This window comes from Thermoactinomyces sp. CICC 10523 (genome assembly GCF_016055105.1).
GTDB lineage: Bacteria > Bacillota > Bacilli > Thermoactinomycetales > Thermoactinomycetaceae > Thermoactinomyces_A > Thermoactinomyces_A daqus.
This window is the reverse complement of the sequence record NZ_JAECVX010000001.1, coordinates 518,076-566,223: the sequence shown is the minus strand read 5'-3', so window position 1 is coordinate 566,223 and position 48,148 is coordinate 518,076. Positions and strand designations below refer to the sequence as shown.

Annotated in this window: 51 protein-coding genes and 1 rRNA gene (1 of these 52 running past the window's edge); 36 read left to right on the top strand and 16 right to left on the bottom strand. The window is 48.3% G+C overall.

From position 1 onward, the window contains the following. Window positions 1–96: ribosomal RNA gene (gene rrf, locus I8U19_RS02865) — 5S ribosomal RNA — on the top strand; the annotation flags it as partial. Between the two features lie 85 nt (window positions 97–181). Here rrf and I8U19_RS02860 read toward each other — a convergent pair. Beyond that, window positions 182–739 (bottom strand): GNAT family N-acetyltransferase, encoded by a 558-nt coding sequence (locus I8U19_RS02860; RefSeq protein ID WP_198055124.1) that lies wholly within the window; start codon window positions 737–739, stop codon window positions 182–184. A gap of 538 nt (window positions 740–1,277) precedes the next feature. On the opposite strand from I8U19_RS02860, the gene I8U19_RS02855 reads away from it, so the two are divergent. The 7 genes from I8U19_RS02855 to I8U19_RS02825 all read left to right on the top strand — a co-directional run bounded on the left by I8U19_RS02855 (window position 1,278) and on the right by I8U19_RS02825 (window position 6,743). Next, a complete protein-coding gene (locus tag I8U19_RS02855; protein WP_198055123.1) occupies window positions 1,278–1,937 on the top strand; it encodes a TetR/AcrR family transcriptional regulator in 660 nt (219 codons plus the stop codon). Window positions 1,938–2,280: 343 nt separating this feature from the next. Beyond that, entirely contained in the window at window positions 2,281–2,646 is a 366-nt protein-coding gene (locus I8U19_RS02850) for a hypothetical protein (RefSeq protein WP_033101304.1), read from the top strand. A gap of 542 nt (window positions 2,647–3,188) precedes the next feature. Continuing rightward, window positions 3,189–4,460 carry a glycoside hydrolase family 18 protein gene (locus I8U19_RS02845; RefSeq protein ID WP_052154254.1) on the top strand — a complete coding sequence of 424 codons (1,272 nt, stop codon included), beginning with the start codon at window positions 3,189–3,191 and terminating at the stop codon, window positions 4,458–4,460. 371 nt (window positions 4,461–4,831) lie between these two features. After that, the gene (locus I8U19_RS02840) at window positions 4,832–5,269 is read left to right on the top strand and encodes a MaoC family dehydratase N-terminal domain-containing protein (RefSeq protein WP_198055122.1); all 438 of its coding nucleotides are present in this window, start codon (window positions 4,832–4,834) and stop codon (window positions 5,267–5,269) included. Between the two features lie 14 nt (window positions 5,270–5,283). Further along, window positions 5,284–5,703, top strand: coding sequence for a MaoC/PaaZ C-terminal domain-containing protein (locus tag I8U19_RS02835; protein WP_198055121.1), 420 nt, complete (start codon window positions 5,284–5,286; stop codon window positions 5,701–5,703). A gap of 26 nt (window positions 5,704–5,729) precedes the next feature. After that, on the top strand, window positions 5,730–6,482 hold the full coding sequence (locus tag I8U19_RS02830; protein WP_198055120.1) for an SDR family NAD(P)-dependent oxidoreductase: 753 nt from the start codon (window positions 5,730–5,732) through the stop codon (window positions 6,480–6,482). Next, window positions 6,483–6,743, top strand: coding sequence for a hypothetical protein (locus tag I8U19_RS02825; RefSeq protein WP_033101300.1), 261 nt, complete (start codon window positions 6,483–6,485; stop codon window positions 6,741–6,743). 20 nt (window positions 6,744–6,763) lie between these two features. Here I8U19_RS02825 and I8U19_RS02820 read toward each other — a convergent pair whose 3' ends face one another. Continuing rightward, on the bottom strand, window positions 6,764–7,015 hold the full coding sequence (locus I8U19_RS02820) for a spore germination protein (RefSeq protein WP_033101299.1): 252 nt from the start codon (window positions 7,013–7,015) through the stop codon (window positions 6,764–6,766). Window positions 7,016–7,290: 275 nt separating this feature from the next. On the opposite strand from I8U19_RS02820, the gene I8U19_RS02815 reads away from it, so the two are divergent. The 12 genes from I8U19_RS02815 (at window position 7,291) to I8U19_RS02760 (ending at window position 17,301) form a co-directional block, all read left to right on the top strand. Beyond that, window positions 7,291–7,530, top strand: a complete 240-nt coding sequence (locus I8U19_RS02815; RefSeq protein WP_033101298.1) for a hypothetical protein — start codon at window positions 7,291–7,293, stop codon at window positions 7,528–7,530. A gap of 20 nt (window positions 7,531–7,550) precedes the next feature. Then, entirely contained in the window at window positions 7,551–7,787 is a 237-nt protein-coding gene (locus I8U19_RS02810; RefSeq protein ID WP_081943892.1) for a hypothetical protein, read from the top strand. A gap of 11 nt (window positions 7,788–7,798) precedes the next feature. Beyond that, window positions 7,799–8,029, top strand: a complete 231-nt coding sequence (locus I8U19_RS02805; RefSeq protein WP_198055119.1) for a hypothetical protein — start codon at window positions 7,799–7,801, stop codon at window positions 8,027–8,029. A gap of 36 nt (window positions 8,030–8,065) precedes the next feature. Beyond that, window positions 8,066–8,521, top strand: a complete 456-nt coding sequence (locus tag I8U19_RS02800; protein WP_198055118.1) for an Hsp20/alpha crystallin family protein — start codon at window positions 8,066–8,068, stop codon at window positions 8,519–8,521. A 308-nt stretch (window positions 8,522–8,829) separates the two neighbouring features. Beyond that, entirely contained in the window at window positions 8,830–9,087 is a 258-nt protein-coding gene (locus I8U19_RS02795) for a hypothetical protein (RefSeq protein WP_152568566.1), read from the top strand. A 28-nt stretch (window positions 9,088–9,115) separates the two neighbouring features. Beyond that, a complete protein-coding gene (locus I8U19_RS02790; protein WP_033101312.1) occupies window positions 9,116–10,546 on the top strand; it encodes an L-fucose/L-arabinose isomerase family protein in 1,431 nt (476 codons plus the stop codon). A gap of 33 nt (window positions 10,547–10,579) precedes the next feature. After that, a complete protein-coding gene (locus tag I8U19_RS02785) occupies window positions 10,580–12,196 on the top strand; it encodes a sodium:solute symporter family protein (RefSeq protein ID WP_198055117.1) in 1,617 nt (538 codons plus the stop codon). Between the two features lie 11 nt (window positions 12,197–12,207). Further along, on the top strand, window positions 12,208–12,459 hold the full coding sequence (locus I8U19_RS02780) for a hypothetical protein (protein ID WP_052154252.1): 252 nt from the start codon (window positions 12,208–12,210) through the stop codon (window positions 12,457–12,459). A gap of 176 nt (window positions 12,460–12,635) precedes the next feature. Continuing rightward, the gene (locus I8U19_RS02775; protein WP_198055116.1) at window positions 12,636–13,721 is read left to right on the top strand and encodes a GntR family transcriptional regulator; all 1,086 of its coding nucleotides are present in this window, start codon (window positions 12,636–12,638) and stop codon (window positions 13,719–13,721) included. A 202-nt stretch (window positions 13,722–13,923) separates the two neighbouring features. Next, complete coding sequence (araB, locus tag I8U19_RS02770; RefSeq protein ID WP_198055115.1) at window positions 13,924–15,633, top strand: ribulokinase; 1,710 nt, start codon at window positions 13,924–13,926, stop codon at window positions 15,631–15,633. 22 nt (window positions 15,634–15,655) lie between these two features. Further along, window positions 15,656–16,351 (top strand): L-ribulose-5-phosphate 4-epimerase, encoded by a 696-nt coding sequence (araD, locus tag I8U19_RS02765; protein WP_198055114.1) that lies wholly within the window; start codon window positions 15,656–15,658, stop codon window positions 16,349–16,351. A gap of 101 nt (window positions 16,352–16,452) precedes the next feature. Next, entirely contained in the window at window positions 16,453–17,301 is an 849-nt protein-coding gene (locus I8U19_RS02760; protein WP_198055113.1) for an SDR family oxidoreductase, read from the top strand. Window positions 17,302–17,499: 198 nt separating this feature from the next. Here I8U19_RS02760 and I8U19_RS02755 read toward each other — a convergent pair whose 3' ends face one another. After that, window positions 17,500–18,192: an alcohol dehydrogenase catalytic domain-containing protein gene (locus I8U19_RS02755; RefSeq protein ID WP_033101291.1), complete on the bottom strand. Its 693-nt coding sequence runs from the start codon at window positions 18,190–18,192 to the stop codon at window positions 17,500–17,502. A gap of 286 nt (window positions 18,193–18,478) precedes the next feature. Between I8U19_RS02755 and I8U19_RS02750 the strand changes: the two genes are divergently transcribed. From I8U19_RS02750 to I8U19_RS17200, 4 genes are all read left to right on the top strand, one after another. Then, window positions 18,479–19,525, top strand: coding sequence for an alcohol dehydrogenase family protein (locus I8U19_RS02750; RefSeq protein WP_198055112.1), 1,047 nt, complete (start codon window positions 18,479–18,481; stop codon window positions 19,523–19,525). A gap of 606 nt (window positions 19,526–20,131) precedes the next feature. Next, entirely contained in the window at window positions 20,132–20,716 is a 585-nt protein-coding gene (locus I8U19_RS02745; RefSeq protein WP_198055111.1) for a hypothetical protein, read from the top strand. A gap of 31 nt (window positions 20,717–20,747) precedes the next feature. Further along, a complete protein-coding gene (locus I8U19_RS17205; protein ID WP_232337201.1) occupies window positions 20,748–20,951 on the top strand; it encodes a hypothetical protein in 204 nt (67 codons plus the stop codon). 34 nt (window positions 20,952–20,985) lie between these two features. Further along, the gene (locus tag I8U19_RS17200) at window positions 20,986–21,522 is read left to right on the top strand and encodes a nucleotidyl transferase AbiEii/AbiGii toxin family protein (RefSeq protein WP_370589753.1); all 537 of its coding nucleotides are present in this window, start codon (window positions 20,986–20,988) and stop codon (window positions 21,520–21,522) included. Window positions 21,523–21,914: 392 nt separating this feature from the next. Here I8U19_RS17200 and I8U19_RS02735 read toward each other — a convergent pair whose 3' ends face one another. After that, on the bottom strand, window positions 21,915–23,171 hold the full coding sequence (locus tag I8U19_RS02735; RefSeq protein ID WP_198055110.1) for an MFS transporter: 1,257 nt from the start codon (window positions 23,169–23,171) through the stop codon (window positions 21,915–21,917). A 376-nt stretch (window positions 23,172–23,547) separates the two neighbouring features. Between I8U19_RS02735 and I8U19_RS02730 the strand changes: the two genes are divergently transcribed. From I8U19_RS02730 to I8U19_RS02715, 4 genes are all read left to right on the top strand, one after another. Then, a complete protein-coding gene (locus tag I8U19_RS02730) occupies window positions 23,548–24,369 on the top strand; it encodes an ABC transporter ATP-binding protein (protein ID WP_198055109.1) in 822 nt (273 codons plus the stop codon). Window positions 24,370–24,551: 182 nt separating this feature from the next. Continuing rightward, on the top strand, window positions 24,552–25,406 hold the full coding sequence (locus I8U19_RS02725; protein ID WP_198055108.1) for an ABC transporter ATP-binding protein: 855 nt from the start codon (window positions 24,552–24,554) through the stop codon (window positions 25,404–25,406). Beyond that, a complete protein-coding gene (locus I8U19_RS02720) occupies window positions 25,381–26,238 on the top strand; it encodes an ABC transporter permease (RefSeq protein WP_033101289.1) in 858 nt (285 codons plus the stop codon). Before I8U19_RS02725 ends, I8U19_RS02720 begins: the two co-directional genes overlap by 26 nt. A gap of 25 nt (window positions 26,239–26,263) precedes the next feature. Beyond that, window positions 26,264–27,310, top strand: a complete 1,047-nt coding sequence (locus tag I8U19_RS02715; RefSeq protein ID WP_198055107.1) for an ABC transporter substrate-binding protein — start codon at window positions 26,264–26,266, stop codon at window positions 27,308–27,310. A gap of 122 nt (window positions 27,311–27,432) precedes the next feature. On the opposite strand, the gene I8U19_RS02710 is transcribed toward I8U19_RS02715, so the two are convergent. After that, a complete protein-coding gene (locus tag I8U19_RS02710) occupies window positions 27,433–28,131 on the bottom strand; it encodes a response regulator (RefSeq protein WP_033101287.1) in 699 nt (232 codons plus the stop codon). Continuing rightward, the gene (locus I8U19_RS02705; RefSeq protein ID WP_198055106.1) at window positions 28,094–29,734 is read right to left on the bottom strand and encodes an ATP-binding protein; all 1,641 of its coding nucleotides are present in this window, start codon (window positions 29,732–29,734) and stop codon (window positions 28,094–28,096) included. The genes I8U19_RS02710 and I8U19_RS02705 overlap by 38 nt, the downstream gene beginning before the upstream one ends. Before the next feature lie 896 nt (window positions 29,735–30,630). Here I8U19_RS02705 and I8U19_RS02700 point away from each other — a divergent pair. Further along, a complete protein-coding gene (locus I8U19_RS02700; protein WP_198055105.1) occupies window positions 30,631–30,813 on the top strand; it encodes a hypothetical protein in 183 nt (60 codons plus the stop codon). Between the two features lie 454 nt (window positions 30,814–31,267). On the opposite strand, the gene I8U19_RS17195 is transcribed toward I8U19_RS02700, so the two are convergent. Beyond that, entirely contained in the window at window positions 31,268–31,564 is a 297-nt protein-coding gene (locus tag I8U19_RS17195) for a TetR/AcrR family transcriptional regulator (protein WP_033101283.1), read from the bottom strand. Between the two features lie 147 nt (window positions 31,565–31,711). Between I8U19_RS17195 and I8U19_RS02690 the strand changes: the two genes are divergently transcribed. Next, window positions 31,712–32,074: a hypothetical protein gene (locus tag I8U19_RS02690; RefSeq protein WP_198055104.1), complete on the top strand. Its 363-nt coding sequence runs from the start codon at window positions 31,712–31,714 to the stop codon at window positions 32,072–32,074. Window positions 32,075–32,316: 242 nt separating this feature from the next. On the opposite strand, the gene I8U19_RS02685 is transcribed toward I8U19_RS02690, so the two are convergent. The 6 genes from I8U19_RS02685 to I8U19_RS02655 form a co-directional block, all read right to left on the bottom strand. Beyond that, complete coding sequence (locus tag I8U19_RS02685) at window positions 32,317–32,559, bottom strand: hypothetical protein (protein ID WP_198055103.1); 243 nt, start codon at window positions 32,557–32,559, stop codon at window positions 32,317–32,319. A gap of 356 nt (window positions 32,560–32,915) precedes the next feature. After that, on the bottom strand, window positions 32,916–33,947 hold the full coding sequence (hisJ, locus tag I8U19_RS02680; RefSeq protein WP_198055102.1) for a histidinol-phosphatase HisJ: 1,032 nt from the start codon (window positions 33,945–33,947) through the stop codon (window positions 32,916–32,918). Between the two features lie 304 nt (window positions 33,948–34,251). Next, entirely contained in the window at window positions 34,252–34,578 is a 327-nt protein-coding gene (locus I8U19_RS02675; protein WP_160173778.1) for a MarR family winged helix-turn-helix transcriptional regulator, read from the bottom strand. 75 nt (window positions 34,579–34,653) lie between these two features. Further along, window positions 34,654–35,889 carry an MFS transporter gene (locus tag I8U19_RS02670; RefSeq protein ID WP_232331127.1) on the bottom strand — a complete coding sequence of 412 codons (1,236 nt, stop codon included), beginning with the start codon at window positions 35,887–35,889 and terminating at the stop codon, window positions 34,654–34,656. 662 nt (window positions 35,890–36,551) lie between these two features. Beyond that, window positions 36,552–37,187 carry a TetR/AcrR family transcriptional regulator gene (locus I8U19_RS02660; RefSeq protein WP_198055100.1) on the bottom strand — a complete coding sequence of 212 codons (636 nt, stop codon included), beginning with the start codon at window positions 37,185–37,187 and terminating at the stop codon, window positions 36,552–36,554. A 257-nt stretch (window positions 37,188–37,444) separates the two neighbouring features. Further along, entirely contained in the window at window positions 37,445–38,638 is a 1,194-nt protein-coding gene (locus I8U19_RS02655) for a cytochrome P450 (RefSeq protein ID WP_033099330.1), read from the bottom strand. A gap of 468 nt (window positions 38,639–39,106) precedes the next feature. Here I8U19_RS02655 and I8U19_RS02650 point away from each other — a divergent pair, with 468 nt between their 5' ends. The 3 genes from I8U19_RS02650 to I8U19_RS02640 all read left to right on the top strand — a co-directional run bounded on the left by I8U19_RS02650 (window position 39,107) and on the right by I8U19_RS02640 (window position 41,891). After that, window positions 39,107–39,805: a futalosine hydrolase gene (locus tag I8U19_RS02650; RefSeq protein WP_052153881.1), complete on the top strand. Its 699-nt coding sequence runs from the start codon at window positions 39,107–39,109 to the stop codon at window positions 39,803–39,805. Beyond that, a complete protein-coding gene (locus tag I8U19_RS02645; RefSeq protein ID WP_033099329.1) occupies window positions 39,802–40,638 on the top strand; it encodes a 1,4-dihydroxy-6-naphtoate synthase in 837 nt (278 codons plus the stop codon). The genes I8U19_RS02650 and I8U19_RS02645 overlap by 4 nt, the downstream gene beginning before the upstream one ends. 251 nt (window positions 40,639–40,889) lie before the next feature. Further along, window positions 40,890–41,891, top strand: a complete 1,002-nt coding sequence (locus I8U19_RS02640) for a LacI family DNA-binding transcriptional regulator (RefSeq protein ID WP_198055099.1) — start codon at window positions 40,890–40,892, stop codon at window positions 41,889–41,891. A gap of 263 nt (window positions 41,892–42,154) precedes the next feature. Here I8U19_RS02640 and I8U19_RS02635 read toward each other — a convergent pair whose 3' ends face one another. After that, window positions 42,155–43,402 carry a macrolide family glycosyltransferase gene (locus I8U19_RS02635; RefSeq protein ID WP_198055098.1) on the bottom strand — a complete coding sequence of 416 codons (1,248 nt, stop codon included), beginning with the start codon at window positions 43,400–43,402 and terminating at the stop codon, window positions 42,155–42,157. Window positions 43,403–43,651: 249 nt separating this feature from the next. Here I8U19_RS02635 and I8U19_RS02630 point away from each other — a divergent pair, with 249 nt between their 5' ends. Beyond that, on the top strand, window positions 43,652–44,110 hold the full coding sequence (locus tag I8U19_RS02630) for a MarR family winged helix-turn-helix transcriptional regulator (protein WP_052153880.1): 459 nt from the start codon (window positions 43,652–43,654) through the stop codon (window positions 44,108–44,110). Between the two features lie 280 nt (window positions 44,111–44,390). Here the strand turns inward: I8U19_RS02630 and I8U19_RS02625 are convergent, their stop codons facing one another. Beyond that, window positions 44,391–44,750 carry a DUF488 domain-containing protein gene (locus I8U19_RS02625; RefSeq protein ID WP_232336305.1) on the bottom strand — a complete coding sequence of 120 codons (360 nt, stop codon included), beginning with the start codon at window positions 44,748–44,750 and terminating at the stop codon, window positions 44,391–44,393. A gap of 204 nt (window positions 44,751–44,954) precedes the next feature. On the opposite strand from I8U19_RS02625, the gene I8U19_RS02620 reads away from it, so the two are divergent. Together I8U19_RS02620 and I8U19_RS02615 are read left to right on the top strand one after the other, a co-directional pair. Next, the gene (locus I8U19_RS02620) at window positions 44,955–45,623 is read left to right on the top strand and encodes an HlyD family secretion protein (RefSeq protein WP_198055097.1); all 669 of its coding nucleotides are present in this window, start codon (window positions 44,955–44,957) and stop codon (window positions 45,621–45,623) included. Between the two features lie 22 nt (window positions 45,624–45,645). After that, the gene (locus tag I8U19_RS02615) at window positions 45,646–47,205 is read left to right on the top strand and encodes a DHA2 family efflux MFS transporter permease subunit (protein WP_052153879.1); all 1,560 of its coding nucleotides are present in this window, start codon (window positions 45,646–45,648) and stop codon (window positions 47,203–47,205) included. A 118-nt stretch (window positions 47,206–47,323) separates the two neighbouring features. Here the strand turns inward: I8U19_RS02615 and I8U19_RS02610 are convergent, their stop codons facing one another. Further along, window positions 47,324–48,148, bottom strand: partial view of a macrolide family glycosyltransferase gene (locus I8U19_RS02610; RefSeq protein ID WP_198055096.1) — the 3' portion only. It continues 381 nt past the right edge of the window; only the last 825 of its 1,206 coding nucleotides appear in the window; its start codon lies beyond the right edge, outside the window; the stop codon is at window positions 47,324–47,326.

The following is a 48,148-nucleotide window of genomic DNA, read 5'->3' as shown; positions in this document are numbered from 1 at the left end:
GGGATCCACCCGTTCCCATCCCGAACACGGAAGTTAAGCCCTCCAGCGCCGATGGTACTTGGGGTTCACCCCTGGGAGAGTAGGTCGTTGCCAGGCAAACCAAAAACCACCTCAAAATGAGGTGGTTTTTTGCTGTGAAAGATTGTGTCCGGCCGGGACGCAGAGCCATGACTTTCATCTTTTAAAATATGATGCGAATATCATGTGTGGATCTCCTCCAAATCATATGGTCATGCCCCAGGCCCCAATAATCTTTCAGCAAATAATCAGGCTCACCCAATTTCTTTCGCCATATTTTCTGTGCATTGGGATATCCGCTGTCCAGACAAAATTCATTGATTCCCTTGTTAATCAGGGTGAGAATCATTACATTGAAGAGCAAAGTTCCAATTCCCTGTCTTTGATAATCCGGATGAACAAACACAGTTCCGATCTCCGGCAATTCTCTCAATGTTCCACCTGTGCAAAGGTTGATCAGCTCTCTCGGGGGACCGTATTCAATGGTGCCGATAATTTTCTGACTCTTTTGATCGAGGGCAATCAAAAAATAACGAGCTTTTCCATTGCTGTCAAAATCACATTTCAAAGAGTGCTTCTTGTCTTCAATTTCCTTGTTCAGATCATCAACAAACTTCGACAGTCCTTCTTTGGCAAATGTGTCCTCAATCACGGTGCGGAAAAATTGATTCAATTCTTCGTTGTCTTCAATTCGCGGTCTTCTGATTTCCACATGACCCATTCAGTGTTTGTCCCCTTATCCTCTGATATTTCCTCATTTTTCTGATCCTTTGAAAATCCCTCTGGTAGAAAAGTTTATTTTACGACCGATGGATTGTAAAGATCGGATCCGCGGCTCCAGATAAAATGGCGGAAATCCCAAGGAAATAGTCGCCGATTTACGGTTGATCATCATCTTGCCGGGATGCAAATAGGGCGGGGAAACGGGGTGTGTCGCTTTCAATTACTAAGTTTTTCTGTGGATCACGTCAAATCGCGGGATTGAATTGATCCGCGAAGGGGCAGGCCGGAGGAAGGGGTCAAGCCGCGGGCAGCCGGGACAAGCAAAACACACGATCCCGGAAATACTGTGACTGGTTTGGGTTGTCCCATCAGCCATTTATCAATCCATTGGCTTGTGCGATCTGCTCAATATCCCGTTGCCCTTGATGAGCCGACTTTGCACAGGTATGATCTATTCAGGGTACAAGATTTTGGGACGAACCAACCCGCCGGCCGGCAGTAAAGAAGCAGCTGTAAACGAATCGGAGGAATAGGAAATGAACGGGCAATTAGAAAACATATTAAAAGAAGCGCAATCGATTATGGACGGGGACAATCTTACCGGGAAACAAAAAGATATCATCGGCGCCGCTCTGGAGTTGTTTGCCGAAAAAGGATATGACGGAACCACGACCCAAGCCATCGCGCAAAAGGCAAAGGTGTCGGAAAAAACGCTCTTTAAATATTTTGGCAGCAAACAGGAACTGTTCAGGCAAACGGTTTACCCTGCCATGCTAAAAGCATTGCAACCGATTCTGATGGAACGCACGGACAATATCTTGAACAACGGAAAGGACTACCATGATATTTTTTATGCCATCTTTAAGGACAGGGTCCAATTTTCCATCGAAAATACGGATGTCGTCAAGTTGGTTTTGCAGGAACTTCTGTTGAGTACGGAATTTCGCGAAGTGATTTCAAAGTTTGTGAAACAAAATGTGTTTCCGCGGATTTCGCAACTCAGCGAAAAGATCGGTGATGTAAGTTTGCCTGCTCCCGTTTTCGGCAGGATCGTGTTCAGTCTCCTCGCCGGATATGTCATAATGAGAACCATTCTGGCTCCGGAGCAGGAATGGGATGATGAAAAAGAGATACAACTTACCCTGGACGTTTTATTTCATGGCCTCGATCATCAGGCAGAACAGCGCCGTGGATGAGATTTGGCGATGGGGGATTGTGGCCGAAAAAATAAAAGAAGACTTGAGTTTTCCAGCAGGCAGCTCAAGTCTTTTTTATGGACCAATTTCCCCGTTTTCTCTCGCGAATGGACCCTTCGTGCAACAAACGGGATTGGCGGAAAACTTGACAAACTCATCAACCAAATCTCTGTTTTTTTGGGTCTCTTGATGTTTCATGGAATATCCCATATTTTATGAAGTTTTTTAATTTGAATATTGATTTTAAGCTGGATAATATTTGCAATAAAGGTAAACCAACCGGTCGGTTTATATATACTGGCTAGTTGGTATTGAATCCAAAATGAAATTCGGGAGTGATTGTATGAAAAAAAGTACGTTCCTTTCTGCTTGCCTCGCTTTGCTATTCGTATTTTCTTTCCACATTAACGCCTTTGCTGCAGACGCATCACGAGTGGATTTGAGACCTAGAGAAGACGTGAAAAGTACACGTGTGGTTGAGGTGTTACCCGGTGAAAAGTTGGGCGTGTATGTAAAGAACACGGACAATGTTGATGGAAATGATATGAGCTTTTATGTAGAAGGAACAAACATTGAGGGGGACTTAACTTACGGCAACCAAACATATAATCATCGATTTAATGTACGACCGGGAAAATACAGATTATTTTTAGTATGTGATGATCATTCGAATTGTCAAGGGTATGGAATTTTAAGCAGTAGAAGATAAAAGATCAAAACGCTGATTACAAAGCAATTGTCTGACAATCCCCGGTGGTAAAAAGCGGGTAAGGGTTGTCAAACTTTTTTTGTTTTGAAGAGTACGGCAACCGTTCACGGAATGATTTTCCGCATCTGAATTTATTCCGACAGGCATCTGGCGGGATTGTCTCCGATTGTCCAAGGAATGCAACATGATTTGAGAAACCGTATAGGTAACGCAAATCATTTTGTGTTTATGCTGGAAACGCAGGGACGACATTTTTCCTGAGCGTTGATCATGGCCAATTTGGTATAAACCTCAAGTGATACGGCATGGAATTTGACAAACATATTCTAAATAATAAAATTAATTATCTTTTATCAAAAAATTCACTTTAATTTAACAATAATATTCATTATAATACAAATAGATTGATACAACCATATGTCTATACCAATTTTTTGAATAAAGAGGTGATTGAGGAAAACGGAAGGGAAAGTGAAGCAGTAAGTGTTTGAGTTTTTTGAATCGGGTGAACGGAATATGACATAAGGACAGGAGTGAAATGGATGAAAAGCAAAAAAAATAAGGCCAGGTTTGGGAAGAGATTAGCCGTTGCTTTGATCATGCTGCTTCTGATCGGCATCTTGCCCGCCGGTGCCTTTGCCGGCAGTGCTCCAACTGCAAAAAGCCAGGCCGCAACCAGCGCAGCTTCCGGCAAAAACGTCGTCGCTTATTATCCGAGCTGGGCCACCTATGACCGTAACTTTCAAGTGATGGATATTGATGCCTCCAAAATCACCTATCTCAACTACGCATTTGCCAATGTTGTAAATGGGGAAGTGACTGTTGGTGATACTTATGCCGATACGGACAAGTTTTTCCCGGGGGATTGTTGGGACGCGGGCTGCAAACGGGGGAACTTTAACCAGTTGACGAAGCTGAAACAAAAATATCCCAATCTTAAAACAATTATCTCCGTGGGTGGATGGACATGGTCCGGCGGTTTTTCCGATGCGGCCCTGACCGATGCTTCCCGCACCAAATTTGCCGACAGTGCGGTTCGTTTTATACGCACATGGGGCTTCGACGGAGTGGATATCGACTGGGAGTACCCTGTCAGCGGAGGGTTGCAAAATGGCAGACCCGAAGATAAACAAAACTTTACTCTTTTAATTCAAAAATTGCGGGAAAAACTGGACGCTGCGGGGCAGCAGGACGGCAAACACTACCTGCTTACGATTGCTGCCGGTGCCAGCCCGAGCTACCTGCAAAATACCGAAATGGGCAAAGTAGCCTCTTACCTCGATTATGTGAACATCATGACTTACGATTTTCACGGGGGATGGGAACAGAGAAGCAATCATAATGCGCCGCTGTATGCCGATCCTGCTGATCCCTTCCCGGATAAATCGACCTTTAATGTCAGTGCTGCTGTTGACGGCTTTATAAGAGCCGGTGTGCCCGCTTCCAAAATCGTTCTCGGCCTTCCATTCTACGGGCGCGGATGGACAGGCTGCAACTCTGCCGGCAACGGACAATACCAGACATGTACGGGAACACCGCAAGGAACATGGGAATCGGGCATATTCGACTTTTCTGACTTGGAAGCCAATTATATCAACAAAAACGGGTATACCCGCTACTGGAACGATGTTGCAAAAGTACCTTATCTCTTTAATCCTTCCAACGGGACCTTCATCTCTTACGATGATGCCGAATCGATCGGGTATAAAACCAGCTATCTGAAGTCAAAGGGACTTGCCGGTGCCATGATCTGGGACTTGAGTTCGGATCGCAACAAAACGTTGTTAACGAAAGTTTATAACGACTTACAATAATCGTTTGATCTTTGATGTGAACCGGGGCGGTTTGGCCGACTGCCCCGGGTTTTATTTGCCTTGCGGGATGGATGATCGGATTGATCTCAATGTGTTTGCCATTTGGCCTGATCAATTCGCCCGTTTTCACAAAGAATCTCTCCAAAAACCGGCCGGACCATGTCAGGAGACTGATTCATATCGTTTTTTATGAAGATTAGTTATAATATAAATAAGATTCTGTTTTAACATAAAATTAGCCGGATAAATGGAGTGAGGGTTTAATCGGAAGGAAGTCGGAAATGGCGTAACGGTTTGCCGGAGAAGCGGCCATGATGATTGATGATCGACGCGAATCAAGGCGATGAGCCCTTGCAGGAGGGGATTCGGGTATGAGTCTGCAAATGTTTCTTCCGTTTGTTGGTGCTGAATCATCCCCGGTGAAAAATGAGGTGGAGAAAGGGGCGATTCGCAAGTTTGCCGAGGCCATCGGGGACCCAAATCCGATTTACCAGGATGAGGAGTATGCGAAAACGACGCGCTTTGGCCGAATTATCGCACCGCCGACGTTCAGCCGTACGTTTGACTATGGAGAGATTCCCGGTCTCAAGTTCAAGCAGGAAGGGCTGATACACGGAGAGCAGCAATTTGAATATTTCCGGCCGGTATTTGCCGGAGATGTCCTTTATTGCTCCACCAAACTGGCAGATGCCTATGAAAAAGAAGGAAAGCTGGGGCGCATGATCTTTCTGGTTTATGAGCAAAAAGCGGTGAATGAATCGGGCGAGACGGTACTGATTGCCCGATCCAATGTGATTTACCGGGGATAGGAGGGGGATGCTTTGTGGCTGGCAGACTGTTTCAACCAGGGGATCCGATCGGCCCGCTTGTCAAACCGCCCGTCACGAAAACCCAGCTGGTGATGTATTCTGGCGCTTCCGGCGATTTCAATCCGATTCACACGGTTGAGGAGTATGCGAAGGAAGCGGGGCTGGGCGGGGTGATTGCCCATGGGATGTTGACGATGGCGTTCGTCGGCCAGATGCTTACCGATACGATCGGCCTGGAAGGGCATTTGCGCACTTTCGGCGTCCGCTTTACCGGAATGGTGCGACCCGGCGATGTGATCACCTGTGCAGGGAAGGTTACCGAAACCCGAAATGACGGGGGACAACAGGTGGTTACCTGTGAAATCTGGGCTTCAACGCAAAAAGGGGATAAAGTGGTTACCGGCAAGGCAGAGTTTGCATTACCGATCAATTAACCAAGTTTGAAAGGGGTCGGAAAACAATGAGGTTAAAGGATCGCGTGGCGATTGTGACAGGTTCCGGCAGAGGAATCGGGGCTGCTACGGTGCAGAGGTTGGCAGAAGAAGGTGCGAAAGTGACCGTGACGGATGTGAATGCGGAATCGTGTGAGGCAACGGCGGCGAAAATTCGTGAGGCGGGCGGCGAAGCGATTGCCATCCCCTGCGATATCACGCAGCGTGAATCGGTGGAAGAGATGGTGAAAAAAACGGTGGACACGTTTGGCCGTCTCGATATTCTGGTAAACAACGCGGGCGTGATCCGCGATAATCTGGTTCATAAAATGACGGACGAGGACTGGGACGCTGTCATGAACGTCCATCTGAAAGGAACGTTTTACGCTTCGCAAGCCGCCCAGCGTTTCATGGTTCCGCAGCGCTATGGGAAAATTGTAAATTTCAGTTCCACATCGGCGCTCGGCAATCGGGGGCAGTTGAATTACTCGGCAGCCAAAGCCGGGATTCAAGGTTTTACCAAAACCCTCGCCATCGAGCTTGGAAAATTCAACATTAATGTGAATGCTGTTGCCCCCGGGTTCATCGAAACGGATATGACCAGAGCGACGGCGGAACGGATCGGGATTACTTTTGAACAACTGAAGCAAGCGGCGGCAGAAAACTCGTTGCTCGGACGCACGGGCAAACCGGTAGATGTGGCCAATGCGGTGCTGTTTTTGGTTTCCGATGAATCCAGCTTCATCACCGGTCAGGTTTTGTATGTGAGCGGCGGAATTTGAATGTGTGGAATTGTGCCGGCAGTCATCCCTTTTGCAGGCAACGGAAAAACCCCCGCTTTTTTCTCCGGCGGGGGTACGCAAGAAGAGCAATCCCAACAGGGCGATATTGCTCGTCCAGGGCGACAAAAGCCAGAAAAAGTTGCCGCGGCGGCTCTTTCTCCGCTCATCAAATTCTTCTTTGATCACGGAGTTTCACAGATAATTCCACTGGATTTGTCTCAAAAGAGCTTAAATCCCGATATGTATCGATTTCATTCCTGATGAAGTCCGTTTTTGCTCCGCTATTTCAAATTCGGTACTGTGACCACGTGATCACCGCCCCATTCGGGGGTGTCCATTTGATCCGGATCATAGGTCACTTGCTTTTTGATGGGCATATAAACCGTGCCGTCGGCAATCGTGGAAGGTCCGGAGTTGGTTTTGCTGTTGTTTCGGTTGGCGATCCCGCTCTGTCCGATCGCAAACGTGCTGGCGGTTGTCATGGAAATAACTTTGATCGCCCCGATATTGATGTTGATGGTGATGGGATTCATCTGGCCAACCTCCCTTCCCGGTCATCCAAACCGTTAACCTTGCCGTTTTTTTATTCTATGTAGGCAAGAGGGAAATGTTCCTGCACACTTGCCCGGTGGGCGGTATACAATAACCTGAGACCGGAAAAGGGCGATGCGAAAGCAACTCTTCTGCAGACAGTGTGAATCGTCAGACTTTGTTAGGATAGCGAAGGAGAGAGTTTTGAAAGCGAGAAGCCATTATAAATGAGTGGTTTTCATCTGCAATTACAGAAAAAAGATTGGAGTGGAGCATGATGGTTTTGCGAATCAAGGTCGGTGGATTCTCAGTGGAGCGATGCGCGCAAAATGCTGCAATGGCAAACGGCAGCAATGCAATTACCCAGCGTTCCTTGCAAAAACAAAACCTGTCAACGCTTTTGACCGGTTCCGGCCGGTTAAGGACAGCACGAGAGATGGTGGGGGTTGTTGATCCCGATTTTGAAGATATCAGCGGGTGGAGCGGGGACAACTATCAGATGAAAGATCCATCCTGAATCGAAAGGATCGTTTGGTCATGCCGAATTTTTTCAGTTTTGGTTTTCTGAGCAGCAATAATATCGCATCCAGCGGCTCCATCGGTGTCGGGCAAAACATTATCCAAAATCGGAACGCGATGAAGAACAACAGTGCTGCCCGCAGCGTGGGCATCGGTTTCAACAATGTTCCGGTAATCATTTACCAAAATCTCGATATGGACAATATCGATCAGCTTGCCACCGACTTCCAAAACCTCGGTGGGGGGCAATTGTAGGGAGGGATTTCATGTCTGCCTCCATTCATTTCGGTTTTTTTTTATCCAATGCCGTATCGACATCGGGTTCCATCAATCTGGGGGTCAACGTGGTCCAGAATCGCAATTCCAGCAAGCAGAATATTGGGAATCTCCAGACCTTTGAAGGGAACAGCTGGATGGCAACAAAAAAACTGATCAATTTTGATTCCGATATCGTGGATAACTATAGCGTTGATGCGAATAACTATGCCGGAGCCTGACTTTAGCTTTTATCAGGATGAAGGGAGAGAAACGGGATGAGAGAAGATAAAAATATTTGGGGATTTCATTGGGAAGAGATGAACCGGATGTTTCAGGAGGCTTCAGGCGGAACTGGCCGTTCCCTTTTTCCCGTGGATTTCAACTGGATGGAAGAGATCATCAAGACTTCGCTCGACAAAGCCTTTTCAGAAAATCATGACCTGCAAAAATCGTATTCGATCCCGAAACAATATCATATTTCAGAGCAAAATGACAAGATGGTCGTACAAGTGCCGACACCGGAAAATACCGATGTGAAGGATATTCGCCTCTTTTTGGACGTGAATCGGTTGATGATCACCGGGATCAACGAAGACAAAGAATTGATTACGCTGCCGGTGAGAGGCGACTGCGAGGGGAGTGAGGCACATTATAAAAATGGAATGTTGGAGATTTACATTCCTAAAGATAAAAGAAACAACTTTACGGAAATCATGATTCAGCACGCTTAATCTATGGCTTGTCATAAAAAATGAATCCTTCCCCTTTTGATGTGTTGAAGGAAGAATCAAGTCTTTTTTTTTGCTCGAAGACAGCCTGTTGGGGCGGGTTTGTATATGTAATTTGATCTGAATACTACTATTTTTTTATAAATTCATATTGTCAAATAATAATCGTTGTGTTAGTATTCAAATAAGTTGGTCGTACAAGATGATTATCGGACTAACTTGTACGTACAAATTGATGGCGTTCGTTATCCCTCGTTTTGTCGGAAGAAACGGGCCAAATTCGTACAGCATTTGTTGAAAGCGCTTCAATTATGGTGTTGGCGGAATGGGGGGAGAATGGAGAACGTGGAAAACGACAGCAGCTAAGAAAATCAGGGAGTCACTGGTACGGCCGGTTGTATGGACATTTGCAGGTTGTTTCACCCGATGAGATGAAGGAGCGCAGGTATGTTCACAATCAATTGCCGGATGGCGGGCCGGGAGCGGGGATTTTCATTGACCGGCCGGCGGTTCTGCCGTGCAAGGTGGATCAGGCAATGGATCCGGAGTTGACTCGTCATGCAAGATAAAACAGAACATGCAGAGGAGGAAGGAGATATGGGAGTGAAGAACGGTCGGGAGCGGAAGGTGACATTGGGGGTGATCGTCGGCAACCGTGGTTTTTTTCCGGGACATCTTTGCGAAGAGGGCAGGAAAAAGATCATCCAGGTGTTGCAAGAGGAAGGCTTCAAAGCGGTGATTCTTTCCCCGGAAGAGACGAGATACGGGGCGGTGGGAACGCTGGAAGATGCAAGGAAATGCGCCAACCTCTTCCGGCGGCACCGGGAGGAGATCGACGGCATTCTGGTCACTCTCCCCAATTTCGGGGATGAAAAGTCGATTGCCAACACCCTGCGACTGGCTGAATTAAATGTGCCTGTTCTTGTACACGCTTTTGCCGATGATCCTTCAAAGATGAGGGTTCAGGACCGGAGAGACAGTTTTTGCGGGAAGATCTCAGTCTGTAATAACCTCGCTCAATACCGGATTCCCTACACGCTGACGACACGGCATACGGTTGATCCGGACAGTTTGGAATTCCGCAGGGATCTGCATAAGTTTGCCGGCATCTGCCGGGTGGTGAAAGGTCTCAAACGGCTGCGGATCGGCGCCATCGGGGCAAGGCCTGCTGATTTCAACACCGTCCGTTACAGTGAGAAACTGCTTGAGGCAAACGGGATCAGTGTGGAAACAATCGATTTGTCCGAAATTTTGGGAAGGGCCAACCGTTTGTCGGATGAAGACTCTGCGGTCAAACAGAAATTGGAGGAGATTCGCACTTATATCGACACCAAAGGGATTCCGGAAGAGAGTATGCTGCGCATGTCCAAATTGGGCGTGGTGATTGACCGCTGGATGACAGACTGCGATCTGTCGGCGACGGCGATTCAGTGCTGGACTTCGATGGAGGAATATTTCGGTGTTGTTCCCTGTACGATCATGAGCATTATGAGCAATAATCTCCTGCCCAGCGCCTGCGAGGTGGATGTTCCGGGATTGGTCGGGATGTACGCTCTTCAGGAAGCAGCCAACCGGCCGAGTGCAATTGTTGACTGGAATAACAACTATGGCGATGATCCGGATAAAGCCGTGATCTTCCATTGCAGCAACCTGCCCAAAGATGTATTTGCTGAAGCATCGATGGACTATCAGGAGATTATCGCGGGAACTGTGGGCAAGGAAAATACTTACGGTACTGTAGTTGGACGGGTTAAGCCGGGAGCTTTCACCTATGCACGGGTTTCAACCAATGACCTCAGCGGAAAGCTGGAAGCTTATGTGGGTGAGGGAGAACTGACAAACGATCCCCTCTTGACCTTCGGCGGGTATGGAGTGGTCCGGATTCCCAACCTGCAGGGGTTGTTACGGTACATCTGCGAACGGGGCTTTGAGCACCATGTGGCCGTCAATTTGAGCCAGACGGCAGAAGCGTTGGAAGAGGCTATGGGCAAGTATTTGGGTTGGAGCGTCTATCATCACAGAGGGTAATTTTCTTTTGAGAAGGGGACAGGGGGAACCGATATGAAGCACGCTTTGCTCAATGCCAGTCTCATAGATTACTTCATTGTTGCCATCTACTTCGTTTTTGTTCTCGGGATTGGGTTTTTACTGAAAAATCGCATGAAGACGGGAGATGATTTCTTCCTGTCCGGCCGATCGATTCCAACGTGGATTACCAGCCTCGCTTTTCTCTCGGCCAACCTCGGGGCGATTGAAGTGCTGGGGATGGCGGCCAACGGTGCCGAGTATGGCATGCTGACTTCCCACTTCTATTGGATCGGTGCGATTCCGGCCATGTTGTTTCTCGGCCTGTACATGATGCCTTTTTACTATGCTTCCCGGGTACGGTCAGTGCCGGAATATCTGAAAATCCGTTACAATGAGGCGACCCGGGCTGTCAATGCGATTACGTTTGCCGTTATGACAGTCTTGCTGTCAGGGGTCAGCCTCTACTCAATGGCGCTGATTCTTCAGGTTCTGGTTGGCTGGTCGATCAATACCAGCATTTTGATTTCCGCGGTCGTGGTGTTGATTTACGTCGGGTTGGGCGGATTGACTTCCTCCATCTTTACGGAAGTGATCCAGTTCTTCCTCATCTGGCTTGGTCTTTTGCTGATCCCGATTCTGGGCATGCACGAACTGGGAGGATGGGCCGGGATGGCGCATCGCCTTCCTGAAGGCTTTACCCACCTGTGGTCCAATCTGGGGAGCAACGGGGAAAATGCGATGGGCATCAACTGGCTTGGTGTGGTGCTGGGACTGGGATTTGTCATTTCCTTCGGCTACTGGACAACCGATTTTCTCGTGGTGCAACGGGCATTCGCCGCCAAAAACATGCGTTCTGCACAAAATACGCCGATTTATGCCGCTTTCTTCAAAATGCTTGTCCCTTTTCTGGTCATCATCCCCGGTTTAATAGCCGCCGTCATCTTTCCCGATATCGGCAAGCCGGACGGGCCAAGCTACAATCTGGCTTTGCCTCTCCTGATTGAACGGTATTACCCCCCGGGTATTCTGGGGCTCGGTTTGACCGCGATGCTGGCCAGTTTCATGAGCGGCATGGCGGGAAATGTAACCGCATTCACCACGGTCTGGACATATGACATTTATCAGGCTTACATCAATAAACGGGCCAGTGACCAACATTATGTCAAAATGGGTCGGTGGACCGTTATTGTCGGTGTCCTGATCAGCATCGGCGCTGCTTATGTAGCTGCTGATTTTCCCAGTGTGATGGATTATATGCAGACATTGTTCTCGTTCTTCAATGCGCCCTTGTTCGCCACCTTCCTGCTCGGAATGTTTTGGAGAAGAGCGACGCCCTGGGGAGGATTTTGGGGATTGGTTTCAGGTATTGCCACAGCATTGATCCTGTACGTGGCTCTTCCCGACAACTTTTATTCCAGTCCGCAGGCGGGCAATTTCTGGCGTGCCTGGTGGGCATGGCTGGTTGCCTTCCTGATCACCGTCCTGGTCAGTTTCTTCACCAAACAGAAGCCGGCGGAAGAGCTGAAAGGAGTCGTATACAGCCGCGGGGCGTACCCGACCTATGACGATCTTGCCTGGTACAAGCGTCCCGGTTATATCGCCTTAATCCTCTGTCTCTTCTTTATCGGCTTTAATATCTGGTTCTGGTAGGAGGGCTTCCGATGAAAGATTCAAGTCTGTTTTATGACCTTCGGTTTCTGATTGGCCTTCTCTTCGTGATTTACGGGGTGATTCTCGGGGTTTACGGATTTCTCTACAATCCGCAGAAAGCGGTGCTCCACGGTTGGAACATCAACCTCTGGTGGGGAATTGTGATTTTCCTCTTCGGTTTGGTTTTCTTGGCGGCTTCACTTCGAAAGAGAGTGGGTTTGGCGAAAATGAAGGAAACGTCAGTTTCGGAAAGAACCCATTGAGGCGTTGGAAAAGCGTAAGCGATAGCGATGGAGGGTCAACGGTTCGGAAACGGCTGTAAGCCTGAAGGTCGCCGTGGCGGAATCGCGCCTGTTCATTGGGTGATATTGCGGGGTCGGGGCTGCTTTCCTGTATGGTATACTGGCTGTGTGACTAATTCATTGTAAAGGTGGAAAATATGGCCACAAAACGGAGCAAGGTAAAAGAAACGATTAAAGCTTGGCTGGTTAACGGGGAAGTCAAGCCGCATCAAAAAATCAAATCCGAACATGAACTGGCTGATTTGTTTCAGGTCAGCCGGCATACCATCCGCCAGGCGATCGGAGATTTGGTTTATGAGGGCTGGCTGTACCGAGAGCAGGGGCGCGGGACATTTTACAACGGTTTTCCGGGAAAAAGATCCAACAAAATAATCGGAATTATCACCACATATATATCGGATTACATTTTTCCGTCCATTATACGTGGAGCGGAATCATATTTAAACACCAAGGGGTACGGCATTTTGCTCGCCAGTACCAACAACCGGCCGGAAGATGAAAAAGAGTGTTTGCAGATGATGCTGGATAAACAGGTGGACGGTCTGATTCTGGAGCCGACCAAGACCGCCCTGTACAATGAGAACCTTGATTATTACCTGACCCTGGAACAAAAGCGCATTCCTTATATCATGATTAATGCTTATTATCCCAATCTGCAACCGCCCAGTGTGACGATGGATGATGAGCTTGGAGGTTACCTTGCGGGAAGGCACCTGATTGAGCTTGGTCATCGGAGGATTGCCGGGTTGTTTAAGACAGATGATCTGCAAGGCATCAAACGGATGAAAGGTTTTTTCAGAGCGCACAGGGAGGCCGGATTGCCAGTTCAGCCCGGAATGGTCATTTCCTATGGAACAGAAGAAAAAGAGGAAAAACCGAGAATGGCGTTTGCCCGTTTGATGAGGGAGAGAGACAGGCCGTCAGCCGTCTTTTGCTATAACGATGAAGTCGCTCTCTCCATTCTCGATGTGATCCGCGAGCTGGCTTTGAAGGTGCCGCAGGACATTTCGGTTGTCGGATACGACGATTCTTTGTTGGCAGAAGCATCCGAAGTGAAGTTGACCACGATCAAGCATCCGAAGATGCAGATGGGGGAGATGGCCGCCAAATTGCTGATCGAAGCGGTTGAAAAAGGAGACCGGGGTCATGCCATCGAGTCGTTCGTCTTTCAGCCGGAATTGGTTGTGAGAAGTTCCACGGGAAAATGGGGCGGTACAAAGTAAAAAACGACATGCTTCAGTTGCAAAGCCGACGGGCGGGAGGCGCGGGACGATGGAGGAAACGAAACTTGCGCCCCGCCATCCCGGTTGGGGGGATCCGGAATCGCAGAAACAGACGGATCATTCGGAACAATGGAGAACGGTAAAGAAGCAGTCCGTGAGTGTGTAAACCAGTGCATTCGGATCGCCGGAGGGGAGGAGATGTATGAAATACAGCATTGGTGTTGACTTTGGCACCCTGTCAGGGAGAACCGTGCTGGTGGAAGTGGAAACAGGAAAGGAAATCGCAACCGCGATCAAAGCGTATACCCATGGGGTAATCGATCGATATTTGCCGGATGGCATGACCAAATTGGAGCCGGATTGGGCTCTGCAACATCCTGCGGACTATCTGGAGGTTTTGCAGGTCACCATCCCGGAAGTATTGCAGAAAGCGGCGGTTTCAGCTGATGATGTGATCGGGATTGGAATCGATTTCACTTCCTGCACCATGCTTCCGGTTGATGCCGCCGGGATTCCGTTGTGCATGAAGGAAGAATTTAAAAAGAATCCGCATAGTTATGTGAAGTTATGGAAGCATCATGCCGCGCAGGAAGAGGCGAATCGCTTGAATGAAATTGCAAAGCAGCGGGGAGAGAAATTTTTGCAGCGGTATGGGGGCAAGATTTCTTCCGAATGGCTGATCCCGAAAATCTGGCAAATCCTGAATGAAGCTCCGGAGGTTTATGAAGCGGCGGATCAGATGCTTGAAGCGACCGACTGGGTGGTTTCCAGGCTCACGGGAGAAGTGAAGCGGAACAGTTGCACAGCCGGGTACAAGGCGATTTGGGATAAACAAGAAGGGTATCCGTCCCGGGAGTTCTTTCAATCACTCGATCCGCGTCTGGCAACACTCGTTGAAGAGAAATTGAGTACGGATCTCTATCCGATCGGCTCCAAGGCGGGCGAACTTACGGCGGAGGCAGCGAAATTAACGGGATTAAAGCCCGGAACGGCCGTGGCCGTAGGCAATGTCGATGCACATGTATCGGCGCCGGCTGTGGGAATTACCGAACCGGGCAAAATGCTGATGATCATGGGCACTTCCACCTGCCATATTTTGCTCGGTGAAGAAAAAAAGGCTGTTCCTGGGATCTGCGGAGCAGTTGAAGACGGGGTGATTCAGGGGCTGATCGGCTATGAGGCAGGGCAATCCTGTGTCGGAGACCACTTTGAATGGTTCGTTGAAAACGGTGTGCCCGCCCGTTATATGGAAGAAGCCAAAGAGCGGGGGATTGATATTCACCAGCTACTCACGGAAAAGGCGAGCCTCCTGAACCCCGGTGAAAGCGGTCTCATCGCGCTCGACTGGTGGAACGGCAACCGTTCAACACTGGTCGATGCCGATTTGACCGGAGTGATTGTCGGAGCAACCCTGCATACGAAGCCGGAAGAAATTTACCGCGCCCTGATCGAAGCGACTGCCTATGGCACCCGAATGATTGTGGAAACATTCAGGGAGCACGGGGTTCCCATCCATGAACTTTACGCGGCGGGTGGCATTGCGGAAAAAAACCGCCTGATGATGCAAATTTATGCCGATGTGCTTAACATGGAAATCCGCGTTTCGGCCTCAGCGCAAACGCCGGCCCTCGGAGCCGCCATGTTTGGAGCAGTGGCGGCCGGAAAGGAGCGGGGCGGGTACGATTCGATTGTTGAGGCGGCGAGGAAAATGGCGAAAGTAAAAGATGAGTATTATAAGCCGTTGCCGGAACATGCAGCCGTTTACGAAAAGCTGTATCAAGAGTACAAAAAACTTTACGACTACTTTGGCCGCGGTGAAAATAACGTGATGAAAAGACTGAAACGGATCAAGAAAACGGCAACCGCAAACGGAGATCGGTCTGCGCCGAGTGAAGGAGCGGAGAACGAATAGAGCTTCAGAGGAGGGACCGGAGTTGCTCGAACAGCTGAAACGGGAGGTTCTGGAAGCCAATAAGCAGCTTCCTCTCCACGGTTTGGTCACTTTTACCTGGGGGAACGTGAGCGGAATCGACAGGGAGAAGGGGCTGGTCGTCATCAAGCCAAGCGGGGTACCTTACGAAAAGATGAAGATCGAGGATCTGGCCGTTGTTGATCTGGATGGAAATCAGGTGGAAGGGAAGTTGAAACCTTCTTCCGATACTCCGACGCACTTGGCCTTATATCGAGCGTTTCCTGTGATCGGCGGAATTGTGCACACACATTCCCCTTGGGCGACGGGATGGGCACAGGCTGGCAGGCCGATTCCTGTGCTTGGAACCACGCACGCCGATTATTTTTATGGAGAGATTCCCTGTACACGGGAAATGACCTCTGATGAGATTCAGGGGGCGTATGAACACGAAACGGGAAAGGTCATCATTGAAACGTTTCAGGAGAAGGAGATTGATCCGGCGAAGATACCCGGCGTTCTCGTATACCAGCACGCGCCCTTCTGTTGGGGAAAAGATGCTGCAGATGCCGTTCACAACGCCGTCGTGCTGGAGGAAATCGCCAAAATATCCTTCCATACCTGCCAGCTGAACCCGGCGGTTACCCCGGTCAGCCAATTTCTGCTGGATAAACATTATCTGCGCAAACATGGTGTGCACGCGTACTACGGGCAAGGATGACGGAACACTGTGGGATATCCGGGATTCCTTGCTGAGAAAGCATTTGATCATCCGCGAACCGGACTGCAACACATCTTCACGAAAAGAGGAGGAGGAAGAAGATGCTGCCAGTCAACGGGAATTTAAAGGGAAAGGTGGCCGTGATCACCGGCGGCAGCGGCGTCCTTTGCAGCGCGATGGCCAGGGAGCTCGGCAGGCAAGGAGTCAAGGTCGCGATTTTGAATCGCAATCGGGGGAAAGGTGAAAAAGTCGCGGAGGAGATAAGAAGATCGGGCGGTGAAGCGATTGCTGTTTCCTGCGACGTCCTGGATGCGGAAAGCGTCAAGCGGGCGGAAAAGATTGTGACGGAGGAATTGGGCGTTTGTGACATTTTGATCAACGGTGCCGGCGGAAACCACCCCGAGGGCATTACAACACATGAAACGCTGAAGATCAGCGATCTCGGGCAGGAGGAAGTGAAGACATTTTTCGACTTGGGCCCGGAAGGATTTCAATATGTGTTCAGCCTGAATTTGCTGGGAACGGTGATTCCGACTCAGGTTTTTACGCGAAAAATGATCAGCAGAAAAGGGGCCATTGTGATCAATATGTCGTCGATGAGCGCACCGAGCCCCATGACAAAGGTTCCGGCTTACAGTGCGGCGAAAGCGGGAATCGAAAATTTCACGAAATGGCTGGCCGTTCATATGGCTGATGTCGGGATCAGGGTCAATGCCATTGCCCCCGGTTTTTTTCTGACGGAACAAAACCGCAGTCTCCTCTTGAATGAAGATGGCTCCCTGACCGAACGCTCGCGGAAAATCCTGTCTCATACACCGATGCGACGATTCGGTTCCCCCGAAGACCTGTTGGGAACGCTGCTCTGGTTGGCGGACGAAAACATGTCCGGATTTGTCACCGGGATTACTATTCCGGTGGATGGCGGTTTCTTGGCGTATTCCGGAGTTTGAAGGCGCATCCGACGACAGGAAGCGTTCATGTCGTATCAAAAACCCGGTGGATGAACGTTCAGTAAAAATCTTCAGAGCAGTGGTTTGCTGAAGTGGTGATTCATGTTCATTGCATGAATCACCACTTTTTTAATCATCTGTTCCCGTGTCAAAACCCATGATCGCTCCGATCATTGCACCTGTTTAGCCTGTTTGGAACTATGCCTTCCATGCTTGGAACAATTCATGGCTGTCCGTCAGGTCCAGGCGAGGCATCGCATGCCGGATGATGCAGAGATCTGTGTCATCTAGTCCGTCCTGCTCGTTTTCAAGGTTTGCAAAGGGGATAATCTTGATGGCAAGCTCTTTTTGCTTCCAATAACTTTCCCACAGGCGATTCCGGAGGGTAACCTGCGTGACGGGGGAAAGGGCAAACTGCTGATGGGTTCCGAGCAGGCGTGTAATCAGCCTGGTTTCCGGGCCATTGGTGTTTGTGGCGGAAGGTATCGGATTTTTCACCAGATGAACAGTGACCATATCTCCGACTTTCAGCCCGTTGTCCCGTTTTACGTCATCGCCGGTTGCCACGATCAGCCCCAGACCGCGGTGACCGGTTACGGTGAATTCCGGTTGGTTCTCATGGGCCAGCCCGGTAAGCTCGTTAAAATTTACTTCACTTGCCAGCATGTACAGTAACACTTGGCCTGGTTTCGGTTTGGCAACGGGGACGATTTTTCTGACGGCTTTTATTTGGCGGCAGCTTTGGTCGTTTTGGCAGATGATCACCCGGTAAGCATACTGCCACTCCGGAAGGGGAGTGAAGGGAGGGATAAAGGGTGTTCCGGGAGGCAAAATTTTCCCTTTTATGTTCTGTTGGGAAAAGCGATCACGCTGGAAAACGTCATTTTTCATCGGTTCATTCCCCCTGATTCGGTTTTTTATATTTCGCTGTTGTATGAAACCATTGGTCAGTTGTTGTAATATTACAATATCTGATTTTTTAATCTGTTATATAATAGTCTTGATGCTATTTTATCTTAGTGAGTCACTTCTTGACAAGGCTTTTTTGCAAATTTGCAAAAAATATCGACATGGAACAAGACAGGATGAACTTAGTTGTATAAATATTCTTAATATAATAAAATATAGGTAGATTTATATGAATTTATATTCAAATAAAAGGCGGGGTTAAACGCGGATGAAAGCGGTCATATTTCACGACGTGGGTGATGTGCGGGTTGAGACAGTGAAGGATCCGGTGATACAGGAACCTGCTGATGCGATCGTGCGGATTACGACAGCGGCGATTTGCGGATCCGATTTGCATCTTTATCACGGCACGATCCCGGGGATGATGCCGGGAGCGATCATCGGACACGAGTATGTGGGGGTAGTCGAAGAAGTGGGGCCACAAGTGCAAAGTTTCAAACGGGGGGACCGGGTGGTTGGAGCCTTTCACGTTGCTTGCGGCAAATGTCGAACCTGCCGGCGTGGTCACTATAACCAGTGTCGGTTTGGAGGTGTACTGGGCTACGGCGTGGCCTTCGGTAATTTGGATGGGACACAGGCTGAATTCGCGCGTATTCCGTATGCGGACTATACCCTGCGACGGGTTCCGGATGGGTTGAGCGATGAACAGGCGTTGTTTACCGGAGATATTCTGACCACTGCCTACGGAGCCGTTGTGAACAGCGGCTTGAAGCCCGGAGAAAACGTTGCCGTGATCGGTTGCGGTCCGGTCGGGATCATGGCAGTTCAGAGTGCCTTTGCTCTGGGAGCTTCCCAGGTCTTCGCAGTTGATCTCGTCAAAGAGCGGACCGAGCTGGCCGCGCAGCTGGGTGCGATCCCGGTTCCCTCAAAGGAGATGGATGCGGAAGCAAAAATCCGCGAATGGACCGACGGTGAAGGGGCGGACGTTGTGATCGAAGCAGTTGGAGGTTCAGCCACGCTTGCTTTGGGGTTTGAGCTTGTTCGCGGGGGCGGGCGCATATCCTCCGTGGGCATTACAGCGGAAGATACCTTTGCCTATCCGTTGATGGCCAGTTTGGTGAAAGATGTGACGTTTCGCCTCGGAGTTGCCAATATCCATCGTGACATTGATACGACGCTGGCACTGGTGCAGGGTGGGCGGATTGATCCGACGGTGGTTGTTTCCCATCGTCTGCCTCTGGAGAAAGCGCCGGAAGGATATCGGCTCTTCGCCGAACGCCAAGCGAACAAGGTGATCTTGCAAGTGTCCAAGTGACGGGGTGATTTTGGCCAAGATCAACGATTTTGCCGGAGGTGCCTGAAAAAAGTTGAATCACTCCCTTTTATGGAGAATTGACCGATGCTGATTCTCTCTAAACCGGGGTTGAGAATGATACACATGGACAGATCGGGTTGGCCGTTCCCGCACCAATCCGGGGAGGAATGGATATGGAGATCGTAAAGAAGGCAACGTCGGGACCGTGATAAGCGCAGCTGGTTGATCCAAACGGAAGATCTTGTCAGACAAAGTAAAGAGGAATACCCGAAAGAGATTGCAAACGCCTGGCAGGGGGGGCTGATCCTGGACGAGCAGTGAGCAGAGGCGGAATTGGAGCCGATCCGCGCTGTAATCCTACATCATATCGATCTGTTGGAAAGTGCATCCGAAGCCAAAGACCATGAAAGCAACGTGCTTGACGCAATGTGGCAAATACCCTGACGTATAATTGCCTCTGCTCCATTTTCATCATTTACACGACTCAAATGGGCTGGGGAGCCTTCAAAATTCCAAAATTGACTGTTCTTGATAAATGTTTTTTATTATTTCTAAAATGAAAAAATGGCGCAAACATAATGAAAGATATATCCAGGAGTGAGACCAATGGAATTTGAATTTCACATTACAGTCCAGGATTTAAGCCCTGCTGAAAGGGATGCATTCATAAGGCTTTGTCAATCGGAACAGGTCAAACCTCTAATGATCGTCTTGGATAAAGGAGATTACATCCGTCAGCCAATGTTTACGGGAGTGATTAAAAGGACGGATTTTCATGAAGCGAATAAAGAAATCGACAAGATTGTAACCAAGTTTCAAGAAAATGGATTCACCATCATGAGAAAAAAAGTAGAGACGTCTCCAAATGAAGAACAGTACTTTTATCAACCACTGACCAAGCATTCTAAGCCTTACTTTGAATGGCATGGAAAAATTGAGGTTGATGATGTTGCCATGGTAAAGAATTTGTGCGCAGGTCTGGGCGGGCATCTTTCCAGAAACTCTTTAAATGCCAATGGAAAAGTGCGATTTATAACCGTCAGAGAATATGAAAGTAAGGAAAAATTTTATGAGAGAGTAGAGAAGATCCATTCTGTTTTAAAGGGAAATGGCTTTGAATTTGTAAAAGAACAATATGAATTATGTATCTACGACAGCAGAGAAGAATTGGATCGTGGATGGCTTTCGTGAGAGGTTTCATGAAAAGAGGGGAGAGAGAATCGTGATCAGTCGGGAAAATTTAAAGGATATGGATTGGACGGAAATCGAACTGGTTGTGATGGAGGCGCTTTTGAGAAGGATATCACTGGTGGATATGCCATTTGCATTAAAAGGGAATCCTGTTAACGAGACAATATTTGGAGAATCCGGATATTCGGTATGTTTTGTATTTGGAGAAAATCACAGATGTCAATCAAGCCTATAAAACTTTCACAAATTGGATGACTCAAGTGACAGAAATGGATTTGAACGACGGAATCAAGTTTGTGAGTTTTCAAGAATATGGATATTGGAGAAACATAGACTATGCCATGGCAGATGATTTTCCGACAGTCAATACATATCTTGCTTATTATTTCACAGATGAGCCAAGAGATCCTGATGAGGATGAATATGATTCCGTTTTTCTGGATATTTCGTTTAACTTGGAATTGGACGTCAAACCTGTTCCGTTAGAGTATCGGCCCGTTTATGGAGATCGTTTCATCGTTCCGTACACCATCCCCCTCTCGGTCCAGGTTGCTTGGAAGTTGCATCAAACGATTGTCAGACCCAGGTTTAAAGATCTTTATGATTTAAAGTTTTTGTTATCTCATCCGTCCTATGATCACCTTGCCCTTCAAGAAACATTGCAGACCCTCGTCAATGAATGCAGGATGGATCAATCGATTACCAAAGCGGATAAGAAAAAGGTTCTTGTCGATGATTTGAGAGGATTGTATGACTCATTATCCAATGATTCTGATCTGAAAGACTTTGCCGGCAGCCAAAATTAGGAAGAATATTTTATGCAGTTTGTGACTGATTTACGCAGAGTGATGGACCATGCCGGGTATTAATAAGAATTCATTTGATCATTTGCCGAGTCCGACATAAGGGAAGAGAAGGATGATAAATACGAAATATTCGGTTTGTCCTTTCTGGATTCGCAGGGACCATCATGATCTTGATGTGTAAAGAGCTTTGGGCCATCCCCGGTTCTCTCATCGTTTTTCCGGATCTTTTCTTTTCCATGCTGCCATCGGTGAACGAATTTGGACGTTGCGGAGTAAGAAGTCCGAAGGAAAAGCAGGCCCTCTCCCCGGTGTTTTTGGGGAGAGGACTTTTTTAATTCTGCTCCGGAAGATGTTTGTTCTTACCCCGATGCCCATCAGTTTCAATTTTCTGACTATTTCCCAGTAGTCGCTTCCGGCAAGGAAAGTGTCAGGAGAAATCCTGTCGCCAGGAATAGAATCAACCCGTATATTCCTGCTTCGGGGCTGAAGGAAGCAGTCAGCCAGCCCACGATATACGGACCGAGGAAACCGCCCAGGTTCCCGAGTGCGTTGATTCCTCCCCGCACTGCCCCGGCAACATTGGCCGAAAAGAGAACCGGAGGGATGGCCCAGAAAACGCCGGATGCGGCCTGCAGGAAAAATCCGCATCCAACCAGAAAGGCAAAGGATACCCAAATCTGACTTTGGAATTGAACGGATAACAGCAAACAGAGCGCAAAACCCAGTAACGGCAACCCTGTGTACAGTTTTCGATTCATGCTCCGGTCGGACAGGGTTGCGAACAGGTATTGCCCGATCATCGTTGCGATGTACGGAAAAACGGACAGAATCCCGACACTTCCCATTCCCGCATGTGTCAATTGCTTTATGATGGTCGGAAGCCACAGGGTAAAGCCATAAATACCGGTCTGATAGCAGAAATAAATCAGAATTAACTTCCACATGTTTTTATTTGCGAAGAGTTCCGCAAATGAGGCGGGGCCTTGCGGATTTGCCTTGAGCAACTCCTGTTCCGTACGCCAGCGTTTCACCAAATAGTCTCGTTCCTGTTCGGAAATCCATTTCGCATCTTGCGGCCGGTCACTGATCAGAGGGAGCCAGACGAAGATCAAAGCCAGTGAAATTATCCCTTCAATGATAAACACCATGCGCCAGTTCCAAATACTTAAGATCCATCCGGACAAAGGGCCGGTAATAATGGAAGCGATTGCAATATTCATCATGAAGAACGCATTGGCTCGCCCGCGCTCTTCGTTGGGAAACCAGTGGCTGATGATAACCAGGATCGCCGGCCAAACCCCACCTTCAGCAACTCCCAACAGAAACCGGAGAATCATCAATTGAGTCGCGTTTTGCACAAATCCGGTCACGGTGGCCAGTGTGCCCCAGGCGATGATCGTCCAGGCGATAAACTTTTTTGCGCTTCCTTTTTCGGCAATGATTCCGCCGGGAACTTGGAGGATAATATACCCGACGAAAAAAATTCCGGCAGCAAGTCCGGATAGGGAAGTTGTCATCCCGAGCTCCCGATCCATTCCGCCCGCCATCGCGAACCCGATGTTGGTGCGGTCCATAAAAGCTACGATGTATACCAAAATTGCAGGGGGAATAATGCGAAGCCAACGCCGGTTTGGGAGCGTGTTGTTCAATCTCCACCGCCTCCTTTGGAAGTATTTCGCAGTTACCTGGTTGGGGAATTTCATTTTTGGGTTGAAACTATTTTTATAGCGACATGTTATTATACTATTACAGATTTGTTATATTCGCAATATTCGGTGTATGTGTGAAAATGAATCAGTGTCCCGTATTTTGTTAAATCTCCGCTTGTTCAGCCTTTTGGGTTGTTGTTAAAAATGGGAGAATATTATATCATAACGAATAATTTCGTAAGGTTGTTAATGAAACAAGTGAGGAACATCTTTGTGTCTTTTCGGAACAACCGAAATAGAGACTGAGCAAAACGGGAGCGGGGTTCCCATGCCCCGGCTTGCGATGGGATTTTCACCGGAAAAGGAGAGATCAAGATTGGCGGCCATCATTGAACTGAACGATGTTACTTGGAGAAGGGGAGATCAGACGATTCTCCATCAGGTCAACTGGAAGGTTTCACCAGGTGAGCACTGGGCGATATTGGGGCTGAACGGGTCGGGGAAAACGTCATTGCTCAATTTCATAAACGGTTATTTCTGGCCCTCGCAAGGAAAAATCAGCGTGTTGGGCCACCCGTTTGGCAAAGTTGACTTAAGAGAACTGCGGAAGTCGATCGGCTGGGTCAGTTCGTCTCTGCAAGAGAGAATCAATGGACGGGAGCGGGCGCAAAATGTGGTGCTCAGCGGGAAGTTCGCCTCGATCGGTCTGTACGAAAAAACAGGCGAAAATGATGTGAAACGAGCCCGTCAGTTGATGGAGCAATTGGAGTGCGGCCATTTGTTCGACCGTTCCTATCAAACCTGTTCCCAAGGGGAGAAACAGAAGCTGCTCATTGCCCGCGCCTTGATGGCTTCACCCAAACTGTTGATTTTGGATGAAGCTTGCAACGGGCTTGATTTTCTCTCCAGAGAGGCATTGCTGTCCAGTATTCGTCAGCTGGCCGAAAGTTCAGATGCCCCTCATCTGCTGTTTGTGACTCACCACATTGAGGAAATACTGCCGATCTTCACCCATACCTTGTTGCTTCGCCGGGGCCGTGTCTTTGCCAAAGGAGAAACGCGGACCGTATTAAACAGTTCCAACCTGTCCGCTTTTTTTGAAACCCCGGTCGAAGTAAACTGGCGAAATGATCGGGCATGGCTTTCCGTTTCCGAAACGAAGACAAATGATCTGGAAGTGATCAGAACCTTACGGTAATTCCGACAGCCGATTTCCAACCCGCTTGGATTTCGGCTTTTTAAATGGTTTCTTTCATCGGCAAAATCAACAAAATTTCTTTTATTGTTTATTTCACACTTTTCGACTAAATATACAAAACAATAAGAATGTTATATAGAATTCAAATTAAAGCGCTTTCGTACAGGAGAGGAGGATGGAAATTGCGTTTAGCGGAAAATGATCCAATCCAAAATGAACAAACGGGCGGTGCAGAGCCGCCGATGATTGAACTGGCCGGGGTGACGAAAGAGTATGTCAAACCTTCCGGTGAAGTTCATACCGTTTTGCGGGATCTCCATTTGCGGATGGCCAAAGGGGAATTTTGTTCGTTTGTCGGGCCGACGGGATGCGGCAAATCGACGACATTGGGATTGATCGCCGGGTTTGAACAGCCGACGGGCGGCACGGTCAAAATTCAGGGGGAACCGCTGCAGGGGTTGAACAAACAAGCTGCTTGTGTGTTTCAAACCGACAATACCTTTCCCTGGAAAACGGTGATAGATAACGTATCGCTCGGCCTTCGGCTACGCGGAATTAGCAAGGCTGAAGCTTATGATGAGGCCAGAGTGTGGATAGAGCGGGTCGGTTTGAAAGGATTTGAAAAGCATTACCCGCACCAATTGTCGGGCGGGATGCGCAAACGGGTTGCTTTGGCGCAATGCCTGATCGTGCAACCGCAAATCCTGCTGATGGATGAATCGTTTTCCGCCCTTGATGTTCATACCCGTTCATTGATGGAAAATGAATTGCTGACGATTTGGGAAGAGACATCGGCCTCCGTCGTTTTTATTACCCATGATCTGGAGGAAGCGATTGCCCTGAGCGATCGGGTGATCGTCCTGACTGCCGGGCCGTCGGCAACCATTAAAGGAGACTACCGCATTCATCTGCCCCGGCCGCGAAATGTGTCCGAAATCCGTTTCGACCCGGAGTTTCTGAAACTGCACGAGAAAATCTGGAATGATTTGCGCGACGAGGTGATGATCAGCTATGAGCAATCTTATCAGTCCAGGTAGTACCGCTTCGGTTGAGGAGGTTTCCCGGCGGAGCGAAATGCGGGCCAAGGCGGTCAAACGCCGCTTTCGCAACTTGGCCTTGCAAGCTGCCGTATTTGTTCTGGTGGTCGGTTCGTGGCAGCTGCTGGCCGATTGGAAAATCATCGACCCGTTCTTCTTTTCCAGTCCCAAGGCGATTTTGCTGCAAATTGCGGACTGGTTTCAGAACGGGACGAGCCAGGGACCGTTGTACATCCATTTTCTCGTCACGTTTGAAGAGACGATCATCTCTTTTGTGCTTGGAGTGATTCTCGGGGTGATTGCCGGATATGCCCTTGGCATGAGCGAAGTTTTGTCCGTTATTTTCGGTCCTTACATTCAAATGTTAAATGCTCTGCCCCGGGTAGTCCTGGCGCCGATTTTTATTCTGTGGCTGGGGCTGGATATGTCCTCCAAAGTTGCGTTGGGTGTAACTCTCACTTTTTTTGTGGTCTTTTTCAACGCATTTCAGGGAGTCCGCGAAGTGGACAGAAATCTGGTGAACAATGCCCTGCTCCTTGGCGCCAACAAAAAACAACTGGCCTTTCATGTGATTATCCCCTCGGCGCTGACCTGGATTCTCTCCAGCCTGCATTCCAGTTTTGGCTTTGCGCTGGTCGGGGCGGTCGTCGGGGAATTCATCGGTGCAACCAAAGGACTCGGCTTTTTGATCTCCCAGGCGCAGGGGGCGTTTGACACAACCGGGGTATTTGCGGCCATGGTTCTGCTCTCGGTTACCGCGCTGATCGCCGACTGGGCTGTGGGTTGTCTGGAAAAGCGGTTTATCGCCTGGCGTCATGTAAAGCAGGAGTAAATCATCCAAAAGGGAGGGAAATGAAGTGAGAAAGATTCTGACCAAAAGACTGGCAGCCGTTTTAACGCTGATCGGGATGCTCCCTTTATTGACAACCGGTTGCAGTTCTTCCGATCCGGAGGGTTCCGGGCCGCACGAAATCAAGATTATGGTTGGCGGGATGGAAAAAATCATCTACCTGCCGGCGAAACTGACTGAAAATCTGGGTTATTTCAAACAGGAAGGACTTGATGTTGAACTGATTAACCAAGGATCCGGGCAATCGGCGGAGGAGGCGCTCGTTGCCGGACAGGTTGATGCCGTGGTCGGTTTCTATGATCATACGATCGATTTGCAGTCGAAGGGAAAATACCTGAAGTCAGTCATTCAGTTGGGGATCACCCCGGGTGAAACCTTGATGGTTGACAATAAGGACAAAGACCGAATCAAGGGGGTTCGTGATCTCAAGGGCAAGAAAATCGGCGTGACCGGGCTCGGGGCTTCCACCAACTTTCTCGCCAATTATCTCGTTGTCAAGGGTGGATATACGTCAAAAGATTACATTCCCGTTCCTGTCGGTGCCGGAAACACGCTGATCGCATCCATGCAGCAGGGAAGAATCGGGCTGGCAGTTACAACCGAACCGACGGTTTCCCTTTTGCAGGCAAAACATCTCGCTGTGCCCCTTGTGGACATGTCGACCCCCGGCGGGACGAGGCAGGCGATTGGAGGGGATTATCCGGCGGCCTGTCTTTACTTGAGATCGGACTACATTAAGTCCCATCCGGAAACCGTGCAAAAATTGGTCAATGCATTCAGCAAGACGCTGAATTATATGCAAACTCATAAGCCGGAAGAAATCGCCAACCGGCTGCCCAAAGCGTATTATGCCGGGGACAAACAGATGTATGTGAGCGCGCTGTCCCGCAGCATGTCCATGTTTTCCCCGGACGGAAAGATGCCGGAAGACGGCCCGGCCAAAGTGTATGAAGTACTGTCTGCCTTTAAGCCGAAGCTGAAACAGGCGCACGTGAAATTGGAAGAGACCTATACGAATGAATTCGTTGAAAAGGCAAATCAAGCAGGCCAATAACCCGGTTTTCAGCCCCGCCGGACATCTGTTTCAACGGGGCTGATCTGTCGGGGGGAAGATGTTTGTCCAATCCTCTTTTGACTTTCATCCCGGGTGGATTGATCGTTTTTGGAGAAGAAAAGTCACTTGGGGGATTTCAGGCGATACAAGCACTGGGGACGGCCTACCGTTCCGTACGCCAGCTGCTCCTCGGCGAGCTGCTCTTCCGCCAAATAGACCAAATAATGACGGGCGGTCGAGCGGCTCACACCAGCCAGTTTAGCCACTTCATCGGCACTGAGAAACCCGTTTGACCGGGCCAGACAAGCTTGGATCCGTTCCAATGTCCGAACATCGATTCCTTTTTGTTGCCAGGATCTGTCCGAATGGGTGACCGAGCGCAATTTTTTGAGATCATCCACCACCATTTGGTCGATGAACTTTTGATTCGATTTGGCGAGGCGGGTTCGGAACAACAAATATTTTTCCAAGGATTTTTTCAGCCGGTTGAGGTCAAATGGCTTGATCAAATAATCAAAAATACCCAGGCGAAACCCTTCTTCCACCACTTCCAGCTCTTTGGCCGCCGTCACAAGGATCACATCACACGGAGAGTTGTGCGAACGGATGCTTCGCAGAACTTCGAGACCGGACTGATCCGGCATGTAAACATCCAACAAGAGGAGGTCCGGCTTTTGCTTCTCCAGCAGATCGAGCGTTTCGCGATAATTGTGGGCTGTGCCGATCCATTGATAGTCAGGGAGCGATTCGACCAATTTGCCGTGCAATCTGGCAATCATAAAGTCATCGTCGACAACGGCGGCGCGGATCGGTGTCGGCATCAAAGATGACCACCTCTTCTTTTGGCAAGTTCACTTCTAACGTCGCCCCGGAATTTGCGGAAATCATGGCAATCTTTCCCCCGGCTTTCGCCACCAGCCGGGAGACGATGGCCAGGCCGAAGCCACGATTTTTTCCTTTGGTGGATATCCCGCTTTCAAAAATGTGCTGTCCCAGTTCGGGATCAACTCCGGGGCCGTTATCCGTTACCCGGATCTGCAACGAATCGGATTGGTCGTTGATATAGACGGAAACGAGCGCTTTTTCCTTCCTGTCAGGCATTTCTGCGAGCGCTTCCAAAGCATTCTCAATCGCATTTCCCAGAACGGAGATAACCACCTCCCGATGAGGGCATGGCTCCCGCAGATGGGAGGAGGGATCAACGGTCAATTGTATTCCAAGCTCCTTGGCACGGTTTATTTTGCCGATCAGAATTCCGACCACGGCTGGATCATGGATGCGAGACATGAAAAATTCGATCAGATGTTGTTGTTCCTCATTGACCTGGTTGATAAATTCGCGTACAAGCTCATACTCCTGCATTTGAATGAGCCCCGAAATGGTATGCAGGCGGTTTAAAAACTCGTGTCGCTGGCTGCGCAAGGCATCCGCGTAGTGACGGACATCATTCAATTGCTGATTCATTTTGTCCAATTCCAGTTTATCGCGAAAAGTGGAAACCGCACCGATGACCCGTCCATTCAACAGAACCGGCACCCGATTGGCAATGATCAGCGAGTTATGGATGATCATCGGCTGATCAAACTGGCTGACTCCTTCTTCGAGCACTTCGGGCAACCGGGAATTGGGAACAATCTGGCGAATCGGTTGGCCAATGATGTCACAGTCAGGTTCCAGACCGATGAGCCGCTTGGCCTCCTGATTGCAGGCGGTGATTTTGCCCTGACGGTCAACGGCCAATATTCCTTCCCGGATTGATTCCATAATCGCGTGCTGTTTTTGGGAGAGCAAGGCAATCTCATGAGGCTCCATGTTGAAAAGCTGTTTTTTGATGTGTCCGGAGAGCAGATGTGCACCCATAAAGCCATATACCAGTCCGATCGCGGCCACCATCCCCAGGTGCTTGATCGAAGCAAAAATATCGTTCCATATATTTTGCACGGGGAAACCGACGGACACGACCCCAATTTGCCGCCGGTGTTCATCAAAAATCGGCGCTTTGCCGCGAATCGAGAGACCGAGTGTTCCCGCAGCCTGGGTGATGCTCTCTTTTCCGTGCAATACGTATTGATTATCCCCGCCGACCATTTTCTTGCCGATCATTGCGGGATTGGGATGGCTGTACCGAATGAGATGCATATTGCCCACCACGATGAATTCCGCCCCCGTTCTCCTGCGAATCTCCTCGGCGAGCGGTTCAATTTGCGCGGAAGGGTTTTTTTGGAGAAACGCATTCCGGATTTGCGGCATGCCGGCGACGGTTTTGGCAAGGAGAAGGGCGCGGTTGCCGGTTTCCTCAAACCGCGACTGGATAATGTTACAGGACAGGCCCGACATCACCAGAATCAGCACGAAACCGACGATCAGCAGCACCAATATGTTAATTTTTGTCCGCAACGAAAATGGTTTAAGGGAGAAGTTCATCATGGACCTCGTTATAATTGGTTGGAATATTGTTAATAATATTTCAAATAATATTATCACAATCAAAAGAGATTAAAACATCGAAGGGGGGATTTTTACGGGATTCCTGCTTGCGCCCGGGCGAAATTGGAATGCAGATCAGCCCCGTCCTTTCAGTCAGGCTGGGTTGCGAATAACAAAATGGATAACTTATAATTGAAAATAAAATAAGAAAAATTCTCTCCCGGCATTTGCGAACACCGGAAGCTTCGAAAAAGACCCAAGGGTTGTTCGGAAACGCCAAAGTCTGCAAAAATAAAGGGATCCCAGACTTTTTGGACGGAGGTTATCCAGTCGAAAAAGCCTGAAACCTGGGCAAATCGGGGAGATGTTCGGAAAACCACGAATAAGCTCAATAAAATTAAGGAGTACAGTGAACGCCGAATCAATAGATACACCTCCGGTGGGAGGATTGAAACTTTTCGTCTTCCGCTTTGGCTCAGGTGGCTTCGTCGAATCAATAGATACACCTCCGGTAGGAGGATTGAAACTATAAAACCTTGCACAAGATGCCAAAGCATGATCAATGGAATCAATAAATACACCTCCAGTAGGAGGATAGAAACTCTCCAATATTAATGTCATTAGCTTGAACAAGTTGAGTAGTATCAATAGATACACCCCCGGTAAGAGGATCGAAACGTTCCAGGGAGTGAGTCAGTTGTCCTGCCGTCAAAGGTTCTTTTGAGGGTGGGCCTTATCTGTTTTTATAAGACATGTTTGAAACACAGACTGATGAACATTTAAGAAACCGAGGAAGAATTGCAACAAGAACGGGAAGAAATCGAGAAGGGATAAAAAAAGAAGCAAACAAGCTTATCGATGGCGGAACAAATCCAAGAGGAGGAAGAAGATGAATGAAGCCCCGAGTCTACTTCTGCCGGGTTTGTGGAGAAAGCTTTGATTACCCGGATATCGTTTGCGCCAAGCATCAACTGGAACGGGAGCGGATTCACAAAGAATGGAGGGAAGACCCGGGGTATCAAAAGATTCAGGAAGAGGCACGAAAACGAATTGAAAAATATTTTCCGAAGAAATAAAAAATCACCCGCTTCAAGGAGACTCAACAATAATAGGGATCCTGGCCAAGATCACACTTAACTGTTCCCAAGTTACCAGTGGTCGCATCAAATCCCTCCTTTGGATCGAAAAAAAGGACGTCCGCAGTGGGATGGAGGTAGCGAACGCCGATTTTGCCACTAATTGTTCGAAAACGGAAAAATGACTTGAGAAACCATAAAGGTAACTCAAGTCATTCGTGTTTATACAGGAAACTCAGGGATGACAAGCTCATATTTATCCTGAGCATCAGTAAGCCAAGGCCAACTTATATGAATGCTGACCATTCTTTAGGCGATTGAACTTGTAACAGCTCAATAAATACTGGCAGGATTTCTTTAATGTCAATCCGATCATCAATGTAATGTTGCACATTGTACCCGTTGAACAATGCCATTGCGGCAGTCGCCAGCGTCCTTGCATCAAGCGGACTGCCTATGAGTTTTCTTTCTTCATCACTTCAAACAACCGCGTAAGGTCTTGTCGCCATTCTTCCATCTGATCAGCCAGCTCTTTTTGTACTTGAGCAAGTACTGACAGGTCATGGCGGAGCACCTTCATCAAGAAATCCTCTTTGGTTGGGAAGTGAGCATAAAATGCGCCTTTGGATAGTCCGGCTTCCTTAACAATCTGGTTGATACTGGTGTTGCTGTAGCCATACTTGGCAAACAAAACAATCCCTGCGTCCATCAGTTTTCGAATTGTACGTTCCGTCATCTCTTGATGTTTCATGGAATATCCCCTATTTTCGTAATTTTTTAATTTGCGTATTGATTATGACACAGAAAATGGTTAAAATAAAAATAAACCAACTAGTCGGTTTATATATACTGACTGGTAGGTTTTTGAATCTTGAGGAAGAGAAAGGATGGATGCACGATGAAAAAAGTATTAGGGGGATTATTTGTTTTCTTGGTAGCAGTCGGGTTAATGGCTTCGCCGGTAGCCGCTTCAACCTATGATTCATCTTTTGTGGGGATGAATTACGGCGATGTGTATAAGCAAACCAGGGCACTTTATGTTCCGGCGGGGTATCATGTCAAAAACCAAGTAGATAAAGGAAATAACGGTTCAGGTTTTGAATGGTATCTCTCAGTAGGGGATTCCAATTATCCTTTCCGTTACGGTGGATATTCCGATGCTAATTTTGAGGCCAATGTTCCTGTGGGTACTTATCGTCTGGTTCTTCATTGTGAAACGCAAGATTGTACTGGCAGTGCTAGGCTCACAGTTTTAAACTAAAAACGGATTGCGCCCCCGCGTAAAATATCCGTTATCCAGCAGGCTTCGCTGTTTTCGTTCTAAGTTGGCCATTACAGATGCTCAGGATGAATATGAGCGTGTCATCCCTGGGTTTTCCGTATATGGACTGGAGTTACCGTTATGGTTTCTCGAGTCATTTTTTTGTGTTCGCTGCCTGAAACGCATACTTGGGCAATTTGAAATAGTTTCTTTCAATTTGGCCGAATAAGCGGTAACCAAAATTATTCCGCCCCGGTCAATAAGGTAATTGGCACAGTCACGAAGATGGACACTAATGAATTGATCATGGGTGCATCGATATCGCTGGACCAATTTTTTGGAAAGCCAATAGCCATCCCAAATGAGGCGACGGCTGCAATAAATAAGAATAGAAACCGGAGAATATTACTCGTCACTTTCCAATCATCCCATATTTCCTTTACTTTTTTCATAATATTTTTTCCTTTTGCTCTCTTTTCGCTCATCACATTCTCTTCCTTAACGGAAGATCAATTCAATTTAAAGATGTAAAGTCATTTGTAGCGAAATACTAGCAAAGCAGTCGCCGAATGGAAGTGAATTTGGGTTTTGTTACCTTTTCCCCTTCACAAGATGAATTAAAAAAGCACCCATTTTAGGGTAAGGGTGCTAATTCATGCATACACAGGCTCCTCAATTAAATATCAATTAAAGGATCTCAGACTGTTCCGGCGAAAAAGGATGCCCAACCAAGAATATTTAATCATTTTCCCTTGATTTGAAGTAGTTGCCCGGGTATTTCGGGGAGCTATTTTATTTTTTAACAGTACGTTCTTTTCCAATGGGAGCTGTGTGTGTAAAGCTAATCCATTGCTTTTTCATATAGATCATATGATCTTCCTACTTGATCCATTGCGTGAGCATCAGATCCAAAAATAAGTGGAATCCCGAGATTAAGAGCTTCTTTTACAATCCATTCTGAGGGATATGTTTCTAAGCAATATTTTTTATATAACCCTGCTGTATTAAAATCTAACGATAAGCCTTTCCGCTTAGTGATAGATAGAATATCAAGTATTTCCTCCTTAGCCTCTTCCATAACATGACGTCCATTAATGAAGTAATGCTGAAATTTTTGACATAAAGTGAGATGGCCTACTCGTGAGGGGTGGAACAGACAAACAGCTTCTTTTAAAGTTTGATAATATACTTTTTGTACTGTATGAAAATCTCCGTAGTATTTGATTAAACCTTCTTCAAAGTCCTCCGGGGTTAAATCTACACATCTCCAACCATTCGTTCCTTTCAGAAAATGAAGTGATAGAATAGTCTCATCAAGATAATTCGCATACTCTTTCAGTAAGTATTTTGTCCAATCAGGTTGGTCAGGTAAATAATCCAGCTCTAGTCCTACACGAATTTGTATTTGATCTTTGTATTTTTGTTTCAGTTGATGCATTTCTTTTATGTATGAATCCAATTCTGTTTCTTTCATGGCTAATGCAGTAACCACTTCTTCAGGATAAGGAAGCTTGCGACAAAACGAAGCAGGCAAGGGGGGATGTTCAGTCAGTACATAAATATCAAATCCTAATTCGATTGCTCTTTCAATATATTTTGCTGTTTCTTCTCCAGAACTGTGTGGGCAATAGTGGGTGTGGGTATGTCCATCTATTTTCATGTTTTTTTCCTCCATCTGATCACGGGATTTATGGGGAATGGGTGGTTTTAGCGGAAGAATTGCTCCCGCCGGGTCCATCTTATTTTTTATTGAACAATCCGTTGATAAATGAATGTATATAAAGTTCAGGTACAGATGCCAAGCAAGATGGCTGCGGGGAAAGGAAAATTCTTTTTCAGGCTGAGAAGGACTGTAGCTAACAAAATAGTACATGGAATCAATTCCATAATACAATAGTAAGAAAGTTTATAATATTTGATCTGTCCTCTTGAACTGTTAACCAAATTTGTGAGAGCATACTAATTATAAGAAAAGCAGCAATCCACCCGCTTAATTTTGGATTATAGGTGGCTGGCTGAGTGACGATGGCAATAAGAATAGCGGAAACAAGGATTTTAACGATTGTCATTGTTGTTTCCCTTTCTTACATAAAATAGGATAAGTTCCAATCCGTTTTTGATCAACTCTTGTTTTTCTTCCGGCATGAATTTCAAAACATCTTTAAGTTGATCAAGTGCTAAACCCGTATGCTCTTGTATGCTTGGCATCCCTTTTCTGTTACTCTCAACTCGACTACCCTTTCGTCTTCTTTATTACGCTGACGAATAAGAAGCCCTTTTTCGGATAATCGGCGTAATATTTCTGAAGCTGTATTCGATGCACATCCTAAATATTCAGCGACTGATTGTACAGTACTTGCTTGGTTGAGCGCAACGTATTGAAGTGCACCAACTGCCTGGTGAGTAAGCGGAATCGCATATAGTTTAGAATGACAATGATAATAAATTTGAGAAAACAGGTCCGATATCTGTTTGGCAAGTAATGATAATTGTTCTTCTTTCAACTTCTGTATCGTTAGTCAATAAAAAAGGGAGGGGTTACTTCACCCCTCTTCTCTCTTTTCATCGCGCTTCTGCTTCTACTCCACGGTACTGGCTTCGGCAAGGGTTTTTCCTTTTGTCTCGGGGGCCCATGCAATGGAAATGAGAACACCGATAAAAGTTAAACCGGCGCCGATCAGTACGGTCGGGCCGATGCCGATCGAGCGAAGTGCATAAGGGAGGAGAAAGGTTCCGATGAACGATCCGACCCGGCTGATCGCCGTGGCCACCCCTACCGCCGTGGCACGCACTTCTGTCGGAAAAAGTTCGTTGGGGTAGATCCAGGTTAACACGCTGGGGCCGCCGGTGAAAAATGCATAGATGACAAACCCGATGATCGTGATCCAGATCGGACCCTTGGGAAAAAGGCCGACGAGGAGCAATCCCAGGGCCATGACCAAAAAAGAGACGATAATCAGGGGACGCCTTCCGATCTTGTAGAGCAAGAGCAAGGCGGGGATGTTGCCGATAAAAAAGAAGAAACTGATTACCGCCGTTCCGATAAAGGACAATTCCGGTTTGTTGAGATTGATTGATTCCATGATTTCAGGGCCGAACGTATAGATTGCGAATGAGGGGATAATCGTAATCATCCAAAATAAGCCGATATACGTGGTTCTTATCAAATAGCCGCCCTGAAACAGCTTGTTGAATCGCGTTTTTTTGCCCTGCGCTTCCCATTTATGGATGTCTGCATCCGTTCCGTAAACTTCTTGAAGGACTTCGCGGGCTTCCCGGATGCGGTTTTTCTTCAAGAGCCAGCGGGGCGATTCCGGCGTTCCCTTGCGCATGAAGATGAGAATGAAGGCCGGAAGCGCACTGCTTGCCAACATCCAGCGCCAGGCTCCGGAACCCAGTAGTAACAATAAATAGCCGACAAGATAGGCGACGAGAGCGCCCAGGTACCAACTGGCTTGCAAAACGCCCAACATTCCTCCCCTGTGCTTGCGGGGAGCGAACTCGGCTAGCAGGGAGGTGGCGATCGGGTAATCCGCCCCGACGGCAATTCCCAGCAAAAACCGGAGGATGGACAGTTCCAGCGGCCCATCGGCAAATGCCTGCCAGACGGAAAAAATCATGATCACCACCAGATCGATGGTATACATGACATGACGCCCGATCAGATCGGTTACATATCCAAACACCAGGCCGCCCAAAAAAAGCCCGACCAGCGTAGAGGCACCGATCATTCCGGTCCAAAAGGCGTTTAAATGAAACTCCGGTTCGATCTGGGTTAATGCCACACCGATAATGCTCAAAATGTATCCATCCAAAAAAGGGCCTCCGCTCGTGTACAAGGTCAGCCGTTTATGAAATGACGTTAATGGCGCGTTTTCAACCACAGAATGCTTGGTGGACATGGTTTCCATCCTTTCAGAAGTTCTTAATGGTCGATTTTGCCGGGATGATGATTATAGTTTTGCATTATTGAGCGTGTCTATGCATCGGGAAGAAAGAACAGCAGGAGGGGATCAGGGATCGGTCCGGCTGTTTTCCATAACAGGGAAGATTGATTCAGGGAGGGATTAAGGTGAATGAAAAATGGGATGTTTTTTAGAGGAGTGTGGAAAAACTCGGAAGAAGTGAAGTGCTGTGTAATTGGTGGGTCGGATGTGCGGTGTTTCATGATCAGTGGATTGCAAAAGTACACGTTGATTTTGGGGCAAGAATTTTGCGGGCCGGTGATTGAAATCGGGGGAAATGCAGGCTGTGTTCAGATTGGGGGATCGTGTGGCCGTGCTCCGCTGCTCCCTTGCGGGAAATGAAACGGGTAATGTTGATGCGAAAACGATACGGTGAGCGGAACGGGCAGTCATGGAAAAACAAATCCGGCCGTTCGCTGATCGCCTCGATTTGGAGACGGCAGCAGGATCGGACCGGCGACCATCGGGTACCAAGGCTTGCAAAGGGCCGGGATTCAACTGGGAGAAAATCGTTAACGCCAGCATTCCAACAAAAAATCGATGAGTTCCATCAGGTGCTTGTCCGACTCTGTCTGATCCCGGTGTTTACCACCACCGAGGATCGTCTGCTCGATCAGGTAACTTTGTATGCTGCTGACAAACTGGCGGGCCATCAGTTTGCAATTCAACCGGCGAAGTTCTCCCTTCAGCATCCTTTTCTCGAGCAGGACGCTAAGTTGTCCGATAACGGTGTCAAACGTCCGGGTCAGCCATTCGGTTTGTTCATCCGTCAACAAAGGCTGTTCCCTGATCAGGATGACAATCAACTCATTGTCGGCATTATCTACAATGATGTGCGCGATTTTTAACAGCATATCCCGGATGGGCATATCGGCGTCCATATTTTTCAGGGCTTTTTCGAGATGTTGGATCTTCCCTTCGGTGGAATCTTGTACGATTGTATGCAAAATTTCCAGTTTACCCTTCGGGAAGTAGTGATAGATCAGTCCGTCGGCCATTCCGATGGCCCGGTTAATCTCTTTGGTCGAAGTATTATGGTAGCCTTTCTCGGCAAACAGTTTTTTTGCTGTTTGAAGAAGTTGTTTCCGGCGTTTGGCGGCTTGAAGGTCCCGGCTAGTCATTCCTTCCTTTTGTACAGACTTGGACATGGTCTTCACCTCACACTAGGGAAAATGTATTCGGTTTTGGACTGCTTGTCAACCGCATCCTCCTATGCCATAAAAACGACCATGACTTGCCGGCACAACCCGGGGTGAAAGTCTAAGCAACTTTGGAAGGGGAACGGGATACCCCGACCAACCATCAGAATGCGTCGAAGCGGGTCCCGCGACCGACCGGCGATTCTTCACAAAAAAAGTGTCCAGTAATCCTGGACACTTTTTTGCACAGCTGCAACCCGGCGGCTTCAGGACACGGCAATGTGCAAACTTTTTAAACCATAGAGGAGATTGCTATTGACTGGATCAAGCTGATATCCCTCTTTCAGGGCAATCGACGAATAGCGTTTGAGGAACTCCTCCAAAGCGATTTTCGCTTCCAATCTCGCGAGGGGAGCACCGAGACAAAAATGGATTCCTTTTCCGAACGACAAATGGGGATTGGGATTGCGTCTGAGCTGAAATTCATCGGGATCGGTGAATTTCTGTTCATCCCGGTTTGCCGAACCGATCCAGGCTAATACTATTTGACCCGGCTTAATATGGAATCCGCCGATTTCTGCATCTGTTTTGGCTCGTCGCGGAATAGCCTGCACCGGTGAACGATAGCGCAAGGTTTCTTCAACGGCATGGGGAATCAGGCCGGGATCTCTTTTCAACTCTTCCCAAATTGTTTGGTTTTCCAAAAAACAATAAACCGCGTTGCTGATCAGATTGGTTGTCGTTTCATTTCCGGCGATCAATAAAGTGATGCAAAAGCCAAACAGTTCTTCACTTGAGAGTTTCCCTTCATTTTCTTCCGCTTTGATCAGGGTTGAAATCATATCTTCTTTTAAATTTTTCCTTTTTTCCTCGATAATTTGCGAAAAGTATTCCATCAATTCCTTAATCGCTTTGTCTCTTCGATCTATGGTTTCCTGAATGTCCGCTGTTGAAGACGGACCGGATACAACAATATCTGACCATTCTTTAAATTGCTTTCTGTCACTCGTGGGAATACCCAATAATTCAGCGATCACCATCACGGGTAATGGATAAGAGAAATCCTCGACGAGATCCATATGTGTTTGCCCGCTCACCTTGTCCAAAAGTTCCGTCGCGATCGCTCGGATTCTCGGTTCCCAACCGGCAATCATTTTCGGAGTGAAGGCATGGCTTACCAAAGAGCGCAACCGGGTATGTTCCGGGGGATCCGTGTTAATAATGCTGTGAAAAGGACGTGACTGCTGGAATCTTTTGCTGGAGAAAACATCCTTGTCGGAAATGACCCGGTTTACATCTTCATATAAGAAGACATTCCATACTCCCTGTTTTTGATCAAAATAAACAGGTGATTTCGCTCTCATCTCTTTGTACCAGGAATAGGGATTGTATTTTTCCTCGTTCGTATGAAGCCCTGTGATCTCACTTGTTACAAGTCTTCGGATATCCCGTTGATCCATCGCGATGCCCTCCTCGTTTGATCAATTTAATTCACTGACCGTTCAGTGAAATTATATCGATTTCAGACCGGCCATGTCAACATGCTATATCTCGATTTCGATTAGAACCCGGCGGGCGGCGATGGCGATTGGAAATCAGCCAAAAGAGGATCACAGGTTGGTTTGCCGCTTGTTTATCAGGAATTTCAGGAATATGCCGGGCAAAGCTTCTGTTTGCGCATAACGGCATGGTGGAAAGCAGCGGTGCCGAGTGATATACTATAGAAGGTCGGCACTTGCAAAACGATGCTCCGGGCAATGAGTCCCGGACTCGCATGGTTGCAAGTGTTTTTTCTTATGTATATGGCTGGTCGGGTCGTGGTGCCCATAATTTCCCGACGTTCCTGACGGGGGGCAGGAGGCATCACTCCCCTCCCGATCTTGCTTAATTCTCATCTTCCGGGGCCGGAAAAGAAAGGGGATCACAGTATGAAGCGAAACGAGGAAGGGACTTCTGTTTCTGATAAAAACAATCAGAGTCGGGCCAAACGCGTCCTCGTGGTGACAGCCGTTTCAGCAGAGAGAGAGGCGGTGATGCGCGGTCTGAAAGGTGCAAGCCATGTTGATGTCCTGGTGGCGGGAGTTGGCCCGGTGGCTGCTGCGGCAAGCACGGCGGCGGCATTGGCCCGCACGGAGTATGATTTGGTGGTAAGCGCAGGAATCGGCGGAGGCTTTGCCGGCCGGGCCGAAGTAGGTACGCTCGTTGTCGCGGAGGAAATCATCTGCGCCGATTTGGGGGCAGAGACGGAAGAAGGTTTTTGCGGCCTGGACGAGCTGGGTTTCGGTACTGCGAGATTCCGGGTGGAAAAAGGATTGGTGCTTCGGGTGACGGAGGCCGTGCGTGCGGCTGGTTTGCCGGTTACTGCGGGTCCGGTTCTCACGGTCTCCACTGTGACTGGGACGGCTTCGACTGCGGCCCGATTGGCTGCGCGGGTACCGGGTGCCGCCGCTGAGGGCATGGAAGGCTTTGGCGTGGCGACCGCCGCCCGAAACCGGGGTATTCCCGTCTTGGAGATTCGGGCCATTTCAAATGTTGTCGGGCCACGTGACCGGTCAGCGTGGCGCATTGATGAAGCGTTAGAGAAACTGGCAGCAACGATTTCCGTATTGCAGGAGGTTATCTTATGAGGATTGCTTTTTCTCCATGTCCGAATGATACATTCGTATTTCACGCGTGGGTGCACGGATTGATCCCGGGTGCACCGGAACTGGATGTTACTTATGCGGATATTGATATTACGAACAATTTGGCGGCAGGACCGGACGGATTGGAAGTGTTGAAGATTTCGTGCGCAGCTTTGCCATGGGTGTTGTCCAAGTATGCGCTGTTGCCGTGTGGCGGAGCATTGGGGAAAGGATGTGGCCCGCTCCTTTTGACCGGCGGCAAAAATGATGCTCGTAATCCCGAATCGCTTTCCGGCCGGCGGGTGGCAGTGCCGAGTGAACGCTCGACAGCATACTTGCTGTTCCGCTTGTGGGCTGCCCAACATGTGCCCGGAGGTGTCGGAGAAATTATTGTCATGCCGTTTCATGAGATCATGCCGGCGGTTCGGGACGGGGCGGTTGACGCGGGATTGGTGATCCACGAAGCCCGGTTTACCTATCCTTCCTACGGTTTGTCGATGTTGGTTGATCTGGGCGAATGGTGGGAGAAAGACACCGGATTACCCATTCCGCTCGGAGCGATCATCGCCCGCCGCTCATTGGATGTGAAGGCGATTGCCGATTGGACGAGAGCTTCTGTTGAATATGCCTGGGCGCATCCGGAGGCATCACAGGAATACGTGATGCAACATGCGCAAGAGTTGGACCCCGAAGTGGCCAAGGCGCATATCAACCTCTACGTAAACGAGTTTACGGCCAACCTTGGAGAAGAAGGATATGGGGCGATTTCCACCTTGTTGAGCCGGGCCGCAAAGGAAGGATTGGTGCCTGAAGTGGATTTGTCCCTCCTACGGTAACAAGGGGCATTCTGCTTGCAAATCCCCCAATCGGCAAAGATGGTTGATTGGGGGATCTGTTTGCAGTCCGCAAGCACAGCAGGAAAGAATTTCGGCGCAATCGGGGAAAGAACGGAAGCGTGACCGGAAAGGAAGACCGGCAGCCAAACAGCGGGAACGCTTTCGAAAGATTGACGCTTATTTTGAAAAGATCTTATATTTAGTTGAATGCAACCGTTTTCTCCCATTATTTAGATTGGAAGGTTATGCCGATGAAACCAACAATTAAGGATGTAGCCAGAAAAGCGAATGTTTCTGTTGCTACTGTCTCAAGAGTGCTCAACCACCAGTCGGGTTACTCCGAAGAGACCAAACAAAAGGTTTTACAAGCCATTAAAGAAATGGGTTATCAACCCAATGCCATCGCCCGCGGGCTGATCAACAAGCGGACACAAACCATTGGCGTTCTTTTTCCCAAGTTGTCCAGCATGTTTTCTTCCCAGCTCCTTCATGGCATTGAATACACGGCCCATGAACGGGATCACAGTGTCGTGGTTTGCAACACCGACAAGAACGGGAAACGGACCGTCAAGTATCTTCAGGTTCTGAGGGAGAAACAGGTGGATGGCATCATTTTTACGAGTGAGGTGTTGACGGAGGAATACTTCCGGGTTCTCACGGCGATGAAGATTCCGGTAGTTCTGCTTTCCACCCGTTCGGAGAAGTATCCCTTTCCCCATGTAAAGGTGGATGACAAGCAGGCAGCTTATGACGCAACCCGATATTTAATTCAGCGAGGCCATCGAAAAATCGCCATGATCAGCGGGGATCAAACGGATCCGATTGCCGGGAAACCGAGGATTGAGGGTTACAAGGAAGCGCTGGCTGCTTATGGAATACCGTTTCAAGAGAATCTCCTTGCGTTTGGCAGTTTTGGTTTTCACAGCGGGGTCATGGCCATGGAACAATTGCTGCAGTCAAAGGTTGAGTTTACCGCCGTTTTTGCAGCCAGCGATGAGATGGCTGTGGGGGCCATGTCTGCAGCCTTCCGGCACGGGATCAAGGTGCCGGATCAACTTTCCGTCATCGGCTATGATAATCTGCGGCTTGCGGAAATGACCACTCCTCCTTTGACCACGGTGGCACAACCGTTGTTTGAGATGGGAAAGCAGGCGGCAGAAATGCTGCTGCAAATGATTGAAACAAAAACGGAAGTGCCGGGACGGATTTTACCTCACGAGATTATCGAACGTCAGTCTGTGGCCCGGGTCTGAACGATCGGAAGGACGAAGACCGGTCGGGAGACAAAAAGCCCTCTTCGCAGAAGCGTGATCCCGCTGCAGAAGAGGGCTTTTTGTGTGTTGAAGGTTTGTCCGGGTAGAGAATGCGATTAATATCACAACGAAAATCTTGCTGACTTTAACATTTGGTGCGCTTGCTTTCAATCTGTCCGGGATTTACGGGTTGATTGGAAAAAGGGTATACGGGTTTGACGGGCTTCCTTGGCCTGGCTCTCTATGCTTAAACATGCTCGCTTTTAATGGCTGATCAAGTGGGAGTTCACCCATTTTAACAGTTCATCGACCGCCTTCATGTAGCCGCCTGCTTCGCGGAAGGATTTGCTGATTTTCTGGCTGTTCCGTTTGTAGACAGGATTTTTTAATACTTCCTCAACGGCATTCCGCAATTTTTCGGCATCCAAAGTTTGATGATCGAGAACCACTCCGGCGCCCAATTCTTTGGCCCGGCTTGCCACGAAGGGTTGGTCGTTCACCAGCGGCAGCATCACCAGAGGAACCCCGAAGTACAAACCTTCGTTTGTGCTGTTCATGCCGCAGTGAGTGATAAAAGCATCGCTGTGGCGCAGTACATCGAGTTGCGGAACATAGTTGCGAACGATAAAGTTGTCGGGAATCGGGCCCAGATCCGAAGCGGACAACTGTTTCCCGATGCTGAGCACCACTCTGGCGTCGAGATCCTGCAACGCTTCAATACAGATCTTATATAAATCCGGACGATTGTTCACGATCGTGCCCAGAGCCATGTACACGACCGGGCCGTCTTTCAGTTCATCGAGCGGAAAGTCACCCTGATCCTTACGGTCAGCAATCGACGGACCCACAAAGAGATAATTGTCGCCAAAGCGATCAGAATCCGGCTGGAAATACCGAGATGTGAAAACGATGTTGAGATCGGCTTCGCACAACATGGCCTGCCGTAAGTCGGGAATGGAGATGGAATATTTCTGTTCCAGCCGAGATTTGCGCTCTTCCATCTCCTCTTTCATTTCTTCCATTGCTTTCAGAAATTCCGAGCCGCGCTGCTTCATGATTTTTTCAAAGAAATTGGAATCCCGGTTAGAGACAAAAATAGTCCAGATCGAAACAGAAGGAAGTTTTTTCATTTCAGAGATCCATTTTCCGGGCAAACTATTGGCATCATAGATAATGTAATCGTAAGTTTCCGACTCAATCTCTTTCAAAATGTCATCCGTGACCCATTCCATCATTTCGAACATCTTCGGCATTCTTTTGGCGAGAAGGCCCATCATATTTCCCGTATTTTTCATCATGTCGTTTGCTTGGCTGAAAAATTCGCGCATGAGCGTTTCCGCTTTTTCGGAGATAGGGCGAAATTCCGCTCCGGTGGTTTCAATTTTGTCTTTATACATGCTGTTCGCATAGTAGATGATTTCTTCACCGCGGTTAACCAGTTCGCGCACGAGCCCGATGGACGGATTTACATGTCCTTCGCCCAAAGGATTAATGAATAACGCTTTCGACACATAGATCACCTCATCATTTTGTAACCTAATAACTTTGCTATAAAGATATTGGGGAATAAAAAACAGGTTATGCTCCAAGATTAAATCCTTGAGCATCCCCCTCTTAAAAAAACTTTGCAGTAAAGTTATTTTGGTATAAAGTTATATTAAACCCAATCTGTATGAGTTGCAATTGGCTGAATGAGAAAAATATAACAAATTTGCAAACACGGTCTGTAATTTTTCTCATAATCAAAAGGGGGTGATTGAATGGGGAATGAGGAAAAGAGGTTTGATCCGCAAATCCAAAGAATTGATCAGATTACCGAACGTATCGGCCGTTATGTCGGAAGTCGGTTTGCCGGTCAGGAGGATTCATTCCAACCTAAAATCACGCCGGTAAAATTTATTTTGCTTCGCACAGTCTATCTCAACCAAAGATGCATGGTTGCCGATCTCTCGCGTGAAGTAAATTTAACTTCGGGTGCAACCACGCTGGCCCTCAACCGGCTGGAAAAAGAAGGCTTGATCCGTCGGCAGAGGGATCAGGCCGACCGGCGCATCGTCTGGGTGGAATTGTCGGAAGAGGGGGAAGCGCTGGTGGAGAAAATTTTGTGGCAACGCCAGCAAATGTTCAAGCAGATGCTAAGTGTTTTGACAGAGGATGAACAGGACTTATTTATAAAGTTATTGGAAAAAATTTCTTTTAAACTGTGTGGGCAGAAATAAGATTGTGTGATGCCTTCATTTTTTGAAACGGTTTTCATGTGTTTATTGAGGGAAATCGAGCATGTTGATTTAACCGATCCTGTATGTTCAATGGAGGGATTTTTGCAAGCGAGCGGTTCTTGCCGTCGCCGGGAAGTATAAGCGCCGTACGGAGGGGAAAATACGTATCAGATGCTTTACCGGAGGGATCAGGGAGTTTCGTCCGCACCCGGCGTTTCTCCGGCAAGACGACAAGAGTCCGGGGCTCAAAAATCTCCTCTGTTCTCTTCTGATATGATGCCTAATGATTATGAATAAACTCTTTCAGCACAATAGCATGGTTTTGCTGCTCGTTTTTGGCTGCATAGACCAGGGTGACATCTTGTTTTTCCAACATTTTGATCACTGTTCTCACGGCATTTTGTTTTTCCGGATCTGACTTGAGCTCTTCGAGATAACGATGTTGAAATTCAGCAAAACGTTCAGGCTGATGGCCGAACCATTTCCGCAATTCCGGACTGGGTGCAATCGTTTTGAGCCAAAGATCGATCTTCGCCGCCTCTTTTTTCACGCCGCGCGGCCACAGACGATCCACCAGAATGCGGAAGCCGTCTTCCGGTGCTGCGGTTTCATATACCCTTTTCATTTTGATTTTGCCCAACCAATTTTCCTCCTCTCCGTTTATATTTAATTTTATCTTAAGACACCGGTGAATAACATTCCTGCGTCATTGGGCAAATATGCTATGATAGTGAATAAATAAGGAGTCGAAATTTTCGCGTTTGAAACATCCGGCCATAATATTTTTACTATTTGTTATTTTTTGTGAACAGTAAACAAAAATATTTGCGGAGGGAAGCTGTCAGTGAAAAAGGTCGTAACGGTCAATGTCATTGTCGCTCTGATCATTGTGGGATTGGGGATTGGCGCTTGGTATTATGCGACGAACATCATGAATTTCATCATAACTGAGGATGCCCAAGTACAAGGGGATCTCAGCACCATCAGTGCACCGGCAAGTGGAAAGATTGTCAAATGGAATATAAAAACGGGAGACACCGTCAAAGAAGGGGACGTGATTGCCGAAATCGTTGCGGGAAATACAGAGATTACGGATCTGCCCGAAGAAGTTTCCGTAATAGAGACCATTCCCGTCACCGCACCGGCTGATGGAACGGTGATTCAAAGCGATGGAAGAGAGGGGCAAGTCGTCGCGGCCGGTACGCCGCTGGTCATTACGGTTCAGCTTGATCAGTTGTTTGTCACAGCCAATATTGAAGAAGGGGAGTTGAAGGGGCTGAAGACAGGCCAGGATGTCGATATCACTTTGGATGCGTTTCCCGGGCGAACGTTCAGCGGGAAGGTCCAGCAAATCGGCCTGGCGACCGTTTCCGTCTTTTCCCTGTTTCCGTCCGAGAACACCAGCGGCAACTACACCAAAGTGACACAAAAAGTGCCGGTGAAAATCCGTTTTGATTCCGTGGAAAAAGGAATGGTTCCCGGACTGAATGCAACGGTGAAAATACATAAATAACCGGGAGAAAGGTGGAAGCTCGTTGGATAACGCGGATATGAAAAATCGCGGCCTGATCTTGGCCACACTGTTGATCGCCGTTTTCATGGCGGTATTGGACAGCAGCATTGTCAATGTATCGTTGCCGAGGATGATGCAGGTATTCGGGGTGAACACCGATGAGATTCAATGGGTTGTGACGGCTTATGCGCTGGTGGTGGGAACAATCATCCCCATTACCGGTTATTTGACTGAACGTTTTGGCTATAAACGGATTTTTATGATTGCCCTGTTTCTGTTTACTTTGGGTTCTCTTCTCTGCGGGCTGGCCTGGAGCAACCCGGTCATGGTTCTGTTCCGCATAGTTCAGGCCATCGGCGGGGGCGCCTTGATGCCCGTCGTGCAAGCCCTGATCTTTCGCATGTTCCCGCGGGAAAAAAGAGGGCAGGCGATGGGGATATTCGGAATTGCCATCATGTTTGCCCCCGCCATCGGACCAACATTAAGCGGTTATATCACGGAGTATTTAAATTGGCGCCTGATCTTCTTCATCAATGTCCCGATCGGTGTGGTTGTTCTGTTTCTGGCTGCGGCCGCCATGCGGGAAATGGAGCATTATACCGAGCAAAAATTTGATTTCTGGGGCTTTGTCACTTCAACAGCCGGTTTTTCCACTCTGCTGTACGGAATCGGAAACGCGGCGGACAAAGGCTGGTCCGATCCGGAAGTTATGGCGTTTATCGGTTTCGGAGCCGTCTGTTTGCTCTTTTTCATCCTCATTGAATGGAACAAGAAAGAGCCGATGCTGAGGATACAGGTTGTCAAACACGGTGTATTTTCCCTGACGCAGGTTGTTCTCAGCATTGCCAGCGTCATCTTGTTTGTGCCTCTGTTTCTCTTTCCTATCTTTTTGGAAAATATCATGGGTTTGTCTGCGGTTCAGACCGGCCTGTTGCTTTTGCCGCAGGCTCTGGTTACGGGTTTGATGATGCCGATCGCGGGAAGGCTCTATGACCGGATCGGTGCCAGGTGGCTGGCTGTTGCCGGGTTTGCCGTAACTGCCTTCTCAATGTATCTGACCACATCGCTGGATGTGAATACCCCGTTTTCCACGATCATTTTATGGCTGGTGCTGCGGGGATTGGGCATTTCACTGGTGATGATGCCCATTACGACAGCCGGGCTAAACGCGGTTCCAAATGAGCTGGTGAACCAGGCGACGGCATTGAGCAGCACGATCCGCCAGGTTGCGATGTCATTTGGCACCGCCTGGGCAACTTTGTTATATTCTCATCGCATCGCGTTTCATGCCGCTGCCAATGCAGATCAGCTCAATGTTTTTTCACCGACCGGCCAAATGGTCTTCAGCCAAATTCAGCAGCTGTTTATGACGATGGGACAACCCATGGCCGAAGCCAGGCAATCCGCCATCGGCTATCTGGCGGGACAAATCCGGATACACTCAATGGTTCAGGGGATGAGCGATGTCTTTTATGTCACGGTTTGGCTGGCGGTTGCAGCCTTGATCCTGGCTTTGTTCATTGCGGAAAAACGGCCGGAAGGTTCTCAGCCTGCCGGGTCTTCGTTACAGGAAACGGCATAATCACAGTTTTCAAAGAAAAGCCCTGAAATGAACATAAGGCTTTTACTCTGGACGATCCATCGGGTAAAAGCCTTATGTGCGTCAGGCCGGTCCCTCACTGCGCGGGGAGTATGTTGGTTTATTCGGTGATGCCCAGACTGCGCTTATATGCAAAGATCTCATCGACAGCTCGTTGGTATCCCCCTGCCGCACGAAACGAATTTCCGATTTTCCGGCAAACATTGCGGAAGGAAGAATCCTCAAGTATGCGCTCCGCTTCCTTTCTGAGACCGGCGGGAGTCAGCCCTTCCTGTTTTAATTGAATCCCCGCACCCAGATTCGCCACACGCTGTGCTATCAGAGGTTGATCGGCGCTTTGAGGAATCACAATTAGCGGTACACCGTAGTAGAGTCCTTCGGACGTGCTGTTCATGCCGCCGTGTGTGATGAACAATTTGGCACGCTGCAGGATTTCCAACTGCGGTACGTAATTGCGGACAACAAAATTCCCGGGAATCTCCCCCAAGTCTTCGATTCGCGTCTGCCTGCCGACGGATAAAATGACCGTATGTTTCGTATCAGCAAAAGCTTGAATGCAGAGTTTGTAGAAATCCACTGCTTGATTGATCACCGTGCCAAGTGATATGTAAATCAGACTGCTTGTGTCCAGCTCGGAAAAATCAAACCGGACGTGCGATCGTGGAGCTATGGATGGCCCGACGAACTTGTACGTTTCGTCAAAGCTCTCTCCTTCGGGCTGGAACTGCTTTGTCGTGTAGACAATGGTCAATGGGGCGGGATTGCAGAACACCTCGTAAGCAGAGCCGATTTTCACGCGGTATCTCTTTTGCACGGAACTGACCATTTGTTGAAAGTCTTGTTGCACACGTTCATTGATTTCTGCAGGTAGACGGCGTGAAAAGTGATCCAGCATACGGTCAAAAGTGGTCTGTTGGAACGCAAA

Excerpts from the sequence above, each read along its gene's own strand:
- I8U19_RS02860 (WP_198055124.1), bottom strand. The coding sequence starts at position 739 with ATGGGTCATGTGGAAATCAGAAGACCGCGAATTGAAGACAACGAAGAA.
- I8U19_RS02855 (WP_198055123.1), top strand. The coding sequence starts at position 1,278 with ATGAACGGGCAATTAGAAAACATATTAAAAGAAGCGCAATCGATTATG.
- I8U19_RS02850 (WP_033101304.1), top strand. The coding sequence starts at position 2,281 with ATGAAAAAAAGTACGTTCCTTTCTGCTTGCCTCGCTTTGCTATTCGTA.
- I8U19_RS02845 (WP_052154254.1), top strand. The coding sequence starts at position 3,189 with ATGAAAAGCAAAAAAAATAAGGCCAGGTTTGGGAAGAGATTAGCCGTT.
- I8U19_RS02840 (WP_198055122.1), top strand. The coding sequence starts at position 4,832 with ATGAGTCTGCAAATGTTTCTTCCGTTTGTTGGTGCTGAATCATCCCCG.
- I8U19_RS02830 (WP_198055120.1), top strand. The coding sequence starts at position 5,730 with ATGAGGTTAAAGGATCGCGTGGCGATTGTGACAGGTTCCGGCAGAGGA.
- I8U19_RS02825 (WP_033101300.1), top strand. The coding sequence starts at position 6,483 with ATGTGTGGAATTGTGCCGGCAGTCATCCCTTTTGCAGGCAACGGAAAA.
- I8U19_RS02820 (WP_033101299.1), bottom strand. The coding sequence starts at position 7,015 with ATGAATCCCATCACCATCAACATCAATATCGGGGCGATCAAAGTTATT.
- I8U19_RS02815 (WP_033101298.1), top strand. The coding sequence starts at position 7,291 with ATGGTTTTGCGAATCAAGGTCGGTGGATTCTCAGTGGAGCGATGCGCG.
- I8U19_RS02810 (WP_081943892.1), top strand. The coding sequence starts at position 7,551 with ATGCCGAATTTTTTCAGTTTTGGTTTTCTGAGCAGCAATAATATCGCA.
- I8U19_RS02805 (WP_198055119.1), top strand. The coding sequence starts at position 7,799 with ATGTCTGCCTCCATTCATTTCGGTTTTTTTTTATCCAATGCCGTATCG.
- I8U19_RS02800 (WP_198055118.1), top strand. The coding sequence starts at position 8,066 with ATGAGAGAAGATAAAAATATTTGGGGATTTCATTGGGAAGAGATGAAC.
- I8U19_RS02795 (WP_152568566.1), top strand. The coding sequence starts at position 8,830 with ATGGTGTTGGCGGAATGGGGGGAGAATGGAGAACGTGGAAAACGACAG.
- I8U19_RS02790 (WP_033101312.1), top strand. The coding sequence starts at position 9,116 with ATGGGAGTGAAGAACGGTCGGGAGCGGAAGGTGACATTGGGGGTGATC.
- I8U19_RS02785 (WP_198055117.1), top strand. The coding sequence starts at position 10,580 with ATGAAGCACGCTTTGCTCAATGCCAGTCTCATAGATTACTTCATTGTT.
- I8U19_RS02780 (WP_052154252.1), top strand. The coding sequence starts at position 12,208 with ATGAAAGATTCAAGTCTGTTTTATGACCTTCGGTTTCTGATTGGCCTT.
- I8U19_RS02775 (WP_198055116.1), top strand. The coding sequence starts at position 12,636 with ATGGCCACAAAACGGAGCAAGGTAAAAGAAACGATTAAAGCTTGGCTG.
- araB (WP_198055115.1), top strand. The coding sequence starts at position 13,924 with ATGAAATACAGCATTGGTGTTGACTTTGGCACCCTGTCAGGGAGAACC.
- I8U19_RS02760 (WP_198055113.1), top strand. The coding sequence starts at position 16,453 with ATGCTGCCAGTCAACGGGAATTTAAAGGGAAAGGTGGCCGTGATCACC.
- I8U19_RS02755 (WP_033101291.1), bottom strand. The coding sequence starts at position 18,192 with ATGAAAAATGACGTTTTCCAGCGTGATCGCTTTTCCCAACAGAACATA.
- I8U19_RS02750 (WP_198055112.1), top strand. The coding sequence starts at position 18,479 with ATGAAAGCGGTCATATTTCACGACGTGGGTGATGTGCGGGTTGAGACA.
- I8U19_RS02745 (WP_198055111.1), top strand. The coding sequence starts at position 20,132 with ATGGAATTTGAATTTCACATTACAGTCCAGGATTTAAGCCCTGCTGAA.
- I8U19_RS17200 (WP_370589753.1), top strand. The coding sequence starts at position 20,986 with ATGGATTTGAACGACGGAATCAAGTTTGTGAGTTTTCAAGAATATGGA.
- I8U19_RS02720 (WP_033101289.1), top strand. The coding sequence starts at position 25,381 with ATGAGCAATCTTATCAGTCCAGGTAGTACCGCTTCGGTTGAGGAGGTT.
- I8U19_RS02710 (WP_033101287.1), bottom strand. The coding sequence starts at position 28,131 with ATGCCGACACCGATCCGCGCCGCCGTTGTCGACGATGACTTTATGATT.
- I8U19_RS02705 (WP_198055106.1), bottom strand. The coding sequence starts at position 29,734 with ATGAACTTCTCCCTTAAACCATTTTCGTTGCGGACAAAAATTAACATA.
- I8U19_RS02700 (WP_198055105.1), top strand. The coding sequence starts at position 30,631 with ATGAAGCCCCGAGTCTACTTCTGCCGGGTTTGTGGAGAAAGCTTTGAT.
- I8U19_RS17195 (WP_033101283.1), bottom strand. The coding sequence starts at position 31,564 with ATGAAACATCAAGAGATGACGGAACGTACAATTCGAAAACTGATGGAC.
- I8U19_RS02690 (WP_198055104.1), top strand. The coding sequence starts at position 31,712 with ATGAAAAAAGTATTAGGGGGATTATTTGTTTTCTTGGTAGCAGTCGGG.
- I8U19_RS02685 (WP_198055103.1), bottom strand. The coding sequence starts at position 32,559 with ATGAGCGAAAAGAGAGCAAAAGGAAAAAATATTATGAAAAAAGTAAAG.
- hisJ (WP_198055102.1), bottom strand. The coding sequence starts at position 33,947 with ATGTACTATTTTGTTAGCTACAGTCCTTCTCAGCCTGAAAAAGAATTT.
- I8U19_RS02660 (WP_198055100.1), bottom strand. The coding sequence starts at position 37,187 with ATGTCCAAGTCTGTACAAAAGGAAGGAATGACTAGCCGGGACCTTCAA.
- I8U19_RS02655 (WP_033099330.1), bottom strand. The coding sequence starts at position 38,638 with ATGGATCAACGGGATATCCGAAGACTTGTAACAAGTGAGATCACAGGG.
- I8U19_RS02650 (WP_052153881.1), top strand. The coding sequence starts at position 39,107 with ATGAAGCGAAACGAGGAAGGGACTTCTGTTTCTGATAAAAACAATCAG.
- I8U19_RS02645 (WP_033099329.1), top strand. The coding sequence starts at position 39,802 with ATGAGGATTGCTTTTTCTCCATGTCCGAATGATACATTCGTATTTCAC.
- I8U19_RS02640 (WP_198055099.1), top strand. The coding sequence starts at position 40,890 with ATGAAACCAACAATTAAGGATGTAGCCAGAAAAGCGAATGTTTCTGTT.
- I8U19_RS02630 (WP_052153880.1), top strand. The coding sequence starts at position 43,652 with ATGGGGAATGAGGAAAAGAGGTTTGATCCGCAAATCCAAAGAATTGAT.